44 protein-coding genes and 16 pseudogenes (2 of these 60 cut by a window edge) are annotated in these 57,671 nt (G+C 58.9%); 23 read left to right on the top strand and 37 right to left on the bottom strand.

The features are described 5' to 3' along the window. Positions 1-430 (bottom strand): annotated as a pseudogene (locus QMO80_RS29065) (IS256 family transposase) (it extends 723 nt beyond the left edge of the window). Between the two features lie 288 nt (positions 431-718). Here QMO80_RS29065 and QMO80_RS29060 point away from each other — a divergent pair. The 5 genes and pseudogenes from QMO80_RS29060 to QMO80_RS29040 all read left to right on the top strand — a co-directional run bounded on the left by QMO80_RS29060 (position 719) and on the right by QMO80_RS29040 (position 6,182). Beyond that, a protein-coding gene (locus QMO80_RS29060; RefSeq protein ID WP_085994809.1) for an IS3-like element ISRel21 family transposase occupies positions 719-1,821 on the top strand; the annotation gives its coding sequence in 2 pieces (ribosomal slippage) (positions 719-980 and positions 980-1,821; 1,104 coding nt in all). A gap of 99 nt (positions 1,822-1,920) precedes the next feature. After that, positions 1,921-2,048: pseudogene (locus QMO80_RS29055) on the top strand (IS481 family transposase); the annotation flags it as partial. Positions 2,049-2,925: 877 nt separating this feature from the next. After that, entirely contained in the window at positions 2,926-4,059 is a 1,134-nt protein-coding gene (locus QMO80_RS29050) for a phosphoribosyltransferase domain-containing protein (protein WP_237350507.1), read from the top strand. Positions 4,060-4,173: 114 nt separating this feature from the next. After that, positions 4,174-5,274 carry a cysteine protease StiP domain-containing protein gene (locus QMO80_RS29045; RefSeq protein WP_004675992.1) on the top strand — a complete coding sequence of 367 codons (1,101 nt, stop codon included), beginning with the start codon at positions 4,174-4,176 and terminating at the stop codon, positions 5,272-5,274. Between the two features lie 158 nt (positions 5,275-5,432). Beyond that, positions 5,433-6,182: a hypothetical protein gene (locus QMO80_RS29040; RefSeq protein ID WP_004675991.1), complete on the top strand. Its 750-nt coding sequence runs from the start codon at positions 5,433-5,435 to the stop codon at positions 6,180-6,182. A gap of 270 nt (positions 6,183-6,452) precedes the next feature. Here the strand turns inward: QMO80_RS29040 and QMO80_RS33090 are convergent. After that, positions 6,453-6,791, bottom strand: a pseudogene (locus QMO80_RS33090) (DUF4334 domain-containing protein); the annotation flags it as partial. A gap of 14 nt (positions 6,792-6,805) precedes the next feature. Between QMO80_RS33090 and QMO80_RS29030 the strand changes: the two are divergent. Then, positions 6,806-6,923, top strand: a pseudogene (locus QMO80_RS29030) (DNA polymerase IV); the annotation flags it as partial. A 458-nt stretch (positions 6,924-7,381) separates the two neighbouring features. On the opposite strand, the gene QMO80_RS29025 reads toward QMO80_RS29030, so the two are convergent. Beyond that, positions 7,382-7,765, bottom strand: coding sequence for a hypothetical protein (locus QMO80_RS29025; RefSeq protein ID WP_283201245.1), 384 nt, complete (start codon positions 7,763-7,765; stop codon positions 7,382-7,384). Between the two features lie 460 nt (positions 7,766-8,225). Here QMO80_RS29025 and QMO80_RS29020 point away from each other — a divergent pair, with 460 nt between their 5' ends. Next, the gene (locus QMO80_RS29020) at positions 8,226-8,723 is read left to right on the top strand and encodes a helix-turn-helix domain-containing protein (protein ID WP_064811969.1); all 498 of its coding nucleotides are present in this window, start codon (positions 8,226-8,228) and stop codon (positions 8,721-8,723) included. Positions 8,724-8,727: 4 nt separating this feature from the next. Here QMO80_RS29020 and QMO80_RS29015 read toward each other — a convergent pair whose 3' ends face one another. Both QMO80_RS29015 and QMO80_RS29010 read right to left on the bottom strand, forming a co-directional pair. Continuing rightward, the gene (locus QMO80_RS29015; RefSeq protein WP_064811968.1) at positions 8,728-9,141 is read right to left on the bottom strand and encodes a hypothetical protein; all 414 of its coding nucleotides are present in this window, start codon (positions 9,139-9,141) and stop codon (positions 8,728-8,730) included. Between the two features lie 9 nt (positions 9,142-9,150). After that, entirely contained in the window at positions 9,151-9,699 is a 549-nt protein-coding gene (locus tag QMO80_RS29010) for a hypothetical protein (protein WP_064811967.1), read from the bottom strand. A gap of 254 nt (positions 9,700-9,953) precedes the next feature. Between QMO80_RS29010 and QMO80_RS29005 the strand changes: the two genes are divergently transcribed. The 4 genes and pseudogenes from QMO80_RS29005 to QMO80_RS28990 all read left to right on the top strand — a co-directional run bounded on the left by QMO80_RS29005 (position 9,954) and on the right by QMO80_RS28990 (position 14,080). Further along, on the top strand, positions 9,954-10,112 hold the full coding sequence (locus tag QMO80_RS29005) for a hypothetical protein (RefSeq protein WP_004672595.1): 159 nt from the start codon (positions 9,954-9,956) through the stop codon (positions 10,110-10,112). Positions 10,113-10,281: 169 nt separating this feature from the next. Further along, a complete protein-coding gene (locus QMO80_RS29000) occupies positions 10,282-11,169 on the top strand; it encodes a hypothetical protein (RefSeq protein ID WP_283201244.1) in 888 nt (295 codons plus the stop codon). A gap of 23 nt (positions 11,170-11,192) precedes the next feature. After that, a complete protein-coding gene (locus QMO80_RS28995) occupies positions 11,193-13,124 on the top strand; it encodes a flagellar biosynthesis protein FlhA (RefSeq protein WP_064811965.1) in 1,932 nt (643 codons plus the stop codon). 33 nt (positions 13,125-13,157) lie between these two features. Next, a pseudogene (locus tag QMO80_RS28990) lies at positions 13,158-14,080 on the top strand (pectate lyase). Positions 14,081-14,140: 60 nt separating this feature from the next. On the opposite strand, the gene QMO80_RS28980 reads toward QMO80_RS28990, so the two are convergent. The 12 genes from QMO80_RS28980 to QMO80_RS28925 all read right to left on the bottom strand — a co-directional run bounded on the left by QMO80_RS28980 (position 14,141) and on the right by QMO80_RS28925 (position 24,709). Next, the gene (locus tag QMO80_RS28980) at positions 14,141-14,938 is read right to left on the bottom strand and encodes an EscU/YscU/HrcU family type III secretion system export apparatus switch protein (RefSeq protein ID WP_064811963.1); all 798 of its coding nucleotides are present in this window, start codon (positions 14,936-14,938) and stop codon (positions 14,141-14,143) included. Then, entirely contained in the window at positions 14,925-15,734 is an 810-nt protein-coding gene (locus tag QMO80_RS28975; RefSeq protein ID WP_004672591.1) for an EscT/YscT/HrcT family type III secretion system export apparatus protein, read from the bottom strand. The genes QMO80_RS28980 and QMO80_RS28975 overlap by 14 nt, the downstream gene beginning before the upstream one ends. Positions 15,735-15,744: 10 nt before the next feature. Beyond that, positions 15,745-16,014, bottom strand: a complete 270-nt coding sequence (locus tag QMO80_RS28970; protein WP_004672590.1) for a flagellar biosynthetic protein FliQ — start codon at positions 16,012-16,014, stop codon at positions 15,745-15,747. 65 nt (positions 16,015-16,079) lie between these two features. Beyond that, positions 16,080-16,733, bottom strand: coding sequence for a type III secretion system export apparatus subunit SctR (gene sctR, locus QMO80_RS28965; RefSeq protein ID WP_064811962.1), 654 nt, complete (start codon positions 16,731-16,733; stop codon positions 16,080-16,082). Then, positions 16,733-17,752, bottom strand: a complete 1,020-nt coding sequence (gene sctQ / locus QMO80_RS28960) for a type III secretion system cytoplasmic ring protein SctQ (protein ID WP_064811961.1) — start codon at positions 17,750-17,752, stop codon at positions 16,733-16,735. The genes sctR and sctQ overlap by 1 nt, the downstream gene beginning before the upstream one ends. Continuing rightward, the gene (locus QMO80_RS28955) at positions 17,749-19,068 is read right to left on the bottom strand and encodes a FliI/YscN family ATPase (RefSeq protein WP_029875511.1); all 1,320 of its coding nucleotides are present in this window, start codon (positions 19,066-19,068) and stop codon (positions 17,749-17,751) included. Before QMO80_RS28955 ends, sctQ begins: the two co-directional genes overlap by 4 nt. Beyond that, positions 19,061-19,624: a type III secretion system stator protein SctL gene (sctL, locus tag QMO80_RS28950; protein ID WP_004672586.1), complete on the bottom strand. Its 564-nt coding sequence runs from the start codon at positions 19,622-19,624 to the stop codon at positions 19,061-19,063. Before sctL ends, QMO80_RS28955 begins: the two co-directional genes overlap by 8 nt. Next, positions 19,621-20,250 carry a hypothetical protein gene (locus QMO80_RS28945; RefSeq protein ID WP_049731155.1) on the bottom strand — a complete coding sequence of 210 codons (630 nt, stop codon included), beginning with the start codon at positions 20,248-20,250 and terminating at the stop codon, positions 19,621-19,623. Before QMO80_RS28945 ends, sctL begins: the two co-directional genes overlap by 4 nt. Before the next feature lie 2 nt (positions 20,251-20,252). Beyond that, complete coding sequence (gene sctJ, locus QMO80_RS28940) at positions 20,253-21,083, bottom strand: type III secretion system inner membrane ring lipoprotein SctJ (RefSeq protein WP_049731156.1); 831 nt, start codon at positions 21,081-21,083, stop codon at positions 20,253-20,255. Continuing rightward, on the bottom strand, positions 21,080-21,556 hold the full coding sequence (locus tag QMO80_RS28935; RefSeq protein ID WP_004672583.1) for a hypothetical protein: 477 nt from the start codon (positions 21,554-21,556) through the stop codon (positions 21,080-21,082). The genes sctJ and QMO80_RS28935 overlap by 4 nt, the downstream gene beginning before the upstream one ends. A 50-nt stretch (positions 21,557-21,606) precedes the next feature. Next, positions 21,607-21,864 (bottom strand): hypothetical protein, encoded by a 258-nt coding sequence (locus tag QMO80_RS28930; protein ID WP_049731157.1) that lies wholly within the window; start codon positions 21,862-21,864, stop codon positions 21,607-21,609. A 304-nt stretch (positions 21,865-22,168) separates the two neighbouring features. Continuing rightward, positions 22,169-24,709 (bottom strand): hypothetical protein, encoded by a 2,541-nt coding sequence (locus QMO80_RS28925; protein ID WP_225882926.1) that lies wholly within the window; start codon positions 24,707-24,709, stop codon positions 22,169-22,171. Positions 24,710-24,734: 25 nt separating this feature from the next. Between QMO80_RS28925 and QMO80_RS28920 the strand changes: the two genes are divergently transcribed. Next, on the top strand, positions 24,735-25,025 hold the full coding sequence (locus QMO80_RS28920) for a hypothetical protein (RefSeq protein WP_237350505.1): 291 nt from the start codon (positions 24,735-24,737) through the stop codon (positions 25,023-25,025). A 208-nt stretch (positions 25,026-25,233) separates the two neighbouring features. Here the strand turns inward: QMO80_RS28920 and QMO80_RS28915 are convergent, their stop codons facing one another. Beyond that, complete coding sequence (locus tag QMO80_RS28915; RefSeq protein ID WP_064811960.1) at positions 25,234-27,843, bottom strand: hypothetical protein; 2,610 nt, start codon at positions 27,841-27,843, stop codon at positions 25,234-25,236. 323 nt (positions 27,844-28,166) lie between these two features. On the opposite strand from QMO80_RS28915, the gene QMO80_RS28910 reads away from it, so the two are divergent. The 6 genes and pseudogenes from QMO80_RS28910 to QMO80_RS28885 all read left to right on the top strand — a co-directional run. After that, complete coding sequence (locus tag QMO80_RS28910; protein ID WP_064811959.1) at positions 28,167-28,376, top strand: hypothetical protein; 210 nt, start codon at positions 28,167-28,169, stop codon at positions 28,374-28,376. 121 nt (positions 28,377-28,497) lie between these two features. Then, a complete protein-coding gene (locus tag QMO80_RS28905; RefSeq protein ID WP_012489450.1) occupies positions 28,498-29,091 on the top strand; it encodes a DUF6088 family protein in 594 nt (197 codons plus the stop codon). Then, a pseudogene (locus QMO80_RS28900) lies at positions 29,084-29,978 on the top strand (nucleotidyl transferase AbiEii/AbiGii toxin family protein). The gene QMO80_RS28905 and the pseudogene QMO80_RS28900 overlap by 8 nt, the downstream one beginning before the upstream one ends. A 724-nt stretch (positions 29,979-30,702) precedes the next feature. After that, complete coding sequence (locus QMO80_RS28895) at positions 30,703-31,362, top strand: DUF1007 family protein (protein ID WP_012489448.1); 660 nt, start codon at positions 30,703-30,705, stop codon at positions 31,360-31,362. 101 nt (positions 31,363-31,463) lie between these two features. Further along, complete coding sequence (locus tag QMO80_RS28890; protein ID WP_012489447.1) at positions 31,464-32,453, top strand: hypothetical protein; 990 nt, start codon at positions 31,464-31,466, stop codon at positions 32,451-32,453. Positions 32,454-32,693: 240 nt separating this feature from the next. Next, positions 32,694-33,654, top strand: a pseudogene (locus tag QMO80_RS28885) (ISNCY family transposase); the annotation flags it as partial. Here the strand turns inward: QMO80_RS28885 and QMO80_RS28880 are convergent. Then, positions 33,632-34,160 (bottom strand): annotated as a pseudogene (locus tag QMO80_RS28880) (PAS domain-containing protein); the annotation flags it as partial. The pseudogenes QMO80_RS28885 and QMO80_RS28880 overlap by 23 nt on opposite strands. A gap of 222 nt (positions 34,161-34,382) precedes the next feature. Between QMO80_RS28880 and QMO80_RS28875 the strand changes: the two are divergent. Further along, positions 34,383-35,399 carry a sensor histidine kinase gene (locus tag QMO80_RS28875; protein ID WP_012489446.1) on the top strand — a complete coding sequence of 339 codons (1,017 nt, stop codon included), beginning with the start codon at positions 34,383-34,385 and terminating at the stop codon, positions 35,397-35,399. Positions 35,400-35,468: 69 nt separating this feature from the next. Here QMO80_RS28875 and QMO80_RS28870 read toward each other — a convergent pair whose 3' ends face one another. The 11 genes and pseudogenes from QMO80_RS28870 to QMO80_RS28820 form a co-directional block, all read right to left on the bottom strand. Continuing rightward, positions 35,469-35,705, bottom strand: a complete 237-nt coding sequence (locus QMO80_RS28870; RefSeq protein ID WP_049731160.1) for a hypothetical protein — start codon at positions 35,703-35,705, stop codon at positions 35,469-35,471. Between the two features lie 1,196 nt (positions 35,706-36,901). Continuing rightward, positions 36,902-37,467 (bottom strand): annotated as a pseudogene (locus QMO80_RS28865) (ATP-dependent DNA ligase); the annotation flags it as partial. A 67-nt stretch (positions 37,468-37,534) separates the two neighbouring features. Then, positions 37,535-37,768, bottom strand: coding sequence for a hypothetical protein (locus QMO80_RS28860; protein WP_016737406.1), 234 nt, complete (start codon positions 37,766-37,768; stop codon positions 37,535-37,537). Between the two features lie 733 nt (positions 37,769-38,501). Continuing rightward, complete coding sequence (locus QMO80_RS28855; RefSeq protein ID WP_237350511.1) at positions 38,502-38,651, bottom strand: CPCC family cysteine-rich protein; 150 nt, start codon at positions 38,649-38,651, stop codon at positions 38,502-38,504. A gap of 647 nt (positions 38,652-39,298) precedes the next feature. Further along, positions 39,299-40,519, bottom strand: a complete 1,221-nt coding sequence (locus QMO80_RS28850; protein ID WP_012489441.1) for an ATP-grasp domain-containing protein — start codon at positions 40,517-40,519, stop codon at positions 39,299-39,301. Between the two features lie 475 nt (positions 40,520-40,994). Beyond that, positions 40,995-41,888: a diaminopimelate epimerase gene (gene dapF / locus QMO80_RS28845; RefSeq protein ID WP_049731162.1), complete on the bottom strand. Its 894-nt coding sequence runs from the start codon at positions 41,886-41,888 to the stop codon at positions 40,995-40,997. Positions 41,889-42,399: 511 nt separating this feature from the next. Then, complete coding sequence (locus QMO80_RS28840) at positions 42,400-43,455, bottom strand: D-alanine--D-alanine ligase (RefSeq protein WP_225882928.1); 1,056 nt, start codon at positions 43,453-43,455, stop codon at positions 42,400-42,402. 506 nt (positions 43,456-43,961) lie between these two features. After that, positions 43,962-44,069 (bottom strand): annotated as a pseudogene (locus QMO80_RS28835) (transposase domain-containing protein); the annotation flags it as partial. A 114-nt stretch (positions 44,070-44,183) separates the two neighbouring features. Beyond that, positions 44,184-44,383 (bottom strand): annotated as a pseudogene (locus tag QMO80_RS28830) (integrase); the annotation flags it as partial. Positions 44,384-44,430: 47 nt separating this feature from the next. Further along, a pseudogene (locus tag QMO80_RS28825) lies at positions 44,431-44,748 on the bottom strand (integrase); the annotation flags it as partial. Between the two features lie 161 nt (positions 44,749-44,909). Continuing rightward, a complete protein-coding gene (locus QMO80_RS28820; RefSeq protein WP_225882929.1) occupies positions 44,910-45,227 on the bottom strand; it encodes a tyrosine-type recombinase/integrase in 318 nt (105 codons plus the stop codon). A 45-nt stretch (positions 45,228-45,272) separates the two neighbouring features. Between QMO80_RS28820 and QMO80_RS28815 the strand changes: the two are divergent. Next, positions 45,273-45,372: pseudogene (locus QMO80_RS28815) on the top strand (transposase domain-containing protein); the annotation flags it as partial. A 260-nt stretch (positions 45,373-45,632) separates the two neighbouring features. On the opposite strand, the gene QMO80_RS28810 reads toward QMO80_RS28815, so the two are convergent. The 3 genes from QMO80_RS28810 to QMO80_RS28800 all read right to left on the bottom strand — a co-directional run bounded on the left by QMO80_RS28810 (position 45,633) and on the right by QMO80_RS28800 (position 48,540). Continuing rightward, a complete protein-coding gene (locus tag QMO80_RS28810; RefSeq protein WP_049731164.1) occupies positions 45,633-46,754 on the bottom strand; it encodes a saccharopine dehydrogenase family protein in 1,122 nt (373 codons plus the stop codon). A 453-nt stretch (positions 46,755-47,207) separates the two neighbouring features. Beyond that, positions 47,208-47,594: an ectoine synthase gene (locus QMO80_RS28805; RefSeq protein WP_012489436.1), complete on the bottom strand. Its 387-nt coding sequence runs from the start codon at positions 47,592-47,594 to the stop codon at positions 47,208-47,210. 499 nt (positions 47,595-48,093) lie between these two features. Then, the gene (locus QMO80_RS28800; protein ID WP_201259188.1) at positions 48,094-48,540 is read right to left on the bottom strand and encodes a hypothetical protein; all 447 of its coding nucleotides are present in this window, start codon (positions 48,538-48,540) and stop codon (positions 48,094-48,096) included. 1,043 nt (positions 48,541-49,583) lie between these two features. Here QMO80_RS28800 and QMO80_RS28795 point away from each other — a divergent pair. Next, a pseudogene (locus QMO80_RS28795) lies at positions 49,584-49,762 on the top strand (IS3 family transposase); the annotation flags it as partial. A 283-nt stretch (positions 49,763-50,045) separates the two neighbouring features. On the opposite strand, the gene QMO80_RS28790 reads toward QMO80_RS28795, so the two are convergent. The 4 genes and pseudogenes from QMO80_RS28790 to QMO80_RS28775 form a co-directional block, all read right to left on the bottom strand. Beyond that, entirely contained in the window at positions 50,046-52,490 is a 2,445-nt protein-coding gene (locus QMO80_RS28790; protein WP_012489435.1) for a glycoside hydrolase family 3 protein, read from the bottom strand. Between the two features lie 1,058 nt (positions 52,491-53,548). After that, positions 53,549-54,079: pseudogene (locus tag QMO80_RS28785) on the bottom strand (ISAs1 family transposase); the annotation flags it as partial. A gap of 369 nt (positions 54,080-54,448) precedes the next feature. Beyond that, positions 54,449-55,187: pseudogene (locus tag QMO80_RS28780) on the bottom strand (SDR family oxidoreductase). Positions 55,188-55,193: 6 nt separating this feature from the next. Next, positions 55,194-55,976: an SDR family oxidoreductase gene (locus QMO80_RS28775; RefSeq protein WP_012489432.1), complete on the bottom strand. Its 783-nt coding sequence runs from the start codon at positions 55,974-55,976 to the stop codon at positions 55,194-55,196. 467 nt (positions 55,977-56,443) lie between these two features. Here QMO80_RS28775 and QMO80_RS28770 point away from each other — a divergent pair, with 467 nt between their 5' ends. Together QMO80_RS28770 and QMO80_RS28765 are read left to right on the top strand one after the other, a co-directional pair. After that, entirely contained in the window at positions 56,444-57,295 is an 852-nt protein-coding gene (locus QMO80_RS28770; RefSeq protein ID WP_064811958.1) for an SDR family oxidoreductase, read from the top strand. Between the two features lie 31 nt (positions 57,296-57,326). Continuing rightward, positions 57,327-57,671 carry the 5' portion of a RibD family protein gene (locus QMO80_RS28765; RefSeq protein WP_012489430.1) on the top strand. 357 nt of this gene lie beyond the right edge of the window, so 345 of the gene's 702 nt are visible here — the first part of the coding sequence; it begins with the start codon at positions 57,327-57,329; the stop codon falls past the right edge of the window.

Raw genomic sequence — 57,671 nt, 5'->3', positions numbered from 1 at the left:
ACGCCGACCGCGATAATGACGGCGACTGAGACGATGCGGCCGCCACGCCGGACCTTGAGATAGGTCGCATCCACCACAGGTCGTCGACAGAACGAGTCGAGATTCCCTGGATATACGCTTCCTGGATAACGGCCGTCAGAGCTTTCTCTGCCATGCGGCGCGGTTCAAGGAAGCTCGGAAAGTAGCTGCCTTTGCGCAGCTTCGGAATGCGAAGCTCGACGGTGCCAGCCCGCGTCTCCCAATCGCGGTCACGGTAGCCATTGCGTTGAGTGAGCCGCATGGGGTTCTTCACACCGAAGTCAGCACCCGTGGCCGAGCCGACCTCCAACTCCATCAGCCGCTCGGCGGCAAAGCCAATCATCTCACGCAACAAATCTGCATCGGCACTCTTCTCAACAAGGGAGCGCCCGTTCATCATGTCATTGGTCATCGGTGATCTTTCCGTCAGGTTGGTCTTGAACAACCCGACCCTAGCGGAAAAACACTGATGGCCGCCCGCAAAGCCGATCACCCGCTACAGCGCAACGAGAAGCGCGCGGGCGCTCGGCTTTACTCCCTACCGTCACCTACACCAGGTGCTGGGACACGATCCGCGTTGCCGGTTGCTCACACCGCGCCACTTGGCGTATTCAAAACTGATCTGAACCCTTCAAACTGGACCAATTTTGGTTAGAGTTTTCCGGTGCATTTTCCTGGCTGGGAAAGGGACCAGAAGACGATGAAAGCGTCGCAGTTTTCGGACGCTCAGAAGGCGTTCATTCTGAAGCAAGGTGATGAAGGCGTGTCGGTTGCTGAAATCTGCAGGAAGGCGGGGATCAGCCAGGCGACTTATTTCAACTGGAAGAAAAAATACGCGGGCATGCTGCCACCGGAGATGAAGAGGCTGAAACAGCTCGAGGACGAGAATTCGCGCCTGAAGAAGATCGTCGCGGATCTGACGCTGGACCGCGAGATGTTGCAGGATGTCATCCGCCGAAAGCTCTAAGGCCTGCTCGGAAGCGGGAGATGGTGAAAGGCATGTGCTGCGATTGGGCGATCTCGATCCGACGTGCTTGTGGAGCGTTGAACTTCGATCGATCAACTCACCACTATACCTCTCGCCGTGCTGATCAGGCCGGTCTGGAACGTCGTATTCGCGAGATCTGCGAGATCCGTGTGCGGTACGGCTATCGCCGCGTGCATGTGCTGTTGGAACGCGAGGGTTGGGGCACCAACATCAAGCGAACCTACCGCATTTACAGGGACTTGGGGCTACAGTTGCGGAACAAGACACCGAAGCGGGGGGTAAAAGCCAAGCTTCGCGAGGATCGGCACATGGCCGTCGGACCCAACGACGTCTGGGCGATGGACTTCGTTCACGACCAACTCGCAACGGGTAAGAAACTGCGCGTGCTGACGGTGGTCGACACCTTCTCGCGCTACGTGCCGGTGCTTGATCCACGTCATAGCTATAGAGGCGAAGACGTTGTGCAAACCCTTGAACGGGTGTGCCAAAAAGCCGGCTATCCGAAAACGATCCGTGTCGACCAAGGGACCGAGTTCGTGTCGCGCGACTTGGACCTGTGGGCCTATTCCAAGGGTGTGACGTTGGACTTCTCACGCCCCGGCAAGCCGACTGATAATGCTTTCATCGAAGCGTTCAATGGCCGCTTCCGTGCAGAATGCCTGAACCAGCATTGGTTCCTGACCCTTGCGGATGCCCGCGAAAAGATGGAGGATTGGCGTAGATACTACAATGAGGAAAGACCTCATGGTGCGATCGGCAACAAGGTGCCGATCTCGTTGGTGAATTCGGGAGGCGCAACCAGCCCGCCTCCCTGAATGAAGCCGGAAAACTCTAGCATCCGGTGGTCCAACGTTTGGGAGCGTTTCAAAACCGCCGAGGCTCTAATCGCCGCTGGATGAAAGTTCAGTGGCAGGTCACGCAGGCTCAAGACCCTCAAGGGCCTCACACTACGAGTTCGTCTGCAAGACATAGACTTCGCAGCCTGAACGTTTCACCCTCGATCCGCTCCATGAAAATGCCGGGACTGAACAACGACGGCTGAGTGCAGGCATCAAGACTTAAGTCTGTCGTAAAGCAGACAAAGCGAATACAAACGTGGTGCGAACTGTCGGCTATTGGCTGACACGAAGATGCAGAACCCTCGACGTGCTGGAGGTGCCCCAGGCACCTGCTATCATCGCAGGTTGGGGCCAAGGCTGGCCTGCTCTGATCCCCGGTAGTGGGCGGGGTACACCCTGCCGATTTCAATGAAGCTACGCCTTTTTTCCCGGCTGATCTCGTCCACCGTTCAAAGGCCCAACCGCCACGTCAGCAGCGTTTAGGCGAATATACGCTCCAGCATCTCTCTTAACTGCAGCGCTTCGCCGCCATCTGAGGTTTCGCGACCGCACGCGCTTGCCATGGCAGGTCCCGCAATCCGTCGCCCAAAGCCGTTATGGATGCAATACGAAATTTCCCGGCAATCTGGACATCTGCCGCGTGAGACCTGGAATGCAATATTCGAGTTCTGGTGCCTATTCAGCTCCCATTCGTGCTGCATGTCCGAGTGGCACGTCCCTTGCTTCACTTCATGCTACTGATTCACCGCAGAGAGCGAGGATGAACTGACGTAAACTCTATTTCTATCGCCCCAGTCGCTTTGTCGGAGATGGGTCACGAGCCGCATCGACGGGGCAGGAAGGCCTCAGATCGGGATTTAGCCCCAACGAAGCTGAAACCAGGGAGGCGCTCGGCCGTGCTGGCCTTCGCGCCAAGGGCCGGCGAATTCTCCTGCGATATCGTGGCGCGGATGCACTCTGAGCCTCGAGAGGTAAGTGCTACCCTGCTCGTCAACGAGACGCCAATGAGCGTGCGGCGTCACGGAAACATATGGCACGGATTTTTTCCACGGTAAACGTCCGTACTTTCGAAAGCTGGCAATGGTGAATCCTTCAACATACTCTGCGCAACTCGCCGACGGCACTATCTCGGTTCACGTGGATCGAAGCCTTGTATCCCCCATCGAGATGTTCGGCTTCGGGCAGCGAATCAACCCGAACCGCTCGTTTCTGTTTGTTTCCAAGGTTCTTGGTCGATTCCTGCCGATCCGCCCTTCGGTCATGGGAAATGTATTCGACCTCCTTGCACGTCAGATTCCTGCCGATATTCCTGGTCCGGTTTTGTTCATCGGAATAGCCGAAGCGGGCATTGGCCTTGGTGCGGGTGTCCATCGGCGGTTCCGCGAACTCACTGGTCGCGGCGATGCAATATATATCTGCTCCACTCGCCATGATCTTAAACTGCCGCTGCTGTGCGAATTTGAGGAAGAGCATAGCCATGCCCCGCGGCACCTCCTGCACGAACCATGCGAGGCAAGGCTCCGCGACTTGGTTCATGGTGCGACCGGCTTGGTACTCGTTGACGATGAGGCTTCGACAGGTAAGACATTTGCCAACATCTTCGCTGCCCTTCCTGCAAAAATTCGTTTGAAGCTGAAGCACACAGTCCTACTTACGCTTACCGACTGGTCAGAAGGCGCTGCCCGCGCGGAGATCACGGGAACAGTCAGTGAGGCTACTATCGTTTCCGGACGGTACAGTTGGACTCCGCGTGGGGATTTCACGGCAGCTACTCCGCAGGTCCCTTCCTGTGACCGTCCTAAGCGGCCCGAGGTCTGTCCCGACGTCGCTCGAGACTGGGCGCGTCTCGGCGTCGTCGATCACTTGCAGGGTCTCAATGCAAACGCTGCCGATGACGGGATTACCCTCGTACTCGGAACGGGCGAACACGTGTGGCAGCCCTTCCTGCTTGCGGAGCGCTTGGAAAAGGAGGGCGCTGAGGTTTTCTATTCATCCGTGACGCGTTCTCCCCTGTCGAAAGGCCACGCGATCGGTTCAGTACTTTCGTTCTCCGACAACTACGGCGGAACGGTTCCACATTACCTCTACAACGTCGATCCAGCGCTGTACTCGAAAATTATACTCTGCTCGGAGACAGGCCCGGAAAATGTCTGTGCCAGCCTGATGTCCGCACTGGGCGATCCCATTGTCCTTTCAGACGTAGAAGGTGAATGAAGCCGCCTTAGGCCATGCGGTCTGCCGCTTCGAAATCGGCTCACTCGATCGGACATTTCCGCCAGTCCACAGCGACACAACACTGCTGTCGCGTTACCTAAGGACATCACTCCCATGGGGGATACCTATGACAGCATCGCCTCCCCTGCCACACTAGGCTCCTACGCCGAATACGACGTGACGCTCCTTCTCAAGAGAGTGGATATTCAGCCTACTGACACGGCCACGAGGGAAGAGGCCATCCAATCCGGGCGGCGGCATTACTCGGAAATGATTTCCGCCGAGATGGCCCCGACCCGCGAATACATGGAGCTGTTTGCTAAGGCCATGGCCACTGGTGGCCCGCGCATGGGCGCCGAGACGGCACGCCTCGCCCTCGCGATCGTGCAGTCGGTCGAGGGTCCTATTACCCTTGTCAGTTTGGTCCGCGCCGGCGTGCCCTTCGGCATCCTTCTCAAGAGGGCCATCGCCTTACTCGGCCGGGACGTCGGACACTACGGGTTGTCGATCATTCGCGACAAGGGCGTTGACGACGAGGCTATGCGCCACATTCTTGCCAGGCGTCCTGTCGAGAGCATCGTCTTCGTAGATAGCTGGACGGGCAAAGGAGCAATTGCGAACCAACTCGAAAAGAGCTTCAAGGACTACTCAGACCGGCCTGCGCGGCTAGTTGTATTGGCCGACCCCTGCGGCTGCGCATGGCTCGCCGCATCGGGCGACGACTGGCTTATTCCCTCCGGAATGCTAGGATGCACCGTATCCGGGCTTATCAGCCGCTCGATCCTCAACGCTGCCCTCGTCGGTCCCGGTGACTTCCACGCCTGCGTCCAGTGGGATAATCTCGCGGAACACGATATTTCCCGATCATTCGTGGATGGTATGTGGAATGATGTCTCCACTGTGATTGCAACCGAAATCCCGAGCGTCTGGAGTATCGAGACCCGCCGGGCGCATCGCGATGCCGCCGCCGCTGCCGTCGCCTGGGTGATGGGGGAGGACGCCGTAACGAACATCAACCGAGTAAAGCCGGGCATTGCGGAGGCGACCAGAGCCATCCTGCGACGTGTGCCGGAAAAGGTGTACGTCTCGTCGCCAACCGATCCAGAACTCGCGGCCCTCATGTACCTGATCGACAACAAAGGCGTCCCGTATGTCGTCTCCCCTAGAAAGATCGCCCCCTACCGCGCCGTCACGCTGATCCGGCACGTCTCCTAATCTCCACGTATGTCTACTTACGAGCTCGGCGCGCAGGTCAAGGAAACTGAGATGTGACAAATTCCGTATCGTAAAATTCATTGCCAATGGAGAATCCGCGAAAGCTCACATCTGGCAATCGATCAGATATTTAACCAGTCGCATTTTGGAGTACGCATATGAAGCCCATTGCTCTGGTGGACCTCGACGACACCTTGTTTCAAACCAAGAAAAAGATACCGGAGATTGCGGAAGCCGATCTGGTATTGGCGTCCAAATCCATTAATGGAAGCAACTCCTATATGACGAAGATTCAAGCTGCCTTTGTCGAGTGGCTGCTCGTCTCCACGGAGGCCATCCCGGTTACGGCGCGCGGCTCTGAGGCTCTTTCGCGCGTTACGATCGCGTTTGAAAGCTACTCAATCGTATCGAACGGTGCCGTCATCCTCAAAAAGGACGGCAAGCCTGACGCCGAATGGCATGAGGTCGTCGCAAGGGAGCTCCGGCCGCTTGCCGGCTTTTTCGATAAGCTCCTCGATGAGGGCAGGACCAAGGCGAGGGAACTTGGCGTCCACATCCGGTGCTGGTCGGTGATGGAAGCTGATCTCGCGACATATGTTGTCTTCAAAGAGATTGACGGAGACGGCTCACGCCTTGAAGAGATTGTGCCGATCATTCGAGAAAAACGGGGTTGGGTTCGACACCACAACGGCAATAACCTTGCGCTAGTTCCGCCTGCGATCTCAAAACGGGTGGCCTCACAATTTCTGCTCAAAAAGCTTCGGACGGAGCATCCAGGTCGCCCAGTGATCGGCTACGGTGACAGTGTGAGCGACTTCTCCTACCTGTCCCTCTGCGACTGGTGGGGCGCTCCGGGTAACTCTCAAATGACAGACCTTGTCGTTTCCGCTGTTGCGCGTGAGAGATAGGTGACACGCGTACTGCGAACGTGGTGATATGTGAGGAGGGTGCAGGAATGATCCTGCACCTCCAGTCTTTCAGTAGAAACTTCCTATGGGTAAAACGCCGCGCCATATCGCGGTAAGAACCATGGCAAGCGCGGCGAGGATCGCGAGATTCCCGTCGGCTTTTACCACGAGTACGTAGAGCTTGTATTTCAGCATGATATGACCTTTCGATGAGCTCATTAGGAACTGCCGTCTCGACGGTTCGTGCCTTACTTGCGCAGAGCGAAATTTCGCGCCCATGATCCTCTCGGCGTCGATCCGCCGGAAATGGTCGACGATGGGTTGATCGTCATAGACCATGGCCGCGCTCTTGACGCAGCCGAACATCATGGCCTTCAAAGACGCGACCGGGCCCTCGCCCGCAGCCGGCGCTGGAGATAGGAAAACTTGGTTGCTTGCCACACGCGTCCTGTCGATCTTATAAAAACGCAACGTTAGCCGAAGCGGGATCCATTTGGGATCCACGGCAACCAGCCGCCGGTCTCCCGCTCGAAACAGCAGCACATCGGCGCGCATGTCCGGCGTGAACCGTTTGCCGAACCAGCCAAGATCTTCGAGCACACCATCGAACGATGCCCCGTCGATTGGCGACTGTCTATCCATTCAAGCGGCCAGTGCGGCTGCTCGGCGTCACGCTTTCAACGCTGACGACCTCCGATCGGCAATGCACGACCCCAGTCCCAACTTGATCTCGGGCTCTGACGGCCCATCGCCCCGAAATAGAAAAGCCTGCCGCGGGAGGAGGTGCGGCAGGCTTTCCTAAAAGAACCGAACGGCGACCTGGGAGGAGGAGTGCCGCTGTTCCCACAGACGTCCCTTTGGGAGGAGGAGTGGGCCGTCTAAACTTCGAAGCGTTGCGGGAGGAAGCATCGCTTCGATGAAAATAGCAATACTCGGGCCAGCGCCATGAAGCCAGCGTCTATGTTGCACTGCAGCTATGCACCCGCCGCAACAATCGGCAGGACATCGAGCATTCCTACCCCTGATTTTGTCGGCGGCTCTGCCGCTGTTACAGAGTGGAACCGCTACAACGTCAATTTCGATATCGAAAGCCCCAAGAAGGCCGTGACAGTTCGCGGCGGCCCTGCCGTCATGGAAAGTAGCGCCGCTGGAGACGGTGGCCGGCAGCTAAGCTGGATCGGTGCGGTTCGCGACAGTCATTAGGGGACACCCGCTGACAGACAGTATGAAGTGGCAGTCGCTCCCAGAAGCGCAAGATGTTCTGCGGGTATGTTTTCACCGTTAAGACCCGGCTGTACAATCCCGATCCGGTACTCGATGAACTTGCGTCGGGCAGCCTTTCGAAGCGTGGCCAAGTCATTCAGGCTGCCTCGAATGAAACGGGCCCGGCCCTTAAGATGTGATGTTTCTCTCACGGTCAGGTGGTTGATGAGGTTCTTCAAGCTCCATGTCCCCTTCACCCCCTTCTGTGCTTGACCGCAAACGAGGTAAAGATCGTCCGCCCGGCGCCCCATTACTGCCTGCGAGTATTTCAGATGCCAGAGAAGTACGGTGACGGTATCGTCCGTCTCCTCGATCGCCACGACGTCCGCGCTCTCCCAGGTGTCATCGTCATCTCTTCCGGGAGAGTGGGCAGACAATCCTCGCAATGGGCGTTCCGCTGATCGCACCTCCTTTGGTTTTCTGACCACTTTACCGCCCGAAGCGTGACCTCTCGCTTTTGAGGCAAGTGTCCGAGCGTAAAGCGAAGCTATTGAATCTTGTAAAGAATTCGGTTGCGCGGCGGGCGGATTTCAACTAGGTTTCGCAGCGAGGCAGTACGCGCTGCCTTGGGGATTAGAACCCCCTGTTAGCGGTTGGTGTCGGCCGATTCGGCACCACACTCCTTGACCTTCGGTCGAGGAGCCTGTGGCGTATGTCCAGGTTCCTCGGAACTAAAGGCCACAGGACCGTCTAGCACGGTGTTCTAACTCCCCGATCAGTGGGTTGAGCGAGTTTTCAGCGGGGGCGCACCGCGTGAAACTCTCCATCGGGGTGACCACCATGAAGCGCTATGTAGCAGCCCAGGTTCGGACTTCGAGACCTGCGCAAGCCAAACAGTCGGATGTTGCACGCGAGTCGGTACATCCAGTCGATCGGCATGTCGGACAGCAAATCCGTATCCGCCGAATGCAGTCGAATGTCTCCCTAGGGGATCTCGGCGCCGGCATCGGGGTGAGTTTGCAGCAGGTACAAAAATATGAAAGCGGTAAGAACCGCGTCAGCGCTTCGATGCTCTACGAGCTTGCCAATTGCCTCAAGATCCCGGTTTCGAGGTTTTTCGAAGGCCTTCCAGATCCCGAAACCACTCAGGGCCAGCAATTCATAACAGAGATCGATGAGAAGATTGCCTACATTTCCACGGCGGAGGGACGGCGTCTGATAGACGACGTTTTGCTCCTTTCTCCGCGTGTGCGCAGCCGGGTCGTTGCCCTCGTCAGCTCGATTGTCGATGAAGAGATGGAAGAACAGAAGCCGGTTGGTTCATCTGCTGGTTCTTAGCTCCCTACCGGTCGATTTTCTCCGCTGCTTCAAGCGAAAATTCGGTGCGCAATACCGCCTTCTGTGCTCGCGAAAAATCGGCGGCGACGTGGTCTGCCCGCTCTTGCGCGGCGCGCCGGGCGGCTTTGCGCTGCGCAAGCGATAGGCCGGCATCGGCTTCATGGCTGCGCAAAACGGATTGTCGCATCAGCGCGTCCTGAAGCTCGGCGGCGGAGTTAACGCCGCTCTTGCGCAATGCGTCGACGACAGGATTGCCGGCGGCCAGGCTTGCCGCGATGTCGAGCGCTTCGGAGGCTTTCGTTTCCCGCTCCCGCGCGTTTTCGGCGTCCGCCCGCGCCTCAGAGAGGCTGCGGGAAAGATTGTCCGCCCGCAGGCTGCGGATCTGCAGCAACTGCCTGAGAGACTTCAGCGCCTTCATATCAGCCGCTCAGGCACCGTTGTTCGTCGTCAGGACTTCCAGCTGGCCGCCCTTGATGACCTTGATGCTGTCGGCTTGCTGCCGGCTCAGCACGTCTTCGACGGCCTTGGTGAAGACGGCGGGCCCGCGCACCAGCACCAAGCCGCTGGCGGGATCTTCACGCAGCGCATCGTCCGGCAGCAGCGGAAACAGCGCGCGAATGGCGTTTTGCTCGGTCTTCCAGCTGCGGCCGCCACGATCGAGGACAACGGTGGAGACCTCCTGCTTCGGCGCGATGATGATGCGGCTGCCGTCATAGGCGACGAAGAGATTGCTGGCATCGCCAAGCTTGACGAAGGCCTTGGCTCCGCTTTCCCGAACGGACCAATGCTCGACATTGCCGCTCAGCGTCCCGACTGTTGTGACCGGGATGCCGGACATGAAGGACAGCGTCTGGACGACATCGCCAAGCGGCAGGGAGACGACATCCAGGCGCACCTCCCGCTCGCTGGCGCCGGCCGGTGGAGGAAAGGAGGCCAGCAGTCCGATAGCGGCCATGTAAACAAAACGCGCAAACATCTGAGTTTACCTCACGATCCGGATATCGCCCGACAACTAATGAACGAAGGAAGGCAGGGGCTGCGAAATCCAATCTATTAATAATTATCTGATCTACTGTTGCAGATGATCGGTCCGCTGGGAACAGGACGGATATCCATTTCGCGCATTTGTTGTACATATCGCGAATTAATAACTTTTTAACATAAGCTATTGAATTCGATCTTGAATTCTGCAAGGCTCTGGCCGCCAAAACCATGCAAGGAGTTCAAGACATGGCTAGTACTTCGACACTTGATGCGGGCATCGGCTCGGCGATTTCCGCCTTCAAGTCGGCCCAGAACGAAGCGACCGAGCAGAGCCTGAAGGTTGCAACCGAAATCACCAAGATCAACGGCGTCGCAAACGCCATCAAGAAGATCGGCCCAGGCTGATTGAAACAATGGCGAGACGGGTTCGCCCGTCTCGCTTCCCCGCTCTCGAAGACAATAAAAGCCGCTCGACGGACGGTTCGGGAACAAGATGGTTATGGATCTAGATTCCTCTTCGCCGACATTCAGAGGTAACGCCGGCAACGCTGCGTCAGGCAGCGGCGGACCGGTCTTGCGCATCACGCGTGCCGGGCGCAGCTCCATTCTGCCGTTGACGGCGGAGCGGCAGGTGGTCGGCGGCAGCGCCGATTGCGACCTGATCATCCTCGGCGCCAAACCAGAACCCGCCTTTGCCATCAGTTTGCAGCGCTCCCGCGGCTCCGACACGGTGTCGTTGACCGCGCTGCGGGATGACGTCGTGATCGACGGTCGTTCCATCCCACGCGATCGGACGATGACCCTTACGAAGAGGCAGACCATCTCCTTCGACGGCACGGCCTGCGAACTCGAAGCTCTCGGCGCCGGGCGCGTGCGGTTCGCGCCACGCCGGATTGCGGCTGCCGGCCTTCTCGGGCTGGCGGCGTTGCTTTTGCTGGCCGGGCTTTACAACAGCGATGCGCCGGCTCACGAAGCCCCGCTCGTCAGGGTTTCCGCCGCGCCGGAACCGGCGCCGTCATCGGCGGCAATTGCTGCCGAAATCCGTCAGGTCATTCGTATGGCTCAGCTTCCCCAAGATCTGAGCATCGTCGCCACCGCCGACGAAATTCGCATCGGCGAAGGATCGCGGCCTCTCGGCCTGCCCGACAAGACCAAGCTGCGCAGCATCATCGCCTCGATGAGCCGGCGCGGTTCCGTTTCCATCGTCGATCTCACGACCCTCTCTTCCGGTCTCGACGGCTTCGTCGCCGCCGCCGGCTATACACCCGTCAGGTTCATCATCGGCTCCGACGGCCGCCGCTACGAGGAAGGCGATGTCGTTGCGAGCGGCTGGCGGATCAAGGAGATCGGCAACGACCAGATCATCGTTTCCCGCGACAGTGAGGACGATACGGTCAATTTCGCCTTCGCCGGCAGTGCCGAGCCGAAACTCGCCGAAATTTCCAGCAGCGAACAAGAATAGGCGATGGCGTCGGAAGCCGGATCATGAAGGTAAGGTCATCCGCCATCGCCATGCTTGCGCAGCGCACCGATATGCTGCTTGCGGTTTTTTTCGCCTCCGTCGTGACGATGCTGGTGCTGCCGCTTCCGAAAATCGTTCTGGACGTGCTGATCGCTTTCAATCTCTCCTTCGCTTTCGTGGTGCTGATCACCACGACCTATCTGAAGAGCGTCCTCGAAATTTCGACCTTTCCCGCGGTCATTCTGATCGGCACGCTGTTCCGCCTGGCCTTGACGATTTCCTCGACCCGGCTCGTGCTGGCGGACGCCGATGCCGGCGAGATCATCATGGCCTTCGGCGATTTCGTCGTTGCGGGAAATGTCGTCGTCGGGCTGATCATTTTCCTGATCGTGGCGCTGGTGCAGTTCATCGTGGTGACGAAGGGCGCCGAGCGCATCGCCGAGGTCGGCGCGCGTTTCACGCTCGACGCCATGCCGGGCAAGCAGCTCGCCATCGACAGCGACCTGCGCAACGGCCATATCAGCACGGAAGCCGCGCAGAAGCGCCGGTCGCGTCTCGAACAGGAGAGCCAGTTCTTCGGCGCGATGGACGGCGCCATGCGCTTCGTCAAGGGCGATGCGGTCGCAGGATTGGTGATCGTCGCCGTCAATCTCATCGGCGGCCTGGCGATCGGTATCTTCCAGAAGGGCCTGAGCTTTGCCGAGGCGGCCCATCTCTATACGCTGTTGTCGATCGGCGACGGTCTGGTGTCGCAGATTCCGTCCATTCTGATGGCAGTCTCGGCCGGTATCGTCGTGACCCGCGTGTCCGACGACGGCAACGGCAGTCTCGGCAGCGATATCGGCCGTGAACTCTTTCGGGAGCCCCGTGCATTGGCGATTGCGGCGGCGCTGACGATCTGCGCGGGCTTCGTCCCGGGATTTCCCACAGGCGTGCTCGGCGCGATCGGCCTGTGTCTGGCGGGCCTTGCCTTCATGGTGCATCGCCGGCGCGCCGGCCCAGCCGCGGCCGGATCGGCGAATGCCGTGGAAAGCGCCAATTCCTATCCGCTCGACAGGACGAAATACGGCGATCCCGTCATCGCCACCGTCACGGTGGAAACGCTGGCGCGGCTTGAGGCGATGCGACTCGGCGAAATGCTGGACGGGCGGATCCGCATGGCGGCGCGCGCCGTCGGCGTCTCCGTGACGGTGCCCACGTTCAACGCCGATCCCCGCATGGCCGAGGATCTGATCCATCTTCAGGTCGAAAACGTGCCCGCCGGTCTGGTCAGCTGCGGTCCCGAACGGACGGCCGAACAGATTGCCGACGACATCGTGCGCATCGTCCGCCGCCATATCGGCGCCCTGTTCAGCATCGACGACGCGGCACAATGGCTGGGCAGCCTCGAACCGCGTCTCGGCAAACTGGCGATCGACGTCGCCACCCAGGTGCCGCTGATGCTGACGGTCGCGGTCGTCAGACGCATGCTGGATTCCGGCGTGACGCTTTCCCAGCCGCGCGGACTGCTGGAAGTGATGCTGCACGCCGGCACCGATCACGCGCCGGATGCCCTGGCCGAAATGGCGCGCGCCGCGCTGGTCAAGCAGATCGCCTTCGGGCTTCTCGACCGGCGCGGATTGCTGCCGGCGCTGGTGCTTCCCGCCGAATGGAACCACTTCATCCGGTCCTATGACGCCGCTGGAGCGACCGAGAAGATCGAGATAGCCGAAAGACTGCGCCTGCTGGCCGAGAAAGCCAGACAGGCTCTCGAGGACGCCAACGAGCGGGGATACGATCCCGTCATCATCGTGCCGGGCGAATGGCGCCTGCTCACCCAGACGCTGATGATCCACCACAACTGCCGCATTCCAGTGCTGGCGGCGGAGGAGATCGACAGGGATATAACGATCGAAACCATCGGAGAGATCGGGCAAATCCGGAACGCTGCGGGCTCCAAACAGAGGCCGGGCTGATAGAGCAAGTGAAGTAGACGAGACCAACTGGGGATGAATGCAATGTGTGGCGTAGATGGACAAAGGCCCATAGACTTCGACAGAACCTCCCGTTTCGACCTTGAGTCCGGTTGCCTTGGCGGCAGCAATAGGACCGACACGGATTTCACCGCCATCCGAACCCGCAAGGTCTCGCCCTTCGAAGATTTCTCCGGCAACCCGCCGATGCTGGCATCCTATGTGCCGAACTCGCGGGAAACGTCGGAAAACGGCATGGATTCCGACCCCAAGGATGTGTTGCGCAAACACATCAACTGGCAGTCAGACTCCAAGAAGGTGGATCCATCCGACGAGAAACACGCCACGACTTTGCAGACCACGGCGGAAAAACCCGACCTCTCGAAAGAGGGCAGCGTCATCGTCGTCAAGGAGCCGATCGTCGTGGATGGAGGCGTGTTCAACGGCAAGGGCGCGACCTATACGGCCTCGTCCAAGCTCGGCGATGGCGGCCAGTCCGAAACCCAATCGCCGCTGTTCATTCTCAAGAACGGCGCCACGCTCAAGAATGTCGATCTCGGCGAGAATGGCGCCGACGGCATTCACGTCTATGGCGGCGCGACGCTCGAAAACGTCAATTGGCAGAATGTCGGCGAGGATGCGCTGACGGTAAAAAGCGCCGGCGACGTCACTATTATCGGTGCTCCGCCAAGGGCGCGACCGACAAGATCTTCCAGATCAATGCCGACACGAGGTTCTATCTGAAGGATTTCGTCGCTGACGGCTTTACCACGCTGGTGCGCACCAACGGCGGCAAGCAGATCGACGCCGACGTCACCATCGATGGCGGGGCGTTCTCCAACGGCAGCAACGTCTTCCGCACCGATAGCTCGCTTGCCAGCGTGACGTTCCTGTCCGATATCACGCTGGACAAAGTGAAGAACTGGACGCGTGTGGGTGACAACCAGTCGGGCGTCTGAGACGCTTGAGCACCGGGATGACAAAATGAAGAAAAAGCGGGCGCCTCAAGCTCCCGCTTTTCATTGCCGGCCTGGCCCTTGCCTGCGCGGCGGGCTGCTGCGCATTTCTGCGCCGATCTGCCGGCGCGCCGATTTCAGCTTCGGGTCCCCCTGGGTATCCTTGTATTCGCGCCGCGCTTCGGTCTTGGTCATGCGGTGTTCGTGCCTGAACAACGCGCGCGAAATGCGGATATCGAAAAACGCCGCCGCCACCATGATGCCGGCGGCAATGACGAGGATCGAGCCGAGGAGATGGGCTGTCGTGGAGAGCGTGCATGCTTCTCCGCAAAGAGGCGACCAGAAGATGCTGTTGAGGAAATAGAGGATCGCACCGCCGCCGGCGGCGGCGAGCAGGACAAACTTGACGAGCCCCTTGACGAACTCGGCGATGCTCGCGAGCGAAAAAAGCCTCTTGATGCCCTCGAACGGATTGAGCCGGGTGAAATCGAAGCTCATATGTTTGAACGATACGGGAAACCCCTGCCCGTCGAGGATCGACACCAGGATGGTCGCGGCAAGACCCATGGCAAGCGGCAGCCAGATGAGATCGAGCAGGGCCACGCCGGTTTCGCTCAAGCCGACAGTGACGGCGTCGGAGAGGTCGGCCCCCGCGGCGGACTGCAGGCCGCTATCGAAACTGCGGGTGAAATCCTCGAGGATATCAGGCAAGCCCCAGGTGACGTAGACGGCGATGGCAAGGACGGAGATCGCAACCGGGATTTCCTTCGAGCGGGGAACTTGGCCCTCGCGGCGGAGCCGATCGAGCTTCACCCGGCTCGGCGGCAGGGTTTTTTCCTCGGTATCGTCATTTTTGGCCATGGGTCACCTCCAGCATGGCTTTCACCTCGTTGAATCCGTCGATCCAGAGATCGTGGAAATAGCTGGAGATAAAGGCCGTGTAGATGACGAGAATGACCACGACCGCGAAGTTCTTGATGGCCGGCAGGCTATCGTTCAGCGGGAATTGTTTCGACGAGCGGCCAACGAAGGCCAGCGACAATTCGAGCGCGCAGGTGACGATCATGAACGGGGCGGCAAGCAATCCGGCCGCTTTGAACAGCCGGCCGAATACACCGAGGATCATGTCGAGCGGATCGTCGGGCATGGCGGGCATGAGCTTGAAGAGCGGCCAGAACTCGAACGACTTGTAGAAAATCGCGACCAGATCGATGATGCCGCCGGCGCTGACGAAAATCACCAGGGCGATCGACATCATCAGCGAGCCGAGCGGCGCGGTTTCCAGCGCGTTGATCTGGTCGAAGAGATTGGCGGCATTGGCCCCGCGATAGACATCGGTCATATCGCCCGCCGCCTGGGCCGCCCAGAAGGGAATGCCGAGCCCCATGCCGATGAGCGCCCCGAAGCAAAGTTCCTTCATCGAAAGGGCGGCCAGATCGAACCAGGACGTATCTCCGATAGCCAGCACCGAATAGGCGAAGGCGACGGAGGGCGCCGAAAGGCCGATTGCCAGGCCGAAACGCAGAATGCCGACGATGCTGAACAGCGAGAAGATCGGGAAGATCAGCAGGATCCCGAGCGCGCGGGCGGCGCCGAGCATGGCTGCGGCCGGTGCCGCGACCTCGATGCCGACGAGCGGAAGATGATCCGGCCCCATCCGCCCCGCCTCACTGAACCATGGTCGGGAAGTCGTTCAGGATATGAACGGAATGTTCGATCAGCGGCGTTGCCAGCACCCGGCCGAACAGCAGCAGGGTGATGGAGATCACGAAAATCTTGACGATCTGCGCGATGGTCTGTTCCTGGATTTGCGTTGCAGCCTGGAAAATGGCGATGATCAGCCCGAGAAGCGCGGCCAAGCCCAGAATGGGGCCGGCCAAGGCGAAGGTCGCCATGACGGACATGCCGATTTCGGCTGCGACCTGGTCTTCACCCATGACGGCAGGCCTTTCGCGTGGGCGCGGCAGACACCCGATCCAGGGCTTTCGTGAAGGGGGGATGCTCACTGCGCATAGGACAGCACCAGACCTTCCAGCAATCGCCGCCAGCCGTCGATCGAGACGAACAGCAGCAGCTTCAGCGGTGTCGACACCACGGTCGGGGACATCATCTGCATGCCGAGCGCCACCAGAATGGCGGAGACGGCGAAGTCGATCATCAGAAAGGGCAGATAAATCAGAAATCCGATTTCAAAGGCCCGCGTCAGTTCCGAAACGAGGAAGCTCGGCGTCAGCACAGTTATGTCGTCGGAGGCAATGGGGGTTGCCGGCGCGTTTGCCCAGATCTTCTGCGATGCTTGGACGAAAAAGTCGCGCACCTCGGCGTCGGAAAATTTCAGCATGAAATCCTTCAGCGGCGCCGCCACCTTGCTCATGCCGTCCGCCATGCCGCTGACCGTGCCGAAATCGCCGCTATGGGCGAGCAGCAATTGCCAGCTGTTTTGCAGCACCGGGTTCATCACGAAGGCCGAGAGCACGATGGCAATCGCAAAGACCAGGAGATTCGGCGGCGTCTGCTGGATGCCGATCGCATTGCGCACGATCAGCAGGACGACTGAAATCTTGGTGAAGGAGGTTGCGATCACGGCAATGACCGGCAGCATCGAGATCGCCGCCATCGCCACAAGGCTCTGGGCAAGAGGAAAGCTCTGTTCCATCAGTCGTGCAGCGCCGTGACGCGAACGGCGCTCAACCCATCCACGGAAATGATTTCGCCTCGTCCGATAATGCGGCCCTGGGCGATGATATCGACGGCGTCCGATAATGGCCTGTCGAGGTTGAACACATAGCCTTCGCCGATCGTCTCGAGTGTGCGCAGCGGCAGTTCCAGCCGTCCTGCATCGAAGACCAGCTTGATCGGGATGCTGTCGACAGGCGACGGACGCGGCTCGCCCTGCAATTCCTGATCGACGGTTTCATTCGTCATGAAATGCCTCATTGGTCCGGTTGGCGTCGACAGGAGCGGCTCGGTGAGGACCGCGCCTTTGTCCGAGCGCATGCAGGTTGCAAGGTAACGTTCACCGGTGATCGCGACCACGGTCTCCGCTGCCCCCCCATCGATGACGATGCCGTCCCCCAATCGCAGGGATTTGATCTCACCGAGCGACAGCACGGCATAACCGCGCCGGATGTTGACCGCCGTCGTCAGGGCATTGAGCGTGCGGCGCGGCAGGCGGCTTGCCCAGCCGACGAGGCCGGCAAGGAAGGTTTCATCGAAACGGCCGCTCAAGGGCAGGCTCATGCCGCTCCAGCCGATTTCGAAGCCGAAATTGCCGCTGGAATCCGGCTGCGGCTCTGCACCGATCTGCAGCAGCGACAGGCTGATGCCGATCTTGTTCTCGATTGCCTCGAAGGCCTCGACGAACTGATGTTCGACCACCGCCGCCTGTTCATGCGGCGACAGTTTTTCCCAGAGGAGCAGCGGTTCAAGCCTTTCGGCCAGCAACCGCAATGCGCCGGCCGACGCAATCAGCATCTGCTCCCGTTCGCCGATGCGGCAGAGAATGCCGACTGGATCGGCAATCCGCGCGGCTGCGATATCGGGGGACAGCGGGCGAACGGAAAGCGTCTGCTCCCGGACCGGAATTTGCCAGGCGGCGCGCATCGTCGTGCCGGAACGGGAAAAGAAGCTCCCGGCCATCGATGAGCGGGGCCATGCGGGCGCGGCGATATTCATCGGACAAGCTCCTCGAGCGCTTCGACGATCGCGCCGAACGGCTGCGGCTTGCCCTGGCCGTCAAACAGGAAGCGCTGGATGAGCCCGTGTTTGGCGACGGCCTCGTCGACGGCGGCGTCGCGCCCCTGGCGATATTCGCCGACGCGGATCAGCAGTTCCACCTCGTCATAGAGGGCAAGCAGGGCGCGCAGCCTGTCGGCTGCCTGGCGATGGCTCTCGCTCACCACTGCGCTCATCGTCCGGCTTCGGCTGGCCAGCACATCGATCGCCGGAAAATTGCCTGCCTTGGCAATCTTGTCGGAGAGCACGATATGGCCGTCCAGCAGCGATCTGGTTTCTTCGGCAATCGGATCGTCTTGCTCTTCGCCTTCGACGAGCACCGTATAGAAAGCCGTCATCATGCCGTTTGCGCTGTTGCCGGCACGCTCGAAGATTTGCGGCAGGACGGCGAATACGGAAGGCGGAAAGCCGCGCCGCACCGGCGGTTCGCCGGCGGCAAGCCCCACTTCGCGCAAGGCGCGGGCCATGCGGGTGACGCTGTCGATGACGAGCAGCACGTGTTTTCCCTGCTCGCGAAAATATTCGGCGATCGCCGTTGCCGTCATCACCGCCTTGAACCGCTCCAGCGCCGGGCGGTCGGATGTGGCGACAACCAGCGTCACATTCGAGGGGACGCCTTCCGGCATGTTGCCGGCAACGAATTCGCCGACCTCGCGTCCGCGTTCGCCCACCAGGGCGCAGACGATCACATCGGCCTTGTTGTTGGCGACGATCTGGGACACCAGCGTCGACTTGCCGGCGCCAGGCGCGCCGAAAATACCGATGCGCTGGCCCTGCCCGCAGGTCAGCAATCCGTCCAGGGCGGCAATTCCCGAGGTGAACGGCTGGCGGATGGGACGGCGCGACAAGGGGTTGACCGGCTGGCCGTAGAGCGGCTGCAGGAAACGCGCGTCCTCGCCGGCCGGATTGGCGGAGGGACGCAGGACGTTGCCGTGCGCATCGACGATCGCGCCGAGCAGGAAGTTGCCGACAGAGATCGCCGGCTCCCGGCCGGTCGGGACGATTTCCGTGCGCTGGGAGATGCCGCGGGTTTCGCCGTGAAGCGAGAGAAGTGCCGTCTCGCCGTCGATACCGACGACATCGGCGAGGCCGATGCGGCCCCTGCCCGGCTCATGCAGTTCGCAGAGCTCGCCGATCCGAACCGAGGGGATGAGCGCCCGCACCAGCAGGCCCGAAACACTCGTCACGCGGCCGCTCTGCCGTCGCACGTCCGTCTGTTCGAGCGTCCGCTCCATGCGAAGCAATGCGTCAGCCATGGACGAGGGCCTCGATTACGGTGGCGAGCTGGTCTTTCAAGCCGATCTGGCTTCGTCCCGCCGATGTCTCCAGGACGATCTCGCCGGCAGACATCAGCGGATCCGTTTCGATAGTGATGCGATGATCGATATCCGCAATTGCCTGGGCGATCATGGCGGCATCCTCGGGGGCGACATGGAGGGCGATCTCCTGGGCCTCTGCGGTCTGGGATATGGCGTGGCGGACCAATCGCCTGGTGCGTTCGTCGGCCTCCATCGATCCGAGGATCAATCCGACCGATTTCAGAACCACCGCCTCGACCCAGCTGTCGAGATTGGCAATCTCCTGTTCGGCTTTTCCGAGCGAGGCGGCAAGCCGTGCGGCGGCATCACGAACGCCCTGTTCGAACCCGTCGCGATAGCCGTTTTGGGCGGCCTGCTCGCTGGCGGCTGCAAGTGTGGCCTGGGATTGGGCGGCGTCCTGGCGGGCAGCCGCCAGAATTTGCGCCGCCTCCCTGATCTGGCCGAAGTTTTCCGCCGGAATGATGCGGTCGTGGCGTGCAAATCCCGAGCTCATCGTCCGGCGCCTTCCTGTGTGGAGGCGACCTCGTCGACGGCGGCCGTCGCCAGAACGAGCGCCGGGCTCTTCAACAGGGAAGCCGAGCCGTTTTCGGCCATGTCGCGCCAGCCCGCCCACCGCCATGCCGCAGAGATCCGATATTCGTCTGCCAGAAGCGCCAGCATCGACCAGCCATCGGCCTCGACGACATGCCTTGCCTGCTCGCTCAACAGATCAAGCGGCGGCGTTGCCGTGGAAAGATTGATGTGGCCGAGGGCGAATGCGACCGCTTCCTCGCCGTAGGCGGCCCTGAGCCTCGCAAGGGTCGGGCGATCGACCGCGGGGCAGAAGGCTGCGAGATGATAGGCGAAGCCCGCCCGGAACGCGGCCTTTGCGAGTCCGTCCGCGTCCATGGAAATCAGGCGGCGGGCGCCGTCGGCAAATGTGGCGGGGTCGCCATGGGCTTCTGCGATCTCCGTGAAAAGCCGCCGGTGCAGCCGCCGCGACAGGGTAGACCCATCGGCAAGGAGCGGCGCGGTCCCATCCCATCGGGCGGCCGTCAGCATATCCGCGGAAAGCAGCGCTGCCCTGCGGATCCTCGCCGCATCCGAGATCGCCTCGCCGTCCGAACGCGGCGTGCGCATGCTCAGCGCTCCTTCCGCTGCGGCAACAGCAGCAGCAGGCATGCCCCGATGGCGAGGATAATTGCGCCGATCACGGCCAGATTGGGGGCCTTGAAAGCCGAGAGAGCGCTTTGCACCATCGAGAATGGCGCTGCGGCGGGTGCCGGCGTCACGGTTGCCGCCGGGGCCGATGCTGCCGTTGCCGGCGGGGCCGCCGGCGCGCCGACCTCCGACCAGGGGCTGACCACCACCGAGACATCTTCGTAAGAGAGATCACGGATGCTGTTGACCAGAACGGACCGGCTTTTCATGTCGATCTCGTTGAGATTGGCGCCGGGGCGATATTGCAACACGGCCGCCGCCCTCGCCTTTTCCTTGATGAGCCCGCGGCCGTTTTCCTCCGGCAGCACCACATGGACGCGCGCCGTCGCCACGCCGTCAAGCCCCGAAAGCGTTTCGGCAAGCTGCTGCTCGATGGCGTAGCTCATCCGGGCTTTTTGTTCGTAAGGCGTCACAAGGAAGCCGTTGCCGGGAAAGAGTTCGGCGACATTTCCGAACGACTGACGCGGCAGACCGGCGTCCGCCAGCAACTCGATCGCCCGGGCATGATCGGCTGATTCAGCGGCGATCGCATAGGTCCCGCCCTTTTCGCTCTTCATGGTGACGGAGATGCCGGCGCGTTCGAGCAGGACCTGAGCATCCAACGCATCGCGCTGATCGAGTCCCGTCAGCACGTCCTGGCTGCAGGCGGCGAGGAACAGGCAGAGGGCGAGCATGGCGGCCTTCGGAAGGACTTTGCGCGCGGGCGAAGTGATCGGTGATCTCGCAAGGGCCGATGTGATCATGATATTCACTGGCCCTGCGTCAGCCGTTTGGACGACGACATCACCGACTGGGTGAGTGACGACAGCAGCGTCGTGCCGGTCGCGAATTGCTGTGATTTCTCCAGCCGGTCGATCGATGTCGTGATGTCTTCGATCTTCGGGCCGCTGTGATCCTTGTCCGCGGCAAATCGCACCAGCGGCGTCTCCGGCTGGCCGTTCCCGGCCACCGGCATGAAGAATGCCGACAGCCGGTCGAGAATGCTGGAGGGCCTGGTATTGCCTTCCGGTGAATAGGAGGGCGGGACGGCGTCGGACTCAGGCGCGATCTTGCGGCCCTGGATGTTGGGAATGGAGGTGAGTTCGGTTGGCCGAAGGCCGGCGAAATCCGCCGGCTGCAGCCCGATCCGTTCCGCCACGATCTCCGAGGTCTTCAGCACATTGCCTGTCGATACGCCATCAACGGGCGGCGTAAAGGCGCGGCCGGTAAGTTCTTCTCCGCTCATTGCAATTCCTCAACTCGGTACACGTCAACTGCAAACGATGAACGGGAACGCTACTCGTCGCTGCCTTCGTCGATCGCCTCCTTGGCGAAATTGAAAAGCGAATTGTTCAGCATCAGGGTGTTGGAAATCATGCCTGGCAGAAACGCGTCCACGGCAGCGGAGAGTATCTCGCTCTCGCTGTTCGGATCGACCTTTTTCGTCGTGCTGCCGGTGGTGTCCTTGGAACCTGTCTTATCAGTCGTCAGCCCCACCGAGACAGGGTTTGCAGGCGCCAGGTTCAGGTCGGAATTCACTGCATCTACGGCCATATGAGCACTTCCATCAAGGAGTTATCAAAATGAATGCATGATTTGATATGGATAAAAAAACGGCCGGTCAATTGTTTAAACTTAACCGATGGTTAATTTTCGGAAATTACAATCGGCTTTGACAACTTTCTCGACCTTTATATTAAAATTGAACGTTTTTATCCATAAAGCGCAGCAGATATCCAGATTGCGCATGAAATTCATACTTAAATTTATTGCCATCAAATGTTCACAGGCCCGACCGCCTCTACGCCAACCGGGCCTGTGAGTACCCAGATATTTGGTGTTGCGAAAGCGTCCCGGATCAGCCCACCGCCGTACCGCGGCGCTTCTCGATATCGGCGATGATCGCGTCCCAGTTCTCAGGGGTCAGCTCGCGCTGTTCCGGGTCGCGGGGCGCGGGGGCGACGCCGCCCTTGGCGCCGACGCGCTGACCTGTTTTGGCGTAGATGCCGACCGTGTCGTTGACAGTGCGCTTAAGCATGTCGTTCATCATGTCGGTCTGCTTGTGGAAGGCTTTTTCCTGCTTGATGCTCTGGTAGATGGCAAAGCCCGCCCAGGCCGCCCAGGACACCGCGCCGGCGATCGCGAAGGCGAGCGAGAAGCCGCCGGAGACGAGCGCTACCGTTGCGCCCGTGCGCCCGAGGAAGGTGGAATTCACCAGCATATTGGCAACGCCTGCGATGCCCTCGATCGCGCCGACCGTGTCCGCCGCGGTTCCGATACCCATGAAGATGAGATCGACCGGATCGCCCTTGCCACTGGTGAGCCCCTGCAGGAACTGGTAATATTCCACCGGCAGCCAAGCGATGCCGGCAACGGCGCCAACCGTCGTCCCGGTATTCTTGAAAAAGGCGGAGAGCACGCTGCGCTGCGCCCGCGCCAGCTCGTCGGAAACGCCGACGAGTGAACTGATCCCATCCAGCAGCGAAAAATTCGAGGCTTTGATCGCCGAGCCGAGCGCACTGCCCATGTGCGCGAGAGCGCCAAGGGCGTGCAGAACCACGATGCCGATGCTGTCCCAGGTCGGGCTCGTCATGTTGAGGCCGGCATAGATGGAGCGGGATGCGGTAAGCACCGACATCACGCCGGAAGAGAGCGCCGCCTTGTATTTGACAGGATCGACCCCTGCCGGCGCCGCCGTCGCGGTCTTGTCGATCAGCTTGGCAAGGTCGGCCTTGATCGTTTCGACGCTGCCGCCCGGTCGCATCGTCGCCCAAAGCGCGGTGAAGATCGTCGTGAAATTGGTCTTGTATTGCGCCATGGCATCGGCATTGCCCTTGAACAGGGTTTCCGCCAGCGCGTCGAGGCTCGGGGCGATGATCTTCTTGATCGCCTCTTCGGCGGTCTTGCCGTCGACGATGATTGGATCGATCACATCCGTGCCGGGCATCAGCGTCTTCATCAGGCCTGACATGGAAAGTCCCATGTCCTTGAGGCTCGATGTCAGATATTCGCTGTCGATATAGGGCAGATCGAGACTTTGGATGGTCTTGCTCCAGCCATTGTCCGTGGTGGCGAACATGCGCTCGGCGATCCAGGCGTCGCCGCCGCTGCCGGCGAAGAAGCGCCCGCCGTCTGAGCCGTTGGCGGCAATGCCCTTGCCGGCCAGCCCGGTGCCGATCATGATCGCCGCCATGACGTCGTTGAACGAATAGCTGGCGAGATTGCTGGAGGGCAGCGGCGAGACGCTCTTGTCCCACTCGGCATTGGCCGGCAACTTCGAGACCAGGCTGGCGCCCATGACGAGCCCTTCCAGCGCGGTCTGCACCGCATGGCGGTAGCCCAAGACCTCCTTGCCGCCGGGTGCGCTCAGGCGCGACGTCAGGCGCTCCAGATTGCCGGCGAGATCGCCGATGCCGATTTCTCCGGCGCCTACCTTGTCGAGCAGCGGACCGAGAAGCGCCTTGACGTCGGCCTTGAACTGATCGCGCACCTCGGGGCTGTCTGACCCGTAAAACTGGTTGGCCATCGCCTGGATGGTCGGGTTGAACAGGTGGGTGATATTGTTGGGAACGGTGCTGCCGAATTCGGAAGCGGCAACCTTTTTCAAACCGTCGAGGTCGATCTTGAGATCGGGGAACAGGCTCCCGCCGAGCCCGAGCGACTGGTCGAAATCCACAACCGGCAGGATGGAGCCGAGCCCCTTCAGTTCCCGCTCGGTCTTGTTGCCGGCCAGTCCCATGCGGATCAGGCCATCGAGCGCCGTCGTCGGATCGGAGATCGTCGGCAGCACGTTCTTGTCGAAGAATTCGGCATAGGTCTTGTCGGCAATCGCCGAGCGCTGCTTTACGAAATCGTCGGGAAGCACCATGGAATAGAAGCCGAGGGCGGCATTATATTCCTTGAGAATGGTGGTGACGTCCTTGCCGGATTTGAGACCGTCATTCAGCAGGCCGCCATTGACGATGTCGCGCTCAAAGGCATCCTCGACCTTCGTACGCAGGTCCTTCATCTTCTCGTCACGCGTTATCGTGTCGTTGATGATCTCGGAAGCGTCCTTGTTCGTATCGGGCGGCGCCACGCGATAACCGGAGAAGATCAGCTTGAAGGCCTTCAGCGCCTTCTCCGTCATCAGCGAGTTGACGTCGGGGTCCGAGCCCAGGATGGCGATCGACTTGTCGAGATCCTTCAGGATCTCCTGGTCGTTGTAGATGCCGCGCTGGTTGTCGCCGAGGCTGTCCTTGTATTGGCCGAAGGTCGCCTTGGTCTGAAGCAGATCGAGATACATGATCAGTTTCTGCTCGGCAGTGTAATTGTGAGGGTTTTTGACGACGTCGATGCTCTCGAAGGATTTGTCCTTGTCCTTCAGCCCTTCCATGAAGCCCTGATTGATCTCGCTCATGAAATCGGAATTGAACAGGAGATCGATGACCGGCTGGATCGGCGCGGTAGGGCGGGACGTGCCATTCGACGTGGCGGCCAGCGAAACGAACTTCGGACTGCTCGTCTGCGCCGATATAGAGGAGAAAATCGTCAGGGCTGCCGTCGTGGTCCCGTCAGAGGCAAAAGGCGATGCCTTCTTTACCGTGGTGCTCGTGGTTTTGCCCTGGCTCGTGGAATTTTCGGACTTTGGATCGGAATTGGCGTTTAGCCGGAGAAATGAAACCGTATCGATATCCGAAGATGCTGGTGCGATCGATGACATGCGTTCCCTTTGATTTTCTTTTTCCGCTTTTCGCGGATGACGTCGTTTACCTTACGTTAGGCATAAGATCGACCTTTGCGTGATAATTCAAGCCCGATCGCGACATCGCGGTTGCATAAAATGCAGCGGCCTCGCGCCTGGAGATCAAAAATCACATTTTTACCGAGGGGTCGCAGGGTATTTCCCAGGCTGTGGCGGTCATCGTTGCCGCCCCTCTGCCTCTACCAGATGAATGACGGGTCTGGCCCAAATTCGAGATGCACGGACTCGCCGGTGTAGCGTTCAAGCTTCTCGTTCAGCTGCTTTTCCATTTTGTCGAGCTTCTTCACGCCATTGGCCATATCCCACAGACCAAGCGCCAGCCCGACGGCCGAGGCAACGAGGCCGGTGACCAGTCCGGCCGCGGCAAGGCCGGTTTTGGCGGCGCTGCTGAAGATGGTCACGACTTCCGGCGCCACCGTTGCGAGTCCGGAAAAGGCACGGGACATGGCATTGGTCAGATAAAGCATCGCCTCGGAGAAACCGATCAGCGCGTTGCCGGTACCGGCAATGCCGCCGATTATTTCGAGCGCGCCCTTGGCGCGGTCGCCGGCCTTCATCGACCGCGACGCCGAATAGAAGCCGAGGCCGGCCATGGCGAGGCCGCCGGCCGCGCCGAGGATCTTGCCTGCCGCTTCAATCGTCTTCGGCGAGAAGTTCATCGAGATCCCCTTGCCCCAGCTGCCAGGCTGATTGCCGAAGGCGCTGAACGGTTTGCCGGCAACGTCGAGGTTCTTGCCGAGACCTTCCATCGTCATGCCGACGATCTGCGTCGCCGAGCCGACCGCGGCGGCGATATCGGCCGGCGTCCACTTGCCGCCGGCGCCGAGGCCGCGCGCCACCAGCACGCTCGACATCGTCAGCATCTGCACGGCGTGCACCAGACCGGCCTTGTACACCTCGGCATCGATGCCGGCAGGTGTCCGGGTCTGGCGCGGCAGATCGAGCGAATCCTTGAAGGAGGCGAGCGCATCGTCGAGCTTCATACCGCCGCGCACCATCCGCAGAACGCCGTCGACGTCGCGCGCTATATCCTGCGCCAGGTTCTGTTTCAGCGTTTCGCCGCCATCGGCCGGGCCGTTTTTGCTGATGAAATCCTCGGCGAACGTAGTTGCCAACTGGCTGATGGCGTCATTCGTCGCCCCGGGCTCGAAGGTGTCATCCGGCCCCGACAGCAGCGGCTCGAGATCGACACCCTGGCCGTCGCCGATATAATGTTCCTTGACGATATTGGCGAAGGTGACGTTCGCGGCGTCGAGATGCGCATCGATATAATCCTGGGGCAGGAGATCGACGAGGGTGTTGAGTTCGGAATAATAATCCTTCAGGGCATCTTCGAAGCTCTTGCCGGCGCTCAGCGCCCGGTCGATCGCCTTGCCTCCTCCGATGTCGATCAGATAGGCGTCCTCGATGTTGGTGAGCAGATCGGAATTCTCCGGTCGCTGCAGATATTCCTTCATGCCGCTCGCGAAGATATCCGAGAGATGCTGCTGCGTCGCCGGATCGGCCGTCAGCTTTTCGATCCGCGCATCGAGGTCCTTGCCGACGCGCTCGCCATCGGGCACGCTGTCGCCATACTGGTTCATATAGCCATTGAACTGCTGTTTGATCTCGATGAGATCGTAGAGCAGCGTCGCCTTCTGTTCCGGCGTCAGCTGGTCGAGGTGGTCCATGTTGTCGGGCGCGACGAAATCCCGGTTCACGTCCTTCACGGCGTCGCCGAGAATGCCGTATTTGAGTTCGTCGAGCTTCTTCAGCGTCGGCTCATAGGCGGTCGACGGAGCGTAGCCGCGCAGCACCTTGCTTTCCAGGATGTCGTTCTCGTCGATCGGGCGCTCCACGACCGGCTCGATGGCATCCGAGCCCGACATGACAAGGTCCATCTTCTTGAGGCTGGATGTCAGATAGTCGCTGTCGATATAGGGCAGATCGAGACTTTGGATGGTCTTGCTCCAGCCATTGTCCTTGGTGGCGAACATGCGCTCGGCGATCCAGGCGTCGCCGCCGCTGCCGGCGAAGAAGCGCCCGCCGTCTGAGCCGTTGGCGGCAATGCCCTTGCCGGCCAGCCCGGTGCCGATCATGATCGCCGCCATGACGTCGTTGAACGAATAGCTGGCGAGATTGCTGGAGGGCAGCGGCGAGACGCTCTTGTCCCACTCGGCATCGGCCGGCAACTTCGAGACCAGGCTGGCGCCCATGACGAGCCCTTCGAGCGCGGTCTGCACCGCGTGGCGGTAACCCCAGACTTCCTTGCCGCCGGGAGCCGCCAACTGCGACGTCAGGCGCTCCAGAAGGCCGCCAAGATCAGCCTGACTGACCTCTCCGGCACCGACCTTGTCGAGCAGCGGACCGAGAAGCGCCTTGACGTCGGCCTTGAACTGATCGCGCACCTCGGGGCTGTCTCCCCCGTAAAGCTGGTTGGCCATCGCCTGGATGGTCGGGTTGAACAGGTGGGTGATATTGTTGGGCACGGTGCTGCCGAATTCGGAAGCGGCAACCTTCTTCAAACCGTCCAGGTCGATCTTGAGATCGTTGCCCGGGTCGGTTTCGGGCGTGCTCACCTTTGCATCGACCAGGATCGCGGTGGCGCCGCTTTTGCTCTGGGTAAACCCGACGAAGCCCCGCGCAGCGGAGATGTCGAGTGCCTGCCCGTTACCGCTCGGCGCGATCTTTCGTATTTCGCCGGCGTCGATGGTTTTTGTCGATGCAAAACGGCCAGTCACGTCTTTCTGGCCGAGGTCCACGACCAGGGTTTCGACCTCTTTCGATCCGCTGCCAACACGTTGCAACATGATTTCGTCACTCCTGATCGACGGCCGCACCCTGAACGGAGGCCCGGAAAGCCTCGTTAGGTCAGAAGTTTTTCAGTGATATGACAAATGGGTGCTATCGGAGCGGCAAAATTGAACCATTGACCCCCACATAGCGCTTCCAAATTATACCGCAGTACAAATGCTGGTGACACCGCAGTCGCCAAGGTGCGGCGCAATAGAGCACGGTCCCGTAGGGAATGCGCTCACGAGACAGATCGAAGTCGGTCCTCGGGCTCGGTTTTCAGACTGCATTGTCCGGCAAATCGGTATAAGCCGTCCTCTCGAACAAATCAGGAGACAACATGGAAACCGTGGAAATCAGCAGCCGCAGCGACTTCGGCCTTTGGGCAATTGAGCGGGCGCGGGAAATCGTAACGTCCGAGGGAACTGCTTTTGCGATGGCCGCTCGCGATATGGACGACGAGGCGCTTGCAAACGCTGCAGGCGCGCTAGGCAAGGCCATCAGCGATGCGATGGTGGAAGTGTTTGACGGCCTGATAGATGAATCGTGATTGTGAAGAGACAGCGGGTCACTGACCGATAAAAATTGGTCAGCACCGTCCGGGCTCGCCGTCTTCCCCTCTCATTGCAAACTGTCAGAAATTTGCATATATTTCTGACAAGAGAAATGCCATGCAAAAGCTGACATCGCAAATCATGGGACATGCTGAACGACTGCCGGAAGGATCCGCGCTTTCGGCAAAGAGCTTTTTGCATCTCGGAAATCGAGCCGCCCTGGATCGGGCTCTGTCGCGCCTGGCCGAGCGTGGCGAGCTCGTCCGGGCGGGCCGTGGTATCTATATGCGGCCCGTCAAAAGTCGCTTTGGCAGTCGGCCGCCGACGGTCGAACAGGCCGTAGAGGCGGTGGCGCAGCAGCGCGGTGAGGTCATCGTCTCGAATGGCGCCGCCGCGGCAAATGCCCTGGGCCTGACCTCCCAGGTCCCGGTCCGCTCCGTCTACCTGACATCCGGCCGTAGCCGGACGATGACCCTTGGACAGCAGACGGTCGAGCTCAAGCACGTGCCGCGCTGGCAATTGGCCTTGGCAGATCGACCTGCTGGCGTGGCGGTCCGCGCACTTGCATGGCTTGGGCCGGAGAGGGCCGATGAAGCACTGTCGCGGATCAAGCGAAAGCTGCCGCCAGACGCGTTCGGCGAGCTGGTGGCGGCGGCTCCGCAGTTTCCGACCTGGCTTGCAAGAAGCGTAGGAAAGGCTGCGCATCGCTGATCTGTTTCTGACCTTGTCAAAGGATAACCGACGCGAAGCCTTGGCGGTGGCGGCCGACCGCACCGGACGGCCCATTCATCTCCTCGAAAAGGATGTCTGGGTCGTCTGGACGCTGCAGACGCTCTTTTCGTCCAAGCTCGGTGAGCATCTCGTCTTCAAGGGCGGCACTTCGCTATCGAAAGCCTACGGTGTCATCAAAAGGTTCTCCGAGGATGTCGACCTGACCTATGATATCCGCGCCCTGGCGCCGGACTTGGTCGGCGACAATGATGAGGCGCTGCCGAAAACCCGCAGCGAGGAGAAGCGTGGACTATGACGCGGTGAGCAGCGGATCCGGTTATGTCGCCCGGAGCGTCATGCTCGAATTCGGGGACCGATCCACCGGCGAGCCGGCCAGTATTCGCGATGTCGACTGTGACGCGTCGGGTCAGGTTGATGGTGTCGAATTTCCGAAAGCGACTCCCCGCGTCATGCACGCGGAGCGGACGTTCTGGGAGAAAGCGACCGCCATCCATGTCTTCTGCCTGCAGGAGCGCCTCCGCGGTGATCGTTTTGCTCGTCATTGGCATGACGTCGTCCGGTTGAACGATGCTGGTTTCGCCGACAAGGCATTCGCGGATCGGCAGCTTGCCAATGCCGTGGCGAAACACAAATCCATGTTCTTTGCGGAAAAGGCGGCCGACCGCTCGCCCATCGACTACGCCGCAGCCGTCAATGGCAATCTGGTTCTGACACCCTCCGGAGAAGGTCTGCGCGCACTCGGTGAGGATTACGCGCGCATGGTCGACGACGGTCTGCTGCTCGGCGATTCCGAGCCGTTCGAGCACCTGTTCGAGCGATGCACGCAAATTCAGGCGCATGCCAACAAAAGCGACGCGTCAAAATAAGCAATTGCCGGCCCACAGCCGCACCTGCCCATTACTGTGAGTGCCCTGTCACCGACGCGGTTTGGCTTCGCGCCAATTATTAGGCGTTTGCTCGTGGCAGGCACCCTTGATGTGATGAGAGTGAAGCTCGGACCCGGTTATTCCGGCTCCGGCCTCGGCGAGGATGTGGCCAAATACCGCACGGGTGCGGGTTCGTTTGAGGAAAGTTGCGCCACGTAAAATGAAGATCCGGTGTGTTTGCAGTGAAGGCATTCTAATTCCCAATTTCAATCTCGCCGGAAGCCCGAGCAAGCCCAAAATCGCTGACGCGAGAATCGACACGGATGTTCCACTTGCCGCAACGGCACGCGTCCTCCCACTGGCGCGCCGCACGCTTGATTGGCTCTATTCCCGCAGGGGGGGGTCGACAAGACGAAGGTCACTTCTTGGCGTCCAGCGGATCGATGTCGCCTTTCATCAGGAAGGCCGCAATCTCGACAGGGCCAGCGCGCCCGGGCGTGACGATGATTTTTGCCATCGCCTTGTCTGAATGAAGATGCGTCGAAGCCGGCTGTGCTGCCGCAGCGATAGGCGCGCGGTGGCGGCGTGAATCGCCAAGTTGCCGCAACGGCCAGCACGAGGAACTCGACCAACGTCTCGGCGGCGAAATAGCGGAAGGTGCATTCCGGTAAACCACGGCGATCGAAACTTAAATCCGTCGCAATCTTCTCGACACTCACGTAGCATGAGCCTCGCGAACAAACGCCGCCACGCCACTATCGCAACTTCACTTCTCCTCCTCGGGATGCCGACTAACACGTTCGCCCATCCCCATATCTTCGTTGATGCAAAATTCGAGGCGGTCGCGGCGCCCGATGGAAGCCTCCAGGAGCTGCGCGACACATGGCAGTTCGATGAGGTGTTTTCGTCGTCAGTGCTGCTCGACTACGACAAGAACCGCAACAATGCCCTCGACCCTGCGGAAGTTGCTGCCGTCGCCAAAACAGTCCGGGAGTCGCTTGCGCAGTACAACTATTATATGAACATCACGATCAATGGGAAAACACTCGCGCTTGCGAAGCCGGACATCCTGCATGGGACCTATGAGAACGGCTCCCTCACCCTGTCTTTCGCACAGAAGCCAATGGCCAAGACGCCGCTCAAAGGATTGATTGTTTTCGGCGTTTATGATCCGACACTCTATACTGCTCTCGATTTTGCCAGCGATGCCGATCTGAAAATCTCGGGCGAAGGCTTTAGCGGTTGCACTCACAAAGTCGTCAGGCCTGGCTCGAAAGAAATCCTTTCCGAAAATCAGGCGATGCTGACGACGATGTTCTTCAACGATCCAGTGGGCACAGACTACTCGCAGATTGTTGCGACCCGATTGGAAGTGCGCTGTTAAGGAGTGTCGAGGCATAATTGCGAACTATCGAACCTCGTTGTCGCCTCTGTCATGATGATCGATGTCATTCAGGTCTTTGTTTACATCACGGAGAGCACCAGATGCGTTCCAGGCTCAACCTTTTGCTAGCAACGGGGTTGGTCATCCTGGCACCAATGCTGTCCGGATCAACTCCCGCACGTGCCGCGGGCAAGAGTTCGCCTTTCCCGGCTTGGATAGCAGACTACGTCGGCGACGGGAAAGGCCAGATCACGCGCGTGGTTCTGGAGCGGGCGCGGAGGTTATATCTGGAGAAGGTCGCGGAGGGAACGGTCAAGAACGCCTGTTACTTCGCAATGGATGCGACACGACCCAACGATCTGACAGTTGGCCGGTTCTACGTGATCTGCGAGGCGAAGCAGTCGTTTCGGGTGATCTCGGCAGGGCATGGTGGCGGCCTCAACCTCCCTGGCGTGGTCAACTTCTCCAACGGCCGGGAATGCGCTAAGAATTTTGGCAACGCGCTGGACTCAAACTTGACCGCCGGTGGCGCGTATCTGACAAGCGAGATCAAGACCTCGTTCAAAGGCTATTATCTGGCGCCTTCTAACAGAGAGGCGGTTTTGACCCGCTCGTTTGTTCAATTCGATGGGATCGGCGATACCGCCAACGCCAGACAACGCGCAATCGGCGGGCATGCTGCGGCGCTCGTCTCTGGGATCTGCATGCAGAAAAAGCCGGAGAGCCCATATGCCGATCGGAAAGGCTATGTCCCTGTCGGGAAGTTGGTCACCTATGCGGGCGGGCGAAGCGACGGATGCACCAGCTGGTCGCCGGAAGAGACCCCGGAAGTCTTGTCGATGGTCAAGGATAATCCGACGACGCTCTATATCTACCCGGAGGCGCGCGACATCGCCGCGGTCGGCCGGGCAACGACATCGGGCAAGTCGCCAGTAAGCGCTGGATCATACTGGAACGCTACCTGCCTTGGCGAGATCGGCTCTCCGCAGTTCTGGCCGAAAGAGCGGCTGGAGCCGATCATCGCAAGATATAAGCAGGATCATCCAGCACCACCGCCGCGTCCAATTCCCCTCTGCCAAGCATCCAATTGAAAAGCGGGTGGCATCTGAGAAAACGATCGTCGTTTTGAATGTCACCTTTAGCTTTGACGACCAAAGTCCTCTGCGTATAACATTGCTGCAGCAGCCTCCTCGTCGCCGCCAATGCTTGGAGCACACTGAGATGGAACTCGCTCGTTCTATCCTGAATGCCGCGACACTCGCAACCTTGGGAACCACAGGCACAAACACGCACGAATTTTGCTTTTCCTCGCAGGGCAAAATTATTCTGGCAGGGTGCTGCTGGCGAGCGCCCGGCAGGAGAAGCTGGAAAGTGGCAAGGTCGTGCGCGTCGACAGCACGTCACCGCCGCACTGATCCATGAGCCGAGCGACAGTAGCCTATTATGGGACGCTGTCCGGGTGACGGTGCGGCTGTTGCAGCAGGCCGTGGCACTGGGTAGCGCCATCCCATGGCACGACCACCGCCGCGCGGCAAAGAAGCGGGCTCGAGCGATCGAATACCCGCGGCCGCCCCAAACGGATCAAGCACTACCGCGAACTGCTCAAGATCACGCGCACGACCTTGAGTTATCTGCAGCAGGCGAGTGAACAGTTGCCCCTGACGGCTGGCCCGGCCGGCGAACTGTGGCAGACCCAGCTCCGCCACTATAAGCTGCTGATCGACCGGATCATCGGCCAGACCGAACGGCGGGTCCTGGCCGGCGAGCCGGTGCCGGCTGGCGAGAAGCTGGTGAGCCTCTTCGAGCCGCATGCCGACATCATCGTCGAAGGCAGCCGCGACGTCGACTACGGCCACAAACTCAATCTGACCACCGGCAGAAGCGGACTGGTCCTCGACCTCGTCGTCGAAACCGGCAACCGGCAGACAGCAAGCGTTTGCTGCCGATGCTGGAACGCCACATCGCCTTTTATGGCCAGGCGCCGCATCAGGGCCGGCTATGCCAGCCGCGATAATTTGAGCCGAGCCAAAGCCTGCGGCATCCGCGACATGGCCTTCCACAAGAAGTGCGGCCTCAAGATCGAAGATATGGTCGGTAGCCGGGGTCGATCGCAAGCTCAGAAACTTCCGCGCCGGCATCGAGGCCGGCATCTCATGTTTGAAACGCGCTTGTGGCTTGGGGCGCTGCACCTGGCGTGGGCTCGACCACTTCAAGGCTTATGTCTGGTCATCGGTGGTCGCTTACAATCTCGCCCTCTTTGCCCGCCTCCGGCCGGATCGTCGGCGTTGGTGAGGCGAACAATGCTGTCCGCGATGGCGAGGACGTTCTTCGACCGGTGGCCGACCTCCGTCAGCAGCCGATGCTCGGACGCTTCCAGCGCCTCTATCCGCCGGTACTCCGTCATGTCGATTTACGATCCAAAAAAATAAAGCATCCTTCCGTCGTCCCCATGGATGGGACTTAAATGCAAGCGGTTCCAGAACTGCTCCCCGTTCTTCTTATAATTCAAGATCTCGACGCTCACCTCCCGCTCGTCGGCGATGCAGCGCGAAGTTCGGCGACGGCGATCGGAGACGTCGCCGGGCCCTAAAGGAAACGACAATTCCGGCCCAGCACCTCTCCGGCGGCGCAACCGGTCAGCTCGAGGAATGATCTGTAGGCCAGCACGATCGGCAGATCCGGCTTGCGCGCGCCATTGACGACCATCGGCATCCTATTCGTTCGAACGCGACCGCCGCAAGTTCTTTCCGGTCGGCCAAGGCTGCTTCTGACGATACCGAAGGTAAGTCGCCGTGCAGTTGTCAAATTGGGTCGTCATGCTTCCACGCTCAATAAGAGGTCCGATAACGTCGCACGCCGTCTTTTTCCTAAAAGACGATCGACCGACTGGCCTATGCGGCAGGCTTCCCGACCAGCCCGTCCGGGAGTCACGATTCGATGGCGTTGTCATTGCGCCTGTATGGGATGAGGTAAGGCAATTCCGCTTGCGCGACCGGAAGGATCAGGCGCAGAATAAAATCATGAACCCCATTTCCACCTCCAGTCGCGCTCGGGAGCGCTTTCTCGAAGCAATCCTTCAGAGTGCCATCGAATATGCGATCATCGCCCTGGATCTCGACTCCCGAGTGATCACCTGGAATGAGGGTGCCCGCCGAATTCTCGGATGGGATGAGACCGAAATCGTCGGCCATCCCGTGGCCGTTATTTTCACTGAGGAAGACCGCGCGGCGGGCATTCCTCAACGGGAAATGACCGCCACACTGACCCAGGGCCATGGAGATGATGAGCGCTGGCACCTTCGAAAGGACGGCTCGTTATTCTGGGCGTCGGGCCAGATGATGGCGTTGAGATCGGATGATGGCGAACTCGAAGGCTTCGTGAAGATCCTCAGGGATCGAACCGAGCAGCGGGAAAATGAGGAGCGACAGCGCGTCCTGATGCACGAACTTTCTCACCGCATCAAGAACACGCTGGCAGTCGTTCAGGCGATCACCAACCAGTCATTCCGGAACGCCGCCAGCATCGAAGCCGCGGAGCAGTCGATCTCGTCGCGCATCAAGGCATATGCAAACGCGCACGATATTTTGCTGCAGAAGAACTGGTTATCCGCAGCCGTCGATACGATCATCGAAGCGACCACGGTGAATCTCGGCGTTGAACCGAGCCGCATCAAAGCAAGCGGTCCGGCAGTCAGCCTGAACCCGCAAGCGGCTCTTGGCTTCGCCCTCGTGCTGCATGAGCTTGTCACCAATGCGACAAAGTACGGGGCTCTATCAGGGGATACAGGAACTGTCGAGATCGAGTGGTCCGTGCGCAAAAATGTCGGCGACGATCGCTTCAATCTCCATTGGCAAGAGAGCGGTGGCCCAGCCGTGGAAGCCCCAAAGAAGAAGGGCTTCGGCTCCCGCTTGGTCAATACGAGCCTGTCCGCTTTCGGAGACGTCTCGTTTGACTACGCCGCAACCGGCTTCAAGCTCGACCTCGAGGCATCGCTTCAGAAACTGCAATATCAAAATTGTCCGGATCTTGAAGTATGAAGAGATGTCAAATGCTGCCCCGAGGCTCCGTGTCGTCGCCGATGCCAAGATCAGCGAAACAACTGGCCTTCATGCGCCTACTCGGCCTTCGATCTCCTGAGGAGACAGGTGGTAGATGACGAGTTTTTCGACGACGTATTCCAGGTCCTGGTCCATCCTGAGAAGGTCGGTTGATTTGCCCAGGTGGCCGCATTCACCGAGATAGTCGAAGCACATACCCCACACCGCATTGCGAAGCTTAAGAACCTTCCTCGTCGTCTCCGGCGAGAAATATGGTTCTTCACTGAAATCGAGGGCATCAGACACGTCCCGCGCTCGCCGCGACAGAGCGTCCGACGAGACCTCGAACCATCTTCCGCGAACACTTCATAGCACTGCCTGCAACGTGCTTCGCGTAGACTGCAATCTTCAGTACATCGTTAAGCGAGATGTCTTGGTCGTGTCTGAACAACACCGTAGGCATGCCGGATCCTCCGTATTCGAGATGGAATAGAGCGCCTCAGGAATGTTCCCATTTTGTTCCTTTCAAAAAAGGAGTCAGGGGCGCTTTTTTCGATGGTCGTCATAAGGCGCTCACTATCCAACGGGTCCACCGGATTTCGTCGGCTATGCCTTGCACCATGGTCTCGGCCTCGGAGGACAGCTCTTGCGGCCGCAGACGAATGGTACTGCAAGGCCTTCGCTGATCAGAATGCTGCCGACATCCTTCCCGTCAACCAACAGCATCCCGAAAGAGCGCCATGGTCGCATTTCTTCGTACCTTCGGTGCCCGGCGGACAAAAGCACGCGACTTTTCTCAGTTCGGTGCTGCCGCCGGCAACCAGCTCTCGAAGCCGCGCCGACGCCCGCTCGCCCTGTTGGCGCTCATATTAGCATTGGGGCGAGAACTTCTCCGGCGTGTTGAAGCCCACCAAACGTGTTCCGGCGGCATCGCCAACGACGTGTACGGTGTCTCCGTCGGTCACCGTGAATTCCTGGGCCACAGATGTCCTCGCTGTGCCGGAGTTGACTGAAATTGCCCTCCCAAATCGGATACCTGCTGTGCGACGGCCACAGCAGCAACGATCAGGAGCCCAATGGCCAGCCGTCTGCCTGCTCTACCAAAACTGGGGACGAACATTTTCTTGGGCTGGTGGCGAGATCGGGGAAAGGGAACGACCGCGGATTGCGATGGGGCGGGCCGAGCGCTGCCTTAGAATCTCGAAAGTCTTTCGCCACTGTTGAGAGGCGAGCATTTCCGCCAGAACGCTCAAGGCGAGCGTGAATGTCGGCAAGAAACGTTCGCTGCCAACCCGTCAAGTTTTGACGTTGCAGTGCCGCCTCGATGTCGTGTCGCAGGTTTCCAGCCGGTTCCATGGCTCTATCGCTTCGTGCGGATAATCACACCTAAGCAGGAGGACCGGAAGAAATTGTAAACTGCAACCTCATTCAGCGACCAGGGACGGATTTCAGCCCATCGCGGGCGTGAATTGGCCGCTACGGGTCGTAGCGGCGCCGGCGAATTATTGCACCTCATAAACGCCTGCGTTATCAGCAGCGTCGCGCAGCCCCTTAAATGACGCGTGCCGCAGCTTCCCGTCGTGCGTCCACGCTCGATATTTGATCTCGGCAACAAGCTTCGGATCGACGAAGACCGCATTTCACTTCCGTCCGTATCGACAGGGGGCTTGCCGATGGTCAGTTTGTCTATCTGTTTCCGGAACTCACCCGCAGAACATTCGCTGAAGCCGGTTCCCACTCCCCCGACATACCAGCTCTTTTCCTCTGCGCGGCGAGCAGCAGCCGCCCAATGCCCGCAATGACGCCGTCGACTTCTCATGCCCAATGATTAAAAAGCCATCGCTCTGGACACATTTGATCTTCACCCAGCCGACCGGGTCGATAGGTGGCGTCCCTTCGCTTGGCGATGATCCCCTCAAGCCCGTGGTCGCAGGCGATGCGCAGGAGAACCTCTCCGTCCGTCTCGATCCTCGGACAGTCGAAGGGCGTCTTCGCCGCCTGCCGGCACCAGCCCTTCCAGAAGATGGCGTCGCGAGGCGAGTTCGGTTCCAGTGAGGTCGTGGCCGTCGGCTGGAAGCTGTCGATCGATTAAGAATGCTCAGGGCGAAGCCTGGTTATGCAGTCAATCGGGCAGGTCAGTGAACGGCAGCCGACGTCGGCGCGTTTACACGTGTTGCCCACCTGCCGACATAGGTGCCGATGAGCAGCGTCGTGACATCCTCTAACGATCTCGCGCCTTCGTTGAAGAACTCGATGGCGGCCGAGCACAAGGTTTGCGACGCCTGGTCGTCGGGTTCGACTTCGTAATAGCGGTACCAAGCCTGTACCGCTTCCGAAAGCATGCGGAAGTGTTTGTCGTGCGTTGGCATGTGACATCCTCCAGCTATCGACATAGCGGAGGAGCGATCTACAACAAGACCTCAGTCTCCAACTCTTCGGGATCCTGACGGCGGTCGTTCCCCACTCAAAGGACGCCACAGTCGAGAACGGTCACCTCATGCGGCTTCGGAACATGAACAAGACGAGAGATCCGGTGAGGTCTGCTGCGGTTGCGGCGAACATGAAAGCTCGCTTCCATAACCCCTGCGGCCCAATCTTCGGGTGCCCAGCTTAATGGCAGCGGCCTTCCCGGCATCTCGTCCAGCACCCGGCCGAATATCGCCTGCTCACAACCGGGCGGCCAGTCGACGACCCTGCCCTTCTCCTCAGTAGTGAAGATGGCATACTCAAGCGCGCCGCTGACGGAAGGTCTGAGGATGTCGCGACTACGCGAGGAGAAGAGCAAGAGGGCGCCTGCGGACTAGCTCGCGGCACTAGGAACTCAATGCCTCTTAGGACATTTCTTGCACGCAAAATTGGAGATAAAGAACATGGATCAGATTGTCATGTCAGATACGACCCCGGCAGCAAGCCGCAGGGCTGCTCGTATCTCCAGAGGCTACAGCCTCGAGGAGCTTGCAATTGCGACCGGACTTGCACGCGCGCATGAGCTTTTCTGATCTGGTGGGTAGACGCGTCCTCCTGGTAGCAAAGAGCAGCTTTGAATCAGAGTTCAGCTCATTTGGGGATCGTTAGCGTTCAGCTTCGGTAGGCGGACGTATATTATTGCGATGGTGGAAGGTTGCAAGCGCCGGATTCTGCGAAATTCAGTCGCGCTTGGACCAGCGACAGCGGGCCGTTCGGACCGCCTCGGACCAACTCAGCATCATGATCGTCTTGCCCATCATCTTCCCAAAAACACACAGGGCGAATCTCGTAGCCGCCTCGCTCTGAAAGGGTCGCGAAATGGCAGCACGGGCACCGGTATGCCTGCCCCTCAACGTAAGGCTCAATGATGTTGCGAAACTACATTGCGAGAGGTTCACCTCAGTCACAGACTTTGTCAACAGGGCCTAGTACGCCGCGCAGTGCCTATTACTTCGTCGCCGAATCGGTCGGCAAATTGCTGCCGCACCGCGTGTTCTGGTGACTATCCCGGCAATCGGATTACGGCAGGAGGGCAATCGCGACGCTCCACGGATTGATGATCTCCGTCACCCGTTTCGCCGTCCAGACCCTGATCAACTGGCGTTGCCGAAGAGATTGAGGTCGATCACAATCGAAGCAGAACAACAACTGCAGGCATATGAGCAGTATTTGCAAGATGCGCGCGCGCTGTTTCGTCAAACGATCGTAAATTATCAGCCGGTTGTCCGGGTTTTCTCTACTTTTGCTTCACTGATGGTGAGATCGCTCGCAAAGAAATCTGTGCAACGTCGGCCATACGCCGGTACTCGTATTCGTTCAGCGGGGCCGGAAATGCGAATTGACGAAACACGATACGGCGGGAACGCGGCTCACAAATGCCTCTAGCTGGAACCGAAGATCAAAGGCCTGGCGATGTGGGCAGAAATAGGCGTTTACGTCGGAAATGGAGTTATTGTCCAATCGATTTGATCGACGGCATTCTGAAGGATCGCCTCGCACTGGGCTAGGCTCGGTGAAACCGCTATGACGTGCCCGATCCAGTCTCGGGCATCTCCTTTCCTAATGATCGGCGTGTTCGTAGCTAGATACAATTTGACCTCGGCGACACCTGGTAAAACGGCCAACCGGCTCTCGCTATCAGACCACGTTAGTGTGCCGTCGCGGTCAGGAACTAGTATTCGGGCGGCCGCAGTGTGCGAACGTCTCCTGTGCAACGTCGACTCCTCGCCGATAGCAAGCTTGATGTGCTCGGTGATGAGGTCGATACCGTATGCTAAGAGAATCAATTGTGGGTCCGGCGTTCCAGCAAGGCGCGGATTGACTTCTATAACGACGGGTCCACGACTCGTCCACCGGAGTTCGATATTGGCCGGTCCCCATTCAAGACCGAGAGCTCGCAAAGAACTCTGTGCAACGTCGACGATACGCTGGTACTCGTATTCATTCAGCGGGGCCGGAAATGCGAAATGACGATACACGAAGTGCGGCGGTGGGCCGAAATCAGCGGCACAGACCCCTATAACGTCAGTCCCCATTGTTTCAACCGAAAAATGTGGGCCTCGCGCCAATTCTTCAATCAGTATGCCTGACGAGAAATTTCGCACGTCAGTGCTGTTCAGCAAATGGCTCGTCTGCTCACACAGCTCATCGACATTGCAGCAGAGTCGTACACCGGCACTACCAACACCTACGACTGGCTTAACAACTACAGGGAAGCCAATCTCTGCAGCGGCGGATATAACTTCGGTAGTATTCACTGCTAGAAAATATGACGGTACGGAAACGCCTCCTTCCTTAAGGAGCTGACGTTGCGTGAATTTGTTGCAGCATCTTTCTACCGCCTCCGGATTGGGGCCTGGTAGCCCAAAATGCCGACAGAGTTTGCCACTAGTCGCATAGAATGCCTCTCTGGCGCAGGTGATCCCAGCTACGTCATACGTTGAACGGAGGCGGGAACATTCGCGGATAAGCGCATCAAGATCTTTCGTATCAACTACGATTGCCTCGATACATTTTTCCTTAAGATAGTCGTATTGGACGGGCGGAGCTGCCAGGACTATTGGATGGAGCCCAAGATCCTGCGCGGCCCGGACATAAAGTTGTCCGGTACCGGCGGTATTACCTTCGATAAAAACTAGCGCTCTTCTCGTCACTCTCGGCACTCTCGTCGGCTCCCGCTCTTCAATTCACACCAGCAAGAGTTGTGCCAGCCGCACAAACATCGGGGCACTTTCTATCATTAATGTTCAGTGCTCAGATGAGGGAGAAAGGGACGATGGCTGACTATCGTCAATGTCATATATCCGACAACGGCATTTCTTTGGACGTGAGAAAATTGCTGAGTCTGCGGGGTTACGCTCGTCCGCGATATATCCGTCAGAGATTGGTCAGCCAAAGGAAGAACGAGGGTGGAACGAGTCTTGCGCTGTGATGTACGTCGCAGCAACTCAAACCGCTGGAGCGAACTCAAAGCTGGATAAAACTTGGTGGCAAGGTCAATGTGGGAAGAGGTGCTCGGGATAGGTCGACGGTCGGCATAAATGGGGAAGATGAACAACGTCGATCCACTTGCCTGGCTCACTCAGCCCCTCAACCCGCGCAACCTCGCAAGAGCTAACTGACGTTAGCCTACGACTTCTTGCCTCCTTCTATAAAGCCATGACAGCAGAACGCGACAGGCCCGGTCATGACAGCCATGTCTCCGTTTGCGATCTCGATTTTCAGCAATCCGGCCGGAAGGTGGACCGCAATTCTGGTGGAAGTGACGAGGCCTCGTTTCAGTGCCGCATAGGCGGCGACGCATGCGCCGGTTCCGCATGCCTTGGTCAATATGCCCGGACGCTCCCAGACGGCGAGCCGCAGTGTCCGCCCGTCCAGAACCTCGGCGGCGTCCACATTAATGCCCTCGGGAAAGAGGGGGTCGTTCTGCACCACCGGCGCATGGTGAGCCATGTCAAAGAGTTCGAGGCAATCGACGAAGAAGACAGCGTGCGGGTTGCCTATATCGAGCGCGAGGCCGTCCTTCAGTGGTCCGCTTTGTACTGGCAAGTGAAGCGTATCTACCTCTCTGGACAGGGGAATCCTGCGCCAGTCCATGCTGATTGGCCCAAACGTGACGCTGATTTGCATTGGCCCTGCTCTTCGACAGTGAAGGACACCTGCTTTCGTTTCAATCTGCACCTCGTCCTCGCCGGTCTCCTCGAGAAGAAGATACGCAATGCAGCGCGTGGCATTGCCGCATGCACCGACTTCCTTGCCGTCTATGTTAAAGATTCTCATCGCCGCGTAGGCACCGACGTTGCGCCCCTTGTCCGAGGCCGGTTCGATGGTGAGCAGTTGCTCGCCTCCCGGACCGGTGTGGCAATCGCAGATGCGGACGATGTCCTCACGATCGAAAGACTTCGACCCGTCGCGCCGATCTACGATCACAAAATAGTTGTGTAAGCCGTGCATCTTGATAAATGGCCACTGCCCGGGCAAGTCAACTGGTGGAGGGCATGAGAGAAAGTTGATGTGTCTCATTGTTCTGTCCAGCTAGATAAAGTGTTCAACTCAAAGCAATCCAATCGTGTTACGCTAGGCTGCGATTCACCCGCTCCTTGGCTCGTGTGGCAGGACCATGCTGAGCCCTTGAGCGTTTCAAGCAGCGCTCCAGATTGCGCCGATGTTAGTGCACTCCAAGGTCCCCTCTACCAGCCCCGCAATGGCACTTACGCGTCTAACACTCGGTGGCAGAGCCAGCCGTCACCCCTTAGCCAGGAGGCTGCCTAGCCGGCCTCAGGCTTGGTACTCAAGCCGCGGCCGTCCCGTGTCTTGGCAGCCAATCGGCGCCGGCGCGCCAGCGTAGCGCCCCTAATGACAGACACTCGCGCAGTTGACGCCGATCTATCGGGCGATGTCAGTCTGGGGAAGCCGCCCCTAGCGTAACGCAGCCGCGGCTGTCAGACAGCACTCCTCCATCTGCTCCGGCGTCAAATGCGCGGGCCGGAGACGTTTCCATTCATTACGCACCTCCTCACGACACTAGCCTACGTCACACAACCTTAGTAGAGATCATCAGCTGCCCGGGTATCTGCGCAGCAGTGCTTAGTGTGATGAGATCTTCGAATGAGAACCGTGATTGGAACGAGAGCGGCGCATTGCTTTCAGGGAGCAGTCCTGGGATGGTGTTAACCTCGAGGTAGACGGGGGCGCCGTCATTATAGATAAAGTCGAAGCGTACAAGCCCCTTACAGTCCAGCTGTTTATAAAGCCTGAGGACATCATCGCGGATACGTTCTGCCGCCGGTCCTTGGAGTATCTTGGGTATAGCATGCTCATCGACCGACCTCTGCTTCAGCCGGTCATCGTAGAAGCGCCAGCCGATTGGAAGGTCGAATAACACGACATCTCCGATGATAAGCTCTGATCCCACTTGAAAGATACCGACGGTGCCAGATGGCCCTTCGATGAATTCTTCAAGGCGCCACCTGGAGCAATCAGTAGGTTCGATTCGGGCAATCGCCTCCGCGGCTGCAGCATGGCCATCCAGCATCTTGATTCCAATACTGGACCCCTCGCCAATCGGTTTAAGGACCAGTACCTGCGACTGCTGTAGTTCGAGCGGCCAGGAGCGAGGGTCTCCCAGGGCTGCTACTAAACGGCCTCGCGGGACTGGATAGCCCCAATCTCGAAGCAATGAGACAAAGATGTCTTTGTTCATTCCAATTGCGGAGGGCAGCGTTGATGGCCCGGAGTAGGGAACGCGCAGGATGTCAAGGAACCCCTGCATCGTACCATCTTCGCCTCCTGCGCCATAGACCACACTGAGCACGAAGTCGCATTGGAGGACGGCGCGGAGCAATTGCTCTACATCGTTCGGCTCAACAAATTCAACTGAACGGCAAAGGTTCTGGAGGTGCGGCAATAGTACATCTTTAGTTTCAAGAGATGCTGCGCGCTCAGTTGATGATCCTCCAGCAAGAAGAACTAGCCGCAACGGGGATAGAACTTCTCGTGCGGCCGATAGCAGTTTCGCGTCATGCATTTTGTCGTCCTCCTTGCTGGCGAACTCGTTCTGATTACCCGCCTGGGCGGCATCGTCGAACAACTCGACGTACCTTTTCGTACACATCGCTCCAGACCCGGACGCCGTCCCTTCAATGGCTCTGGGCTGGGCGTGAGGGCCTACAAGTGAAACAGCGCGTTTCTCGGTTTGAATGACGATGCTACCCTGACTTCGTGCTTTTCTCCTCGGCTCGTCGCTCACACTGTCGCCCAGACCTAAAGTCCGGTTGGCAGCTGCACGCAACTTGCATCGATTGCAGCAACAGGCGTGCCAACTGGGCCAAAAAGAGCCACCACGAAATGTCTGCTTTTTATTGAATGGCTTCGATGAGAGTACGGCAGGACGCGGGGCTGAACACCGCCGTGTCATCAATTGCACAAAGTCGACGGAAGGTGTGTCGGGGTGCTGTAGTCTCAGCGTTTCGGCCCAGTTTGTCCTCGCCTCCAAGAGGGCGAAGTTGACCTCCGTCTTCCTTCCCGGTTTCCGTCGGTGGCGCAACCAACTCCGATGACAGTAAGCGTCCGGTCAAGCCCTCCGCGGGGAAGTTGGAGCCTCCACGGCAGAAGTTCATCGATCCGGTTGATGGAGTGATCGGCGATGCGAGTGAGGCCGTCTCCTAGGTAAGCCTCTGGATCGCCGCCGTTCAGCTTTGCGGTTTATGCCGACCGTCGAACTATGCCGAGCGCCTCTTCTCTTGTTTGCATCAAACCGTGCGTTCCCGGCCGGTTCGGCGGGTCGCCGTTGTTTGGCGCTTGGCATAGTCCTCATGCTCAGAGGGCGTTCAGGAATTCGAGAAGCCGGTCGCTTGGTCGAAATCGCTCGGCCTTGGCGCGTTCGTACGGCTTCAGCTCTGCGAGTGCAGATCCCTTCAGTACGAGATGCGCATGAAGATAGGTCAGCGTCGTTTCCATCGCTTCGTGCCCAACCACAGGGCAATGACCGAGCAGTCGACGCCCGCCTGCAGCAACTGGCATGCAGCGGCACCAGCCGTGACTTGCCAAACTTTGTCTCTCGGATGGTGAGGACGCCCTGGTCGAGATCGACATCGGCCCGGAGCAGGCTGAGCGCTTCGGAATGGCGCAGTCCGGCCACTGCTATCAGCCCGAACAGGCAGTGATATGTCCAGCGCCGGAGGGCGTTGGCCGGCGGCAACGACAGTGCTGCCGCCAGAAGTGCCTGAATCTCGACCTCACTATAGATGTAGGGTTTTGTCCGCCGTGTCGGCGCCACAGCGTCGCTCGGTGACACTTCCGTCAAAGGATCGAAATGAGTCAGGTGCTGGGCAAAGCAGCGCACATCAGCCAGTCGGATTGACCAACTCGGCTGCCGGTCCATCGAGGTGACCCACTCCATTGCCAGATCATTCTTGATGGTCTCGGCGCCGCAGGCTTCCATGAAAGCGACGAACTCCGACAATCGTTTTGCCGGACCGTCATATTTGTATCCCAGCCCTTGGCGCATGCCGATGTAGCGCTCAAACGCGGTGCGAAGCCGGCTCATTGGACACCTCCCGGCCAGGGTAGGCTCAGTTCACGCAGCTTCTCAATATCGAGCTTGGCATAGATTCTTGTACTGTCGATGCTTCGATGGCCGAGCAGTTGGCCGATCTCGGCAAAGCTGGCGCCCGACCGCAAAAGGTCGGTCGCGAGGCTGTGGCGAAAGAGGTGAGCACCTTGGTGCGCATAGCCGTCAATGCCTGCCAGTTCGAGCGCCTGCTTCGCGATCATTGTGATGGCGCAGCCGGAGGCAAATCCCACGTGCGGCGCAAGTGTTCGCAAGAAAACGGCGTCGACACGCCGAAGCGGGCCGCCCATGCCGGATTATAAGCGACGATCGCTGTTCCGACGTCGTGACGCAGCAGCGCCAAGCTCAATGACCTCGATCCACAAGCGTGGCTCGCCGATGTGCTCGCTCGCACCCGACACCTCGATCAGCAGGCTCGAACAATTGCTCCCCTGAAATTGGCAGCCACCGAAGTCCCTACAACCCTACAACACCCTAGCCGGATGGTTACGGAGTTTCAGAAATCCCAACCGACATGAAATGTCGAGCTTCTGTGCATCACCCCATCGACGCCGCCGTTCGTGACCAAGAATTCCACGCGCATCGCGAGCCTCGCCTAAGACACCTCGCAAACGAGTCGTAAACACGTGTCTTAAGCCATCACAACTACAGCCGGCAGTCGACCGTCACCGGTGACAAGGGCCGTTAAAGTTCACCTAGTCCATCGGCAGGACCTCTAGGTCCAGCTTCAAGCGCAGGGCCTCCGGGTCATAGGCCCGGCCAAACCGGTTGTTCAGGAAGTCGGGCAGTGCGACCTCTTCTTGCCGAACGACGCCATTCTGAGGCAGCTTTCCGTCGGCCAGAAGGTCAAGAACCGTTGTGATGCCGGCGGCGGTCGTGATCTGAATGGAGCTCATCGCTTTACCCGCCACCACGCCAGAGTAAACCTTGTTGGCATAGGTCTCCTGCAAATAGCGACCGTCTTTCCATCCGCAGACGGTGACGAAGATGACCACAACGTCTTGCATCGTAGCAGGCAGAGCGTTCTCGAAGACGTCTTTCAGCAGGTCTCGGCGATTCTTCAGATTGAGGTCATTCAGCAGAGCCTTGATGATCGCCTGGTGACCGGGATATCGGATTGTCCGATAGTTCATATTGCGGACGCGGCCTTCGAGCGTCTTGGCCAGGGTGCCCAGACCGCCGGATGTGTTAAAGGCCTCATAGGTGATGCCATCCAAGGAGAATTCTTCCCGTTCCTCCAGTGCAGGGACCGTGACGAATTTGCCCTCTACAATAGCTTCGCACGGTTCAATGTATTCGTTGATCAGACCATCCGTGCTCCAGGTGAGATTGTAGTTGAGAGCGTTGGACGGGTATTGCGGCAGTGCGCCGGCGCGCATCCGAACGCTATCCAGCGTGTCGAAACGCTTTGCGAGGTCATTGGCAACAATCGAGATGAAACCGGGAGCAAGACCGCACTGAGGAATGAAAGAAACGTTGGCGCACTTGGAAAGCTCTTCGACCTTCTTTGTCGTTGCGACATCTTCCGTGAGATCGAGGTAGTGAACGGAAGCTTCCAATGCGGCCTCGGCCACTTTGCCGGTCAGGTTGAATGGCGCCGCGGACAAAACGGCGAATTTTCCCTTCAGCAACTTTACGAGCTCAGTCTTGTCGGTGATGTCGACTACCTTACTCGAAATCGCAGTATGCTTGTCGAGCTTATCTAGCTGCGCCTGATCGCGATCTGTTACCACGACGGTGTAGTCGTTCGTCGCAGCCAACATCAAAGCGATAGCGCCGCCAATCTTGCCTGCGCCAATGACCACTACATCCTTCATATCAGTTCCCTTGCAACTATCCACCTTCTGCGATCGCGGACGTAGTTCATATCAAGATTGTCACCAGCGCCGTTTAAAGATTTATCAAAAGTGGCGGCACCTGAAGCGGGTGTCTCTTCCAAGTTCACGACATGAGGCTCCCTGATATTTTGGAGTTGCAAAGCAAAGATAGCAAGTCGATGACATTCATGCCGTGCCCACTGATCATAGCCCGGAATATGCTATTTTTTGCCAATCCCCAAAGTTGCACTCGAGGAGATATATCTCCTCAAACAACGAAGTCAAAGCGCGGCATCTTGCAAGTACTTGTTTGCGGACGCCGCGCAATATCACTGATCGCGACGTTCGGGATAGTCGGCTAGCAACTTCGATAATGTCCCAGATTGCGTTCTGTCTAGGACACGTTCGCCATGAGGCATGGCATCAAAGAGGTCCGAGTTACGGCCGCCTTACTCAGTATGCTGAACCCGACTGGTCATTGAGGTCGTGGCGCTCTATCCCCGTGAGCGGCGGGTTGAAGATGCTGACGAGGATCAGGTCTCGGTCGCCGCCCCCGCGCAAATAGTGCTTGTCGTGCTTGTCGAGCACATAGATGTCGCCTGGGCGGACCGGATAGATATTGCCCTCCATGTCCTCAACCTCGCCCTCCCCGGCGATGCAGTAGCAAGCCTCGAGATGGTTGCGGTATTGAAGCAGCGACACGGTGTTCGCCCTCACCACCGTATGGCAGACGGTGAAGCCCATGCCGTCCTTTTCCGTCAGCAGACGGTGGCTAGTACCGCTGCCCCACTCCACGAAGTGATCCGTAGCTTCGACGTCCAGTAGGCTGCGCACAAACATCGCGTCCTCCTCATGTCAGAAGATTTCAAAGTTGCCGTAATCCCAGTTCAAATATTCCTTCCTATCTGGCAGCATTTCGCAATCGCCTCACGATGGCAGCCCGATACGGCGAGATCGCCCAAAGCGTATGCAGTTACGGGCAGCGACTGCCGCTTCTGATGATCTCCTTTCTACTAAACTGCTTCGAACAGGCCCGCGCCGCGTCCGGGCATGCCTCAATGGCCTCCAGTCTTGTAACGGCCCTCAGCGAGCTGCTTAAGCGTCTGACGCATTGCTTTCCTTAGTGATTGCGGAATCAACGGTGGACGGCTCCGGACTCGCAATTGGCTGTTACAAAACTTGTGCCAATTTAGTGGTCGAGGCCTAGAAGAGTGATTCTGACGGCTCTTCAGCTATTTAAACTAGGGTTGACCATGAGATTTGGCCATACAAGCCTATGTTGCGGACCCGACAGTACCAACACAAGATGTCGGATGTCGGTCAAGCAGATGCTCCACGACTATGTTACCGTCGGAGAAAGGGAAAAAGATAAATCGCATAGAGGCCGATTTGTCTGGCCGGCGCGTGCCGCCGCATCTCCCAGGCCTTTTCGCCGGCGACGCGGCGGACGATCGGTTCCACCCATGCCCTTGCCGGTCGTCGACAAGATATTCCGTGGTAGATCAAGTTTCTGAATGAAGGCAAGTTTCGCCGTCATGCTGAGGTTGTTGTCGAGAGATGCCTGGCCAGCATCACCGCTCATCGTATTGAAGCCGGTCTGCCCGTCTGCCTCGGCAATAGACCCTTCCAGCAATGCGACAGTAGTTGCTGAAAGGCGAGCGCTCACCCCGGTCAACCAGCTATCGAAATAATGCTGCCGTTGCGAACGCACCAGGCGTTCCAGTTCCTTGTGTGACGGGCCGTATATGCAACGGTCCCGGCACCACAGGAAAACCTGCTCGAGCATGGCGCCAATCGATTGTCCGGTCGGACATGCCGGTGTCGTGGTCTCCCGTCTGGCAGAGGTGGCGGACGCAGTTGGCGTAAGCTACGGGGTTGCGTCCTATAGTTCCTCATCCAAAGCCGCGGTTGACGCCCCAACGCTAGCAGCCGCCGAAACGTTCACGTCGGGTTCTGCGCTCTCCGCAACAAACACTGTCTTGGGCAAGCCGGCCTTTGCCGATCGTTGAGCAAGTTGGCCCGGCTTCCGGCACCAGACTTTCATCAAGGTGATCACCTGTCGGCGGCAGCGGCGGAATTGGACTGATGAGGCGAGGGCACAGATTCTTGCCCACAACGTTCTTCAACTCGGCCCAGTCCGGCGATATGTTCCCTCATCCTGGTTTCAGGCATGCCTTCAAGGCCCTGTCGGCTCGACACTTGGATTTTACAGGCGCCTGGCTGCTGGCCGACTGCCGCGCCCGTTCCGTGATGATAAAAGTATTGTGCCGTGTTGGGTTCTTCACAAATATGTCCAGCACCCTACGTAGTTCTCTGCTCGGAAGCGGTTAGGGTCTGCGCCTTGACGCCGAAGATGGCCCTCTACAAGTTGGGTGACAATGTCCCGAGAGTTCTGCTCGCGTTGGTTAGACGGGCAGGCTGGCTCTTTTAGCTATTTTGCATCGATGGCAGGCTCAAGGTTCTCTTGGAAGTCAGCATTGTAGCTGCCTCACCATGGCGTTGAATAGGCTGAGTCGACCAAAGTGCTGCGCCCATTACCGAAGATTGCGATGAGGCATCAGCGTCCTTCAGCAATCTTGCCAAAGAATGCAGGCTTGCGAGATCGACGTGCGGGACCGCCAGGCTGCGCCAACGACCACTCACTGATCGGTCGAAATCCACGATGGGACCTCAAGAAGTCGACCAGAAGAAGAACCAGAAAGGCTGCAGCGGAAATATGCGTCCCTTTGGACACCGCCTCATGCACGTGAACGGGTTGCCCGGACCAGGGATGCCACGGATACAAAAGCTCGCGAACCTCGGTCCCGTGGGTGTTCTGTCGTCGTGTTGTACAACCATTTCCGGCCGCACTGATCGCTCGGATACCAGACCCCGGCAAGCTATGCCGATACAATGCCGCAACCGGCTCCAACGCTACGCAAGATGAAGGCTTCGCGTTTCCGCCGGTTGCTCACACCGCGCCACTTGGCGTATTCAAAACCGCCGAGGCTCTAATCGCCGCCGGATGAAAATCCAGTGGCAGGTCACTTCTTCCATCCCTTGGTGTCCACCTATTTGGGTGGACACCTCATGCCAAAGCTCACTCAATTGCAGAAGGTGCGGGGAAAATCGCGCTTACGATCGTTCAGAAAACATTGCCTGTTTTTGGAGGCGCAGGCGGTGTTTGGCCAGGCCATTAACCAAGTACCGGTTTTGAGGCATTCTCTCACTCAACTCACCCAGCTTCACCGCCAAAACTGCATACGTTGGAACTCAACCACTGCCCAATATGGTCATTGATTTGCGGCACATTCAGAGCGCCAAGACAGCGCCCTTTTGCGTGACAGTTAAACTCAAACGGATGTCGGTGGCCGAGAACCCAGCCATCACTGCAAATTCCCCCGCCTCTATCCGCCAACGCCGCTCGGTCGTGTCGAAGAAGGCAAATGTTCGGGCGTCAAGTACGAAACGCAACCTTCGTTTCTCACCGGGTTCCAGGGCAATTTTCGAGAAGGCTTTCAGCTCTTTAACCGGTCTGGGTATAGATGCTTCAACATCGCCGACATAGATTTGCACCACTGCCGAACCTGGCCGCTCGCTGATGTTGGTCAATTCCAGTGTCACTGTCACCGCGCCGGCAGCGTCCGGTAGCCCTACCGTCAGGTCCGACATCGCAAAGCTTGAATAACCGAGACCATGACCGAACGGGAACAGCGGCTTAATGCCGTGGCGGTCGTAGTGCCGATAACCGACGAACACACCTTCGTCATATCGCACATGGCCGTCCTTACCTGGATAGACCGCGTCATCCTCGGTATGTGTGGGGTTGTCAGCCCAGCGCACGGGGAAGGTCTGTGCCAGTCGGCCCGAGGGCTCGGCCTTGCCGAGGAGCACATCGGCGATCGCGTTGCCAGCCTCCTGTCCGGGATACCAGCATTGCAGTACTGCACGAGCACCGGAAAGCCAGGGCATTTCCACCGGTCCACCGGTTTGTAGTACGACGATCGTGTTCGGATTGGCCGCAATTACCGCCTCAACAAGCTGGTTCTGCAGACCGGGAAGTGCAATACCGCGAAGATCGGAGCCCTCGGTATCCCAGTCGCCCGTTCTGCCCACGAAGACTACCGCATGATCAGCCTTTGCCGCGACGGCTGCTGCCTCGGCAATCTCCGCTTCGGCCGAAAATCTGCCTATTCCTACCCGAATTGCAGCGATATAGAGGTTGACGTGGTCGTGCCGGGCGTACTCGGCGACGACCTCGTATGTACGGCCGGCTTCGAGCGTGATTTCACCCACGACCTCTTCGCAGCCTTCTTCAAAGAATGTGGTACCACGTATCCAGGAAGCCCAAGCGTCCACCACAAGTCTGCCGTCCACATAGACCCGGCCAAGCCCGGCCGAGGTTAGTCCGACGCGATAGATGCCGGCTTCCGAGGCTGTGAAGATGGTGCGCATTCTAGCCGAAAAGCGAAGGGGATCGACAAAGCCCTCGGCCACGGGGGGCAACCATACACCAAGGCTCGACGGTTCCTCGACGACCTTCACCGGTTCGCCAGCTAGCTCCCTTCCTTGGAAAAACTCGAAGGTTGTGGGGTTTTCGATTAGCGGCTGAAACCGATAATTGTTGCAACCCTGAGCGTAGCACAAATTCTCCTCACCCAGCGCGTCCACCAGCCCCTGCCACGGACTGATGACATAGTGAGGGTTCAACTGCGCCGAGCCGCCTCCCATCACCTGCGCGACCTTAGCATTGGGTCCAATGATGGCGACCATACCTTGCTGAGCCAATGGCAGGATCCCGTCATTCTGTAGCAGAACTGCGCTTTCCGCTCCCGCGCGCCTGATCAATGCCCTATGTTTCGGTCGATCAATGGCGTACTCCTTAAACTCGCGATGATCGTTGATAGCGCCGGTGCGTTCCATCAAAGTCAGGATATTGCGCACACAGGCGCGGATCGTCTCGACACTAACCTCGCCGCCTTCGACCGCAGCCAGTAGCTTGGAGCCGCGATCGCGAGTCGGGCCCGGCATCTCCAGATCCAGCCCGGCATTCACGGTGGGTGCGGTCGAACGCGAGCCGAACCAGTCCGACATCACCACGCCGTTAAAACCCCAGTCACCGCGCAGAACCTCGTTCAACAGCCAATGGCTTTCCGCCGTGTAAGTACCGTTTAGCTTGTTATACGAAGACATCACGGCCCAGACCTTTGCCCGCTTCACCGCCGTCTCAAAGGGTATCAGGTAGACTTCGCGCAGCGTGCGTTCATCGATATCTGAAGAGATGGTTGTACGTTCAATCTCGGACTCGTTGCCGACGAAATGTTTTATCGTGGCACCGACTTTCGTGGACTGCAGACCTTCGATATAGCCGACTGCAAGTTCCGCCGTCAGGATCGGATCCTCAGAGAAGCACTCAAAGTTGCGGCCGTTTGTGACGCTACGCTGGATGTTAACGGTGGGGGCTAACGAGACGTGGGCACCTTTTGAAAGAACCTCGTCACCTAGGGCACTGCCGATTTCCTTGGCTAGATCCGGGTTCCAACTCGCTCCGATGGCGATGCCCACCGGGAAAGCCGCTGCAGTCACACCTCCGACAAAAGACCCCGCCCCGCGGGCGCCGTTGGGGCCGTCGGTCAAGCGCAATCTCCCTATCCCTAGGCGGTCGATGGGCGGTAAAGACCAGAACGTATCGCCGGAAAGTAGCGAGACCTGCTCCGCCAAGGTCATATTATCGAGCAATGCTTTCTTATCAATCATCTTCTCTGCTTCTTGAATCTCAATACTTAGCTGTCCCAGATCGGCATCTCGAGATGCATATTGGGGAAGCTAGTGATCTCGGCGCCATGGAGCCGTCCATCCATAAAAAGGACGCCCGTTTGTTCATCAAGGCGTCGCGTCCCGCCGTCGCGAGGACGACGACATGTTCGAAGCCTTCACATAGCCGAGATGCGGTCACCGCTTTCCATTGAAAACAAGGGACATCGCGGCAATCGATTTCAGCAGTGAAAGTTGTGCCGGCTGCGGCAGCGCCGGTTCTGTTACGGAGTTATTCCTCCGCAAGTTTGTGAGACAGTTTGAACCTTAGCAAGCTTTATCAGACAATCTGTTGACAGACAACCTCGGTCGCGCAGCTTTCGTGTCGTCATTGATGATTCGATGCTTCCCTCGGAGGCGGATCCCGATTGATGAAGTTTCTTCACCGCCTATGGACAAGGATCGACCACAATGGACAGGCTGTTGTCCCGTGTCCGGCTACAGAGTAATCATTTTCGTACTGTCTTTCATAATCAGCATTTGCGCGGTGGGGTTTTCGGGGCACTACGCCGCGGGTCTCCTACAAGGCCGCCTGGAAACCTCGAGCGAGGTGATGCAGGTGCTCTCGTGTTTCCGTGACGTCTCCGCCTCGTCCGTCTGCATCGCCCTCACGCCGTGCTTGAATCCTCCCTACATATGCAGGCATTTCCGGTTGATATCGATCCAGATTGTCTGAGAGCTACCAGTATTCGTTGATCCTGCCGTTATAGCTTTGCCTGCTCGTCTGCACAAATTTAGATATCGAGAGATCAAAAACGGGCGCCTGGAGGAGAGCCGTGGCAGTACCGCATTCGTACCGGCTGGTTGTGTCAGACAGCCGAAGACTTGCGGATTCTCTATCATCATGGATGGCCTCGGCTCAGAGAGGGATCGGAGGCTGTCACGTATTTTTTTCCGCTTTCGGCATGTTAAAGGATGCCAGGCGATCTTGCTGCCAATTATTTTTCTGGCTGCGAGCGACCGCTTTCTGCCGGCACTCAAATTCCCCTGGTGAAGCAGGGCTATCGCATATGAGCGATGATAGAGATGAGGAACTGATCGTCCCACCCTGCCTTCTTGATCTTTCGACGAATGGAGGCCTTATCTGGATGGGCTCGGATGAGGTTGAGGGCAATCTTTCGTAACAGAGCAATGTTTGCCGGTCCGTGATCCTTACGGTTTCTGGCGGCATCCTCGCGGAACTGGACGTCGAGCACCCAGTGCAGTTTGTTTTCGATCTGCCAATGAGTTCTGGTTACCTCGATCAGGGCGGCAGCCGACATGACGGTGGAGAGCAGGAAGTAGCGGACATGGCTGGTCAGACGGCCATCGGCATGACGGCTTGTGGCCTCGACGGATCCGATGGCCTGCAGGCCGGGGAAGTCGATGTCATTGACGGCGACGATGCAGGCACGGCGTCTTTCGCAGCGGTCATGGTCATTCTGACGGGCCTCCAAACCCCTGATCGAGTGGCTGAGGGCAGACCCGGAAACGCCGCGAAGCGCGGCGGCCTTTCGGCCCCCCCCCGCACGCGCGATCGCGACGAAAGTTTCAAGGTCGGCCAGATCGGCCCGCGTTGATACCATGAGTTATGGATACTCGCACTTGTACTGAAAAAGATCGCCCTTGCCGGCGCCGACCTTGCTTCAGGCCGGCCGGCACCTTCAATCCTTATTTAACTGGCCCTGTATTTGGTATGTGATGGCCGAGGAAGCAGTCAAAAATTTGACCTAGTGATCCATGTTGGATCCTGCGAAGGACGGCGGAGATGGCCCGGTCGCTGAAAAACGAAAACGTCCGGGATTAGATCGTCATGCAATGAAGATCTTCGTGTCCACAGCCACGAGAGACGGCACCGGTTGGTTCCGCGAGGCGGTCTAACAGTCCCGGAGGTTCTAGTTCTGAGCTCTCGAAAACGCGGGCTACCAGTCCTGCCGGGTTGCATGGACGAAATGTCGTTGATCGTGATCTCCGGGGGCTGGTCTAGTGCATAGACCACGGCTTCAGCCACCGACGACGGCGGAATACCCTGCTTGTTGAGCTCTCCGGCGATCTTTCTGCCCGTCTCGTCATGAACCTTGTCGGCCCAGCCGGTATCGATCACGCCAGGGCTGATCATAGACACTTGGATCCCGCTACCCACGCCCACCTCCTTCCTGAGGCTTTCGGTAATACCGCGTATGAAGAACTTCGTGGCTCCGTAAACCCCTGCCGCCTCGCCGACATGAACGCCGGCGATAGAGCTCATATTCAGGATGCGGCCGGACCGGCGCTCCAACATCGACGGCAGCACCGCGGCGATCGCATGCAGATAGCCACGCAGATTGGTATCATCTTGTTCCAATCGCCGACGGCGGCATCCTTCCAATAGGAAAAGAGCATGAGGCCGGCATTGTTGACCAATATATCGACCGGGCCGTACGTCGTTGTGGCGAACGCGACGAGGGCCTTGGTACTCTCAAAATCCGTGGCATCAGCAACCTTGTAGCTGGCAATACCTCCCGAACCGGTGATGTCTTCGACGATCTGACTGAGGCGTTCCTCATTGCGGCCGGCAAGGACGACGCGCGCACCTTTTTCCGCCAATCCTCTGGCGGTCGCCGCTCCAATGCCCGAGGAAGCCCCTGTGACGATGGCGACCTTGTTTTTCAGATGTGACATGCTCCTTCACTGCGGTTGGGTCAATTCGGCTTGCCGCGCGGCTTTGACGGGCTCGGGGGTCGTCCGGTTTTCCAACACCTGGCGCTTGGTTTCCTGATCTCCGCCGACGATATGGTCGATGCCGTTCATGAGAGCCTCGAACCCCTGCTGGGCGACGAGCGTCTTGTCGTTTTTTTGTTGGCCACCGAGCTTCGTACCGCCCATTCCAGCGTTCGCGTGGAAGTCGCTGTTGGTGGCGCCCGGAAGGAGTGCCGTCACCGTGACCCCGGTCGAGCGCAACTCCTCGCGCAGAGATTCCGCGGACATATAACCAAATGCCTTCGACGGGCCGTAAACGGTTTCGTATGGCGTGGGCAGGGTCGCCGAAACCGAGGAGGTGATGAGAATCCTGCCGCGGCCGTTCTTGACCATATGTTGGACGACGCGTTTGGCCATATGGACGGTCCCGGTTACATTGATCGCAAGCAGGCGAAGCTCATCCTCGAGATCGTTATCGACGAAGGCGCCGCCAATACCGATACCGACGTTCAGAGCCGCGGCTTCCAAGGGGCGCCCCAGCCCCTGCGTAAAGGTCCAGAACCTCTCGACGCCATCGTACGTCGAGGCATCCGCTTTGAACGGATATGCTTCGGCATCAAGGCTTCGTAGCGCATCGGCGGCCTCGTTCACCTTGTCGCTTGAGCCTGAAATGGCGACATCGAATCCATTCTTGGCGAATTGTTTGCCAAGCTCGAAGCCTATTCCAGATGAGCCGCCCGTGATCATTGCGAGTGGTTTATTCCCTGTCATGATTTCACTCCTTTGGTTTGGTCAGCACTACGATCGTCTCGAGGCGCTGGTGACCAAATGCCCGTGGAGCCGATTGGTTACATGAGCAAAATTGATCGGGGCGGTGAGTGAAAATCATCCACCGATCTGGCAGGGACCAGGAGTGCGTTACCTTTTTGGTCCCGTCCGCGGTCGAACTGGCCAGGCATTCCCTACGTCACGAAGGCCCTTGAGTGAACACGGCTCATCGGTGCGTGCGATCCCGCTCACTTCAAGTAGCCGTCGCGCTACCCTATTCTTATAGTGCGATCGAACGGTCGTTCGCAGCCTGCGGATATGATCCGACGACCCAAGCGCCCGAGTAGCGTTGATGGACTTCTCTGCGCTGGTGCCATCGGCCGGCACGCTTCTCGGAGAAAAATTCCACGGCGACGGCTTGTCCGGCACACCTTCCAGCGGTGACGGTCCAATGACGGGAAAGACAAAAAATGAGCGAGAGAATGAACAGCGTCGTTGCTCCTGGCCGCGTTGCGGTCATCACGGGAGCTGCGAAGGGCATCGGCTTGGCAATCGCGAGGGCTCTCGCGGCCCGCGGCATGAAGCTCGCGCTGCTGGATCTCGACGCCGACGCACTTGAGGATGTTACTTCGACACTCGACACGGACATCCTGATCGTGAGCGGCGACGTATCAGATTTGTCGGCACTGACCAGGTTGCGGGACGAAACGATTTCGCGGTTTGGCGACGTGGCCGTCCTAGTAAACAACGCGGGCATAACGCAAGGAGCCGGCCCTTGGGACAATCCTGCAAAGTGGCGACGCCAGATCGATGTAAACTTCGGAGGTGTTCTGGCCGCGCAACACGTCTTCGTGCCCTACATGATCGAAGCCGGTCGCCAGTCGGCCGTTGTCAACCTCGGCTCCAAGGAAGGTATTACGACTCCTCCAGGTAACGCCGCATATTCGGTGGCGAAGGCAGCTGTCAAAGTCCTGACCGAACAGCTGTCGCACGAGCTTCTGAAGGAGACGGGAGGTCGTGTTTCGGCTCATCTCCTCGTCCCTGGCTACACGTGGACACCCATGAACACCGCACTCAAGCCGCAGGGCATTGCGAAACCCGATGAGGCATGGACCGCAGAGCAACTGGTGGAATACTTCCTGGTCCGTCTGCTCGACGAGAATTTTTACATCATCTGTCCGGATAACGCGGTTACGTCTGCGATCGATGCCAGAAGGATCCGCTGGGCGGCCGACGACATGATCCTGAACCGGCCGGCGCTTTCACGCTGGCACCCCGACTGGATGGATAAATTCGCAGCCTGGTTGAAGTCAGGTCACTGACGGTGGAATGTTTGTAGAGGAGAGTAATCCAATGCCCAGACCCTATGTAATCTGTCACATGATGTCGCCGCTGGATGGCCGATTGATCGTCAATGATTGGGCCGAGGCAACCGGCCATTCGGTCGATGAGCTCGTGAAGATCTATGACGGCCTGCATGAGAAGATCGGTGCCGACGCCTGGCTTTCGGGAAGAGCGACGGGAGAAGAGTTCGCGGACGCCGTCGACCGCCCCTATCAAGCAACCGGCACAGCCGCGCGACCGATCCATATCGCCAACCCGGACGCCGGCGAGTTCGCTGTCATCGTGGATAAGGACGGTCGGCTACGTTGGGACAAGAGCGACATTGAGGGAGCTCACCTTGTGGTCCTGACAGGA

The organism is Rhizobium sp. BT03, assembly GCF_030053155.1.
Classification (GTDB): Bacteria; Pseudomonadota; Alphaproteobacteria; order Rhizobiales; family Rhizobiaceae; genus Rhizobium.
Note: the sequence above shows the minus strand (reverse complement) of the source record. Positions and strands in the feature narration are given on the sequence as shown.

Bases quoted from the DNA above. Each gene is read 5' to 3' on its own strand.
- QMO80_RS29050 (WP_237350507.1), top strand. From the start codon at position 2,926: ATGGTGAATCCTTCAACATACTCTGCGCAACTCGCCGACGGCACTATC.
- QMO80_RS29045 (WP_004675992.1), top strand. From the start codon at position 4,174: ATGGGGGATACCTATGACAGCATCGCCTCCCCTGCCACACTAGGCTCC.
- QMO80_RS29040 (WP_004675991.1), top strand. From the start codon at position 5,433: ATGAAGCCCATTGCTCTGGTGGACCTCGACGACACCTTGTTTCAAACC.
- QMO80_RS29020 (WP_064811969.1), top strand. From the start codon at position 8,226: ATGAAGCGCTATGTAGCAGCCCAGGTTCGGACTTCGAGACCTGCGCAA.
- QMO80_RS29015 (WP_064811968.1), bottom strand. From the start codon at position 9,141: ATGAAGGCGCTGAAGTCTCTCAGGCAGTTGCTGCAGATCCGCAGCCTG.
- QMO80_RS29010 (WP_064811967.1), bottom strand. From the start codon at position 9,699: ATGTTTGCGCGTTTTGTTTACATGGCCGCTATCGGACTGCTGGCCTCC.
- QMO80_RS29005 (WP_004672595.1), top strand. From the start codon at position 9,954: ATGGCTAGTACTTCGACACTTGATGCGGGCATCGGCTCGGCGATTTCC.
- QMO80_RS28995 (WP_064811965.1), top strand. From the start codon at position 11,193: ATGAAGGTAAGGTCATCCGCCATCGCCATGCTTGCGCAGCGCACCGAT.
- QMO80_RS28980 (WP_064811963.1), bottom strand. From the start codon at position 14,938: ATGGCCAAAAATGACGATACCGAGGAAAAAACCCTGCCGCCGAGCCGG.
- QMO80_RS28975 (WP_004672591.1), bottom strand. From the start codon at position 15,734: ATGGGGCCGGATCATCTTCCGCTCGTCGGCATCGAGGTCGCGGCACCG.
- QMO80_RS28970 (WP_004672590.1), bottom strand. From the start codon at position 16,014: ATGGGTGAAGACCAGGTCGCAGCCGAAATCGGCATGTCCGTCATGGCG.
- sctR (WP_064811962.1), bottom strand. From the start codon at position 16,733: ATGGAACAGAGCTTTCCTCTTGCCCAGAGCCTTGTGGCGATGGCGGCG.
- sctQ (WP_064811961.1), bottom strand. From the start codon at position 17,752: ATGAATATCGCCGCGCCCGCATGGCCCCGCTCATCGATGGCCGGGAGC.
- QMO80_RS28955 (WP_029875511.1), bottom strand. From the start codon at position 19,068: ATGGCTGACGCATTGCTTCGCATGGAGCGGACGCTCGAACAGACGGAC.
- sctL (WP_004672586.1), bottom strand. From the start codon at position 19,624: ATGAGCTCGGGATTTGCACGCCACGACCGCATCATTCCGGCGGAAAAC.
- QMO80_RS28945 (WP_049731155.1), bottom strand. From the start codon at position 20,250: ATGCGCACGCCGCGTTCGGACGGCGAGGCGATCTCGGATGCGGCGAGG.
- QMO80_RS28935 (WP_004672583.1), bottom strand. From the start codon at position 21,556: ATGAGCGGAGAAGAACTTACCGGCCGCGCCTTTACGCCGCCCGTTGAT.
- QMO80_RS28930 (WP_049731157.1), bottom strand. From the start codon at position 21,864: ATGGCCGTAGATGCAGTGAATTCCGACCTGAACCTGGCGCCTGCAAAC.
- QMO80_RS28925 (WP_225882926.1), bottom strand. From the start codon at position 24,709: ATGAGCGAGATCAATCAGGGCTTCATGGAAGGGCTGAAGGACAAGGAC.
- QMO80_RS28920 (WP_237350505.1), top strand. From the start codon at position 24,735: ATGACCGGCTGGATCGGCGCGGTAGGGCGGGACGTGCCATTCGACGTG.
- QMO80_RS28915 (WP_064811960.1), bottom strand. From the start codon at position 27,843: ATGTTGCAACGTGTTGGCAGCGGATCGAAAGAGGTCGAAACCCTGGTC.
- QMO80_RS28910 (WP_064811959.1), top strand. From the start codon at position 28,167: ATGGAAACCGTGGAAATCAGCAGCCGCAGCGACTTCGGCCTTTGGGCA.
- QMO80_RS28905 (WP_012489450.1), top strand. From the start codon at position 28,498: ATGCAAAAGCTGACATCGCAAATCATGGGACATGCTGAACGACTGCCG.
- QMO80_RS28895 (WP_012489448.1), top strand. From the start codon at position 30,703: ATGAGCCTCGCGAACAAACGCCGCCACGCCACTATCGCAACTTCACTT.
- QMO80_RS28890 (WP_012489447.1), top strand. From the start codon at position 31,464: ATGCGTTCCAGGCTCAACCTTTTGCTAGCAACGGGGTTGGTCATCCTG.
- QMO80_RS28875 (WP_012489446.1), top strand. From the start codon at position 34,383: ATGAACCCCATTTCCACCTCCAGTCGCGCTCGGGAGCGCTTTCTCGAA.
- QMO80_RS28860 (WP_016737406.1), bottom strand. From the start codon at position 37,768: ATGCCAACGCACGACAAACACTTCCGCATGCTTTCGGAAGCGGTACAG.
- dapF (WP_049731162.1), bottom strand. From the start codon at position 41,888: ATGAGACACATCAACTTTCTCTCATGCCCTCCACCAGTTGACTTGCCC.
- QMO80_RS28820 (WP_225882929.1), bottom strand. From the start codon at position 45,227: ATGGGCGGCCCGCTTCGGCGTGTCGACGCCGTTTTCTTGCGAACACTT.
- QMO80_RS28810 (WP_049731164.1), bottom strand. From the start codon at position 46,754: ATGAAGGATGTAGTGGTCATTGGCGCAGGCAAGATTGGCGGCGCTATC.
- QMO80_RS28805 (WP_012489436.1), bottom strand. From the start codon at position 47,594: ATGTTTGTGCGCAGCCTACTGGACGTCGAAGCTACGGATCACTTCGTG.
- QMO80_RS28800 (WP_201259188.1), bottom strand. From the start codon at position 48,540: ATGCTCGAGCAGGTTTTCCTGTGGTGCCGGGACCGTTGCATATACGGC.
- QMO80_RS28790 (WP_012489435.1), bottom strand. From the start codon at position 52,490: ATGATTGATAAGAAAGCATTGCTCGATAATATGACCTTGGCGGAGCAG.
- QMO80_RS28775 (WP_012489432.1), bottom strand. From the start codon at position 55,976: ATGACAGGGAATAAACCACTCGCAATGATCACGGGCGGCTCATCTGGA.
- QMO80_RS28770 (WP_064811958.1), top strand. From the start codon at position 56,444: ATGAGCGAGAGAATGAACAGCGTCGTTGCTCCTGGCCGCGTTGCGGTC.